Source organism: Arthrobacter sp. GMC3 (genome assembly GCF_002929305.1).
Taxonomy (GTDB): Bacteria; Actinomycetota; Actinomycetes; order Actinomycetales; family Micrococcaceae; genus Specibacter.
Map to the genome: position 1 here is coordinate 57,189 of NZ_PJIO01000011.1, position 55,809 is coordinate 112,997.

Below are 55,809 nucleotides of genomic sequence, written 5' to 3' on the forward strand. Positions count from 1 at the left end.
TGGCAGGTAGGGGCGCGGCCGGGTCACCCTTGGGTGTTTTTTGCAGGAGCGCGGTAAGCGCATCCGCATCCTTCAACCCCGTTCGCACGGCGACGATGTGGGCGGGGATGCTGACCGTGGACCCCAAAGCTGTTTCCCAGTCTGAGAACGGGGTGGTGTATTTCAGTGTCAGCGAGGATCCGCCGTCGCCAATAACCGGCATTTCGGTTTGGGACAGGCCGGTGGTGTCGCCGGCAAAGTGGAAGTAGCTATTGCCCTTGGTGACGTTGAAATTCGCATCCAAGGTGGCGTCGTTGAAGTACCCCGAGCCCGCGGCCCACTGCAGCATCAAGTCCGCGGCGGTGACGGGGGCGCCGTCGGACCATTGGACACCGCTGTTGATGGTGTACTTGATGGTCAGCGGGTTGTCCGACAGCATCTGGTACTTGCCAAATTTGGGATTCGTCTCGAGTTTGAGGTTGTTGTCCACATAGTTGAACCCTGAGTGCGTGGCGGCGTCGATCCTGGCGTTGATGTCCGTTTGTCCCGTGACGCTGCTGGCATTGAAGGAACTGAAGGGGTTCGTCTCCAGCACGTTCACATTGCCGCCCACGGCAGGCTTCGCCGACGACGTCGTTTGGTCTGGGCTCGGCGGTGGTGCCGTGCAGGCGCCCAGCGCCACTACTGCTGCTAGGGCTACGGCAAGTGCTTTGGAAATGCGTCCGGCGCGCATTCCACCTCCATTTTCATACGCTGAGTTGTGGGGCGCTCCGGGCTCGTCGGCATCGTGCCGGCTGGTGGCTCCCCGCTCAGTTAGACTACCGCAGCATGCCCGGCGGGGGTGTGTGGCGGAGCAGTTTCCAGACTCATGAACCTAGTACCCGGTGGCACCGTCGATGCATTCGCGCAGAAGATCTGCGTGCCCCAGGTGTCTGGCGTACTCCTCGATCATGTGAGTGTAGATCCAACGCAAGTTGATTTCCTGACCTCGACGGCGGCCCGGCAGCGGCGCGTCTAGGTCAGGAATTTGGGCGGCTAGGGCCCGCATACGCACAATTTCTGTCCCGTAGTGCCTGACATCGGCCAGCGCCTGCTGATGCGAGTAGCCGTTGAAATCGGCGTCGGGATCTTCGGCCCGGTAGTGGGCTGCCTCCTGCGTCCCGGTGGCCACATTGGAAAACCAGTACCTTTCAACATCGCTGAGGTGGCGGACCAGCCCCACAAGTGTCATGGTGGACGGCGGTACGGACTGACGGCAAAGCTGTTCAGCGCTCAAGCCGCCAACTTTGATGGGGAGTGTTTGGCGGTAGAACTCCAGCCAGCCCTCCAACGAATCCCGGTCGCCAGCCATGAACGGCAGCTCAATCCGGTCGTCCGGTACTACGGGAGTGCGTTCTTCGAATGATTCCATGGGACAACTCTTGCACATTGGGGGTTCCCAGAGGGGTGGATTTGCGGTTGGATCGGGGCATGAGCATTCGTATTCAATCCATGTCAGTAGACACCACGAACCCGGCCGACTTGGCACGTTTCTGGCAGGCCGCACTTGGGTGGCGCATCACCGAGGAGGACCCCGACGAGGTGGTGTTGGAGCCGCCCGCAGGCAGCCGCGAGGACGACGTGGTACCGGACATCTTGTTCCTAAAGGTGCCCGAGGAAAAAGCCGGCAAGAACCGGCTGCACCTTGACTTGCGTCCGGAAGACCAGGCTGCTGAGGTTGCCCGGCTGGAGGCCTTGGGAGCACGGCGGGTGAATGTAGGTCAGGGAAGCGACGTCACCTGGGTGGTCCTGGCCGATCCGCACGGCAACGAGTTTTGCGTGCTGCGGGCGCTGACCGAGCAGGAGCTGGCCGCCCGGTAAAGCTGTGGATAACTTTCAGCGAAGAAAGGTGATCGCTGCAAAAATTGATTTGCATGGGAATCAGATACTTCGCACTTCCTGTGCCAGCGCAATTAGTAGCCATTGCACGAATCAATCCACGCGCGTTCCTGTCCGATGCGCACTTTTGGGAATCCTGGTCAGACCCGCCTGACCGGCCTGAAGCACTGTTCCTGGATAAGTGCTGGTGGGACTTGCAGCAATTATTTGGCGGGATGGACCCGGAATCCACCAGGGACGCGTACGAGCTGGTCCGTGGCAACGTGACCGAGTATGGCTACGGCTGGATTCCCTTTGATCGGGTTCTATCCGCCGAAGAGGTTTTCAAGGTCTCCATCGATCTTGCCTCGGTGGACTTGCCGGAGCTTTATCAGAACTTCACGCCCCATATGTCCCCGGACTGGGCGGCAATAATGGACGGACGGCGCAGCGCCGTGGAGTCCTATTTGGAGGCCGCCAGGAAATTCACGGTCCAGCTTTCCGAACTGGGCTTGGGTTTGATCTACTCGATCGGCTGAGGCCAAGGTGTGACTAAGGGATTCAGCGGCCAAACAATTCCCGGGGCTTCACCAAATCTTTCCGGGCAGTACCCTCGGTTCACGTGAAGGCAAGATACCGTGGGCACATGGCCAAAATTCAAGGACTCGACGAACTCCTGACCGCCCTGAACGCCGGGGAGACGATCCCCGGCGGCTCGCCGCATCACGCAGCAATGCACGCCGCGAGCCAGGAGTCCCTGCGTATTGCTGCCGAGCTCAATGGGCGCTACCACTCCCCCGCCGAGGTGCGAGCCCTGATGAGTGAGCTGACCGGCCACCCAGTCCCCGAGTCATTCCAGCTTTTCCCGCCCTTCAGTGCCGACTTCGGCAAGAACATCCGTTTCGGTGATGATGTGTTCATCAATAGCGGCTGCCGGTTCCAGGACCAGGGCGGGATCGAAATCGGGGCGGGTTGCCTTATAGGACACAACGCCGTCATCACGACGTTGAACCACGACATGCTGCCGAGCCGGCGGGCCGACATGCACCCGGCCCGGGTAGTGATTGGCCTGGGCGTTTGGTTCGGGGCCAATGTGACGGTACTACCGGGCGTGAGGATCGGTGACGGAGCCGTGGTGGGCGCAGGCTCGGTTGTCACAAAAGACGTGCCAGCAGGTGCGGTGGTTGTTGGGGTTCCGGCGAAACAGGTGGGCACAGTTCCGGAGGGTTAGTTCCCTGAGCTGGGCCGGGATAATGCGGTTTGCAGTTACAAACAAAGACGGAGACACCCTGGGGCAAGAGCGCCCAGAGTGTCTTCGCCTTTGCGTCGTGCTGTTCGCACGAACGGTGACGTGGGGTGCGGCGTGTGGACGCAGCAGGAGTCTGCTCCGTCCACCCAGCCTCATCAGCCGGCGCGCCGCCGGTTGATCATGACCGTTGTGACTCCGGCGGCAGCAGCCAACAGTCCCAGCAGCAGGATCCACCCTGCGATGTTTGGCAAACCGGTGCTTGCCAACTGTGAAGAATCGCCTTTGGAGGTGTCAGCTGGCGGAGCAGATGTCATCGAGGGTGACGGAGCAGGGCTCTCCGTTGATGTGGGCACGGGCGCAGTGAGCGCTATTTCTGCCACCTCAGAGGCGGAGACTGCCAGGAATGACGGATCCTCGGGTACGAACGTGGCCGCAATCTTCATTACTGATACCGGCGTGCCATTTGGCACGGTTATTGGGATAGTCACGGACGCGCCAGCGCTTCCCGGCGCCGCCTTGGCAAGAGGCAAGACGCCTCCCAGAGGTGCCGTCGCGAGAAGTGCGTTGCCGTTGCGGATCTCCACCGTTCCCTTCGGAAGTGTCTGATCGGCAGAGGTAACAGTGATATCGGCGTTGACGGGTGTTGCCGAGCCAATCTCCAGGCTCTTGCCTGAGAGGTCCATCGTGGTCGTCGTCGCGGCGGCTCCCGTCGGATGAACGTCTGAAGCCCATTCAGTCGGCGTCGAGCTCAGTTTGAACGACACGTTGCCGCCCTGACGGAGCGTGTCCGCTTTCATCCAGCTTCGACCGTATGCGTGTCCATCGATCTCCATGGATGCGATGAACGGTGCGGCTGTTGGGTCGCCGTCGGCGGCAATCCTTGTCGGTTTTCCATCGACCCACACAGTGGCCGCGGGGAACAGCGGCGAGGAAATGGCCAGGCCGGGGTCCGACGGCGACACAGGGAACAGTCCCAGCGAGGCGAAGACAAACCAGCTGGACTGTGCCCCCATGTCGTCGTTGCCGGGCATTCCGTCCCGGGCCGTGCTGAATGCAGTGTCGCGCAGCTGGCTGACCACATACTGGCTGGCTGCCGGGCGGCCTGCCCAGTTGTAGGCCCAAGGTGCCTGGTAGCCCGGTTCGTTGCCCATGTAGTACGTTTGGGCGTCCTGGCCGCCGTTGAGCTGCTTGAGTGTTGGCTTGGCAGTCAGCTCATCGTTCATGGAGAACAGCGCGTTGAGACGCTCAATCGCGGCCTCATTCCCGCCTGTGGCCTCAATGAGATCGTCCCAGGACTGACCGAAGGACCAGAAGTAGTTGGGTTCAGTCGATTCGTGGAAAGACCCCGGGGTGACAATTTCCCCCAGCGTGCCGGGTGTTGTTGGCGCCTTGCGGGCAATGAGCTTCCCCGTTGCCGGGTCCACCATGTTCTTCCAAAGTTCGGTCCGCTGCGCCAGCTTTTCCAGGTCGCTGCCGGTTACTGAGACCTGCGGGTTGCTGCGAACGTCCTCACCGACTGCGGTCAGGAACGAGTATGCGCCGTGGTCGCTGTTGAAGCGTTCAATGTTGGCGCTGGCATGGTCAGCATCGGTAAAGTACCCGTAGTCGAGGTAGCTGGCCGAGTTGGGGAAGCTTTTGTTGCCGTTGCAGGCACTGTTCGGGTCGAACGCGGACTGCTTGACCAGCTTCGCTGCGGTCACAACGTCAAAGTCACGGGCACCAAAGGCGTAGCTTCCGGCCAGGACGGGCAGGGCGTTGTCGCCTGACATCGGGGTGGAATCGTCGCTGGCATCCACCCAGTGCGGCAGGGCGCCGCACTGCATCCCGTCAACCACGATCGACTGCGCAACGTCACTGGCAACGTCGGGCGCGAGGATCGCCAGCAGCTGCGCCTGCGAGCGGTATGTGTCCCACAGGGAAAGGCCCGAGTAGTGGGTTGAATAGGACCCCTTGCCGCCGTCGGGCTTGGTGTAGGAGTAGTCCGCCACGTTTACCGGTGCCCGTTCTTCAACGGCGCCTGTTGGGTCGACGCCGGCGGCCAGCGGCTTCTGCGCGGCAAGGCTTCTGAAATCTCCGTTGACGTCGGAGTAGATGGTCGGCGAACCCAACACGCGATACAGGGAAGTGTAGAACTTCTCCAAATTTGTGCGTTGTTCCGGGCTGAGGGCGCTTGGGTTTGCAGCCTGGTCAACCTGCACCGAATTCAGTCGGGTGTTCCACTTGCTGACAGCAGCGGTCTTGACCTGTTCAAGACTCGAAGTTTCGTTCTCGGTCCGTAGGTTCAGCTCGGCATTTTCAACGCTGACAGGTGAGATTCCCACACGCATGTTGAGCGTGGGATCGTTGGCCGGCAGGTCGTACTGCAGAACGGTTGAGCCATTCACTTCTTTGTTGACAGTGCTAGATGAATCACCCTGGGCCTTCATCGGCTTGTCGAACTCGGCATAGAAGTAGACGTTTGAGTTGTACGCGGTGCCCCACGGGATACAGAAAGCCGGTGCAACCGTCTTTCCGGACAGGACCTTGCCGTCGTCGGAGATCTTCAGTGAGACGTTCTCGGGCGTGACCTTGCCCCTCGTGCTGGTCGAATTAGACGTACCGTTCAAGCGGGTGTCGAGGCTGAAGTAGCCCTCATCAGCTGAAGGGTAGGTGAACCTCGCAATACCGGTCCGCTCCGTCGCCCCGAGCTCCACACGGACCCCGCTGTCGAGCGTAACCGAGTACTCACCCGGAGAAGCCGACTCGGTGGAGGTCTGGAACTTCGCCGGCTGCTGTGGCACGCCTGAGGCATTGCTTACCGATGTCGGCGTGGTGCGCGGCAACATGCCAACGACGCCCTGGCCAGGGCACCCCACACCATTGAGGTGGGTGAGGCTGAAGAAGTTGACGGAGGCTTCGGTCGCGGAAGCTGGGACCAGATATCCACCAGATCCGTTGTAGTCCTTGCGTGACATGTCGGGACCGAACGTGACCATCCCGAAAGGCATTTTGGCCCCGGGGCTGATATTTCCTGCGTAGCCGCTTGTTGAGGACACGGCCGTGCCGATGAGGGGATTCACAAACTGGGTAAGCTCGATCTGTTTGCCCACCTCCGGCGCGGCTACAGCTGGAGACGAAAATGCAGTCGGGGCGAGTGATAAGGCCAGGGCGGCCGCCAAACCGGCAGCTGCTCCGGCTTTTAGCCGCCGCAACCGCGGGGACACCTTGCTAATGGACAATTGTTCTCCTTCGAACAGAATCGGCAGGCCTGGAACGCCGTCGGATGAATCGTTTCCAGTTATCGAAGTTAGCGAGTCGTTCATGAGATGTCAATGGATTACTTTTTGGGATAACGTTGGAGATCCACGAGCACCACGGTGATGGACGTCACTGAATGACGGTCTCACAAATTCGGCAACCCGGGAGAAATGATTGACTCGGAACGACCGGCCCGAGACTCTTCGGCGGGCCACAATCAAGGACGTCGCCAGACTCGCCGGAGTTGGTGTGGGGACAGTCTCACGTGTCGTCAATGGCATGCCAGAGGTTAGCGCCGCAAGCGTCGAAGCCGTCCACAACGCCATCGAGTTTCTGGGATACAGGCGAAATGACAGCGCGCGCATCCTTCGAACGGGAGCGACCGAGAGTATCGGGTTGCTGGTAGAGGACGTTGCCGACCCCTTCTTTTCCCTGCTGAATCGCGCTGTAGAAGACGAAGTGGTGCGTCAGGGATCAGTTCTACTGACCGCCTCTTCGAGCAAGAGCCCAGATCGGGCACGGAAGCTCATTCTCACATTCTGTTCGCGCCGTGTCGACGGGCTAATCATCACCCTGCCGGAGGGAAGCGACGAAGATTATTTGATACGTGAGCACGCAGCGGGTATCCCCATGGTGTTTGTCGACCGACCTCCGCAAAAGGTTGCCGCAGACGTTGTCCTCACCGACAACCGTGGCGGCGCAATGCAGGGAGTTAAGCATTTGATCGCCCACGGCCATCGGCGGATCGCGTGCATCACAGACCGTGCGGAGCTCTTTACGGCCCGAGAGCGGGTCAATGGATATAGGGATGCCCTCATCGACTCCGGCAATCCCTTCGATCCCTCGTTCGTGTTCTCAGCAGCGCTGGAGCAGGAACAGGTCGACACGATGCTTGGACGGATGTTGGCGGATTCAGATCCTCCGACGGCAGTGTTTGCGGGAAACAATAGGGCGGCGGTCATGGTTATCGGTGCGATGCGGAGGCACGGCACGCTACTGGCCATGGTTGCCTTCGATGATTTTGAACTCGCAGACATTGTGGAACCCGGAATCACGGTTGTTGCCCAGGATCCGCAAGGCATGGGCGTCATGGCGATGGATCTCCTTTGCGCACGGCTCCAAGGAAGTCAGGCACCGCCAAAGACAGTGACCCTGGGGACACGTCTCATTCCCCGAGGCTCCGGTGAACTGCCAGTCTCCGGGATTCATTTACCAACCGTCCTCCGCTGAAGGCTGGCGGGCGCTTCGGAAGCCGTCCAGCGATCCAAGGCATCAAAGCGGAACTCCACCATGTTCCAGTTCATAGCAACTGCTTGACGCCGTCGTCATGCTTTCACATGCGGGCATTCCTGTTCCACAGCTGATGCGTCAGTCCACTGGATGTGCTGACGGATTCGACGCTGAACCGCTCTTCCAAGCCAGCAAGGTGATCCCAGATTCGAACACCGGAGCCGAGAACGATCGGAACGATCACCACATGCAGAAAGTCGATGAGATCAGCCTGCAGGAATTCGCTCACCATCGATGGCCCGCCGCCAATTCGAACGTCCAACCCGCCAGCCGCATCCTGAGCTAGACGAAGCGCTTTCTCCGGCGTCGCATCTACGAAGTGGAAGCTGGTGCCGTTTGCGAACTCGAGTGACTTGCGAGGGTAGTGAGTCAGGATGAATACCGGTGTCAGGAAGGGCGGTTCGTCTCCCCACCATCCTTCCCAGCCGTCGTCGGGCCATTCGCCCGACTGCGGACCGAATTTCCTGCGGCCCATAATCTCCGCCCCAATACCCTGGCCCCACATACTGAACATGGCCCGATCCACTGTCACGGGATCGTCGATGCCATGGACGCCATGAATGACGCGTCCGTCGAACTTGCCGAAAAGCGCCTCAGCTCCACCGATCGGCTTTTCGAGCGTCACGTGATCACCAGCAGCAAATCCATCCGAAGAAATGAGCAGGTTGTGTACTCGCGTGTGAACCATGAGAACTCCCGTTGCAGTGGAAATCTGGAAACACTTGAACCCTAGCCCAGGGTGATTTCCCACGGCAATCATTTTGGGGCCTTGTTTGCTGTACCCGGTCATGAGGTTGGTGACACTCGGCTTTGGGCTAGGTTCGCCGACGACGGGTGGTTAGGCTGGGTTGATGGCGACAGTTATTCTCGTGCGGCACGGCCGCTCCACAGCCAATGCCACTGGACTGCTGGCCGGCCGGGCTGCCGGCGTTAGCCTGGACCAGATCGGGCGGGACCAGGCGGCGCGGACCGGAGACCGGCTGGCACCCGTGCCCTTAGTCGGGGTGGTGTCAAGCCCTCTTGAGCGTTGTCAGCAGACCGCCCAGTTCATCCTCGATCGCCAGACTGGCGCGCCCTACGCTCCCGTTGATCTCGATCTCACCGAGTGCGATTACGGCCAGTGGCAGGGGCGCACGCTCAGTGACCTCACGACCGAGGCTTTGTGGCCTATAGTTCAGTCGCAACCGTCCGCCGTCGTCTTTCCTGGCGGTGAATCCATGGCTGCGATGCAGGCCCGGTCAGTGGCAGCGATCCGACGCCACGATGCAGCATTCGAAGCCGAGTACGGGCCAGGGGCTGTGTGGGCGGCGGTGAGTCACGGTGACATCATCAAGTCCGTTCTCGCCGACGCGCTTGGCATGCACCTTGACCTGTTCCAGCGAATCACCGTGGGCCCCGCCTCCATATCGATCGTGCACTACGGCGCCAGTCGGCCGAGCGTCTACGCCAGCAACACGGATGGCGGTGATCTGCGGTGGTTGTCCAACGGCATCCACTCCGGTGATGCGCCGGTGGGCGGCGGTGCTGGGCAAGAGACGCCCTGAACCCCATGGGCCTAGAATAATGACATGCCTAGTCGTGTTCATGAGTTTGCCTGGCCTGATCGGGTTGTCGTTGGAACCATCGGCCTTCCGGGGGCGCGCACGTTTTACCTGCAGGTGCGCACAGGAGCCCAGGTGGTGAGTATTGCCCTGGAAAAGCAGCAGTCGGCTCTGCTCGCGGAGAATATCGACGAAATTTTGGACCATCTCATCACAGTCGAGGGCAATCGCTTCAGCGTTCCCACGGGTACTCCCATTGAACTTGTCGATAATGACCCGCTCGACGCCGTCCAGGAGCAGTTTCGCACCGGGGCCATGAGTTTAGGGTGGGACCCAACCACGGCCCAAATCGTCATTGAGGCCCACCCCATCACCGATGACGATCCCGATGCTGATGACAACGACGAGTCGCTTCATGAGAACGGGACTGACGAGCCCGAAATGTTGCGCGTGCTCATGCCGGTCGGCACCGCCCGCGCATTCGCCAAGCGAACCCGCGAGATCGTGGGTGCTGGACGCCCCGCGTGCCCGCTCTGCGGTTATCCCATGGACGCTGACGGACACATCTGCACCCTTCCCGAGGTCTGATGCCGACGCCGGATCTAGTGGCCGCCGAGCTGACTCTCACCGGCCGAATCACGACGGCTTCAAACGCCACATTTCTTGGCAGCATCGGCGACGTGATGGTCGTCTACAAGCCGATAGCCGGCGAAAGTCCGCTGTGGGATTTTCCCGAGGGCACGCTGGCCCATCGGGAGGTGGCCGCCTACCGTGTCTCGCAGGCCCTCGGCTGGGGCGTCGTACCCCAGACCTGGCTGCGCGATGGTCCGTTCGGTGAAGGAATGGTGCAGCTCTGGCAGGAGCAGGATCCTGGCCAAGACGCCGTGGACCTGATAGCGGCGGACGACGTGCCGGAGACGGGTTGGAAACACGTTTTGGAGGGACAGGATGCGAGCGGACGGATGGTCACCCTCATTCACGAAGATTCGACGGCGCTGCGACGCATGGCGGTGTTCGACGTCATCGTGAACAACGCCGACCGCAAAGGTGACCATATCCTTGCCATGCCTGACGGACAACGGCACGGCGTGGACCACGGGCTCACCTTTCACCGTGACCACAAGCTGCGCACGGTGCTGTGGGGATGGCAGGGAGATACTCTGACCGCCGAGGAAGAAGACGGTATAGATCGCGTCATCGAAGGACTGCATGGTGTGCTGGGCCAAGACCTGGCGGCCTTGCTCAGCACCGAAGAGATCGCATCGCTCGCGGCCCGCTGCGCCGGATTGCGCTTGGCGGGGCGGTTTCCGGCTCCGAGCGGTGAGATGCCGGCGGTGCCGTGGCCGCTGTTCTAAGGGATTTGCGGCTGCTGGCTTCGCAGTCTGTGTCACCTTGAGTCGCCCTCTGCGCGCACAAAAACGAATGGCCACCAAGAATATGTGTTCTTGGCGGCCATCGCAACAAGGTTTGAAACAGTCCAGCGGTTCTAGACGTTGAAGCGGAACTCCACCACGTCGCCGTCGTGCATGACGTATTCCTTGCCTTCGATCCGGACCTTGCCCTTGGCCTTGGCTTCGTGCATGGAGCCGGCCTCGATGAGGTCTTCGAAGTGGACGACCTCGGCCTTGATGAAGCCGCGCTGGAAGTCGGAGTGGATGACACCGGCGGCCTGCGGCGCGGTGTCGCCCTGGCGGATGGTCCAGGCGCGAGTCTCCTTGGGGCCGGCCGTCAGGTAGGTCTGCAGACCAAGCGTGTGGAAACCAACGCGAGCCAGCTGATCCAGGCCGGATTCTTCCTGCCCGTTCATCTCCAACATTTCGCGGGCTTCTTCTTCGTCAAGTTCAACGAGGTCGGCCTCAAGCTTGGCGTCCAGGAAGATGGCGTCGGCCGGGGCCACCAGCGCGCGCAGCTCCTCTTGGCGTTCCGGGTTGCCCAGCACTGCGTCATCAACGTTGAACACGTAGATGAACGGCTTGGCCGTGAGCAGGCTCAGTTCCTTAAGGTGTTCCATCTCCAGCTTGTCGCTCTTGATCGAGGAGAAGATGGTGTCTCCTCGCTCCAGCACCTTCTGGGCGGCAAGGATGGCGTTGAGCTCGGCAGCTTCTTTCTGCTTGAGCTTGACGGCCTTTTCGATGCGCGGAATAGCCTTTTCAACGGTCTGCATGTCGGCCAAGATCAACTCGGTGTTGATGGTGTCCATGTCGGAGCGCGGGTCAACCTTGCCGTCAACGTGGATCACATCGGGGTCATCAAAGACGCGGATAACCTGGGCAATGGCCTCAGCCTCGCGGATGGTGGCTAGGAACTTGTTTCCCAGACCTTCACCTTCCGAGGCGCCCTTGACGATGCCGGCGATGTCCACGAAGGTCACGGTTGCCGGCAGCAGGCGGGCCGAACCGAAGACTTCGGCTAGCTTCGCCAGACGCGGATCGGGCAGGCTGACCATGCCAACATTGGGCTCGATCGTGGCGAACGGGTAGTTCGCTGCGAGCACGTTGTTGCGTGTCAGTGCGTTGAAAAGGGTTGATTTGCCGACGTTGGGCAGTCCGACGATGCCAATAGTAAGAGCCACGAGACAAGCTTACCGGCAGGGCCCCGGTTTCGCCGCCTGCGGCGATAGAAGGGCTGCCGGGAAACGATGCCTGCCTGTTCTTGGCTGTTGGACTGGTGTTAGCGTCCAGATCGGTGCTTCCGCTGGTATTTTCGACGCTGACACCAGTACACATGGTTTGCGATCGTAAATGTCAGAGGCTGGTGGCATGGTGGTGCCATGACTGGAATTGGATGGCTTGTAGCGTTTTTGATGTTGTTCGCAGGACTGTTGGTGGGCGCCGCGGTGGTGGCGTGGTTTATGCGTGGACGCCTGATGGGAGCCGAGGCTGAGGCCTCCCACGCCCAGCAACGGGCGGCCGAGTTGAATGCCAATTTTGCGGCCGCCGACGCCGAACGCCGACTTCTGTTCAACCAGAACCGAGCACTGTCGGCCCAGCAGGGCTCGGATTCGAGTGTCTTGCAGGCGTTGGGGCCGGTGTCTGAAAAGCTCAGTGCTGTCCAGCGTCAGGTGGCACTGCTGGAGCGGGATCGTGTGGAGCAGTATGGCCAGCTGGCGGAGCAATTGCGCGTCGCCAAGGATGCCGATGCAAAGCTGCTGGCCACAACTACGTCCCTCGCCTCGGCCCTGCGCTCTAACAATGTCAGGGGCAAATGGGGTGAGGTGCAGCTGCGCCGAGTGGTGGAGGCAGCGGGCATGCTGGCCCATGTGGACTTCGATGAGCAGGTGCACATCGCCACGATCGACGGCGCCCACCGCCCCGACATGGTGGTCCGGCTTCCCGGAGGCAAGGAGTTGGTGCTGGATGCGAAAGTACCGTTGTCGTCGTACCTGCAAGCGCACGACGCCGATAATTCCTCTGGTGCGGAGGCGAGCGAGCACTTGGCCCGCCACGCCAAGGCCGTCCGGGCGCATGTCGATGCGCTGGCCGCCAAGAAGTATTGGACCTCTGCTCACAATTCACCCGAACTGGTGATCTGCTTCGTCCCCGTGGAGTCGATCCTTTCCGCGGCGTTGCTGGCCGACCCCGGATTGTTGGACTACTCCATGACAAAGAATGTGGTGCTGGCGTCCCCCATTTCGCTGCTGGCCATCTTGAAATCTGTGGCGTTCAGCTGGCGGCAGGATGTGCTGACGGAGAGCGCCAAGGAATTGTTTGACCTCTCGGCGCAGCTTTACACACGCCTTGGCGTCATGGGCGAGGCAGTTTCCAATGTTGGTGCGTCGCTGAAATCGTCCGTAGACCGGTACAACAAACTGGTGGGAACGCTGGAGGCCCGCGTCCTTCCCACGGCACGCAAGCTCAACGCCTTTGACCCGAAAACGCTGGACTCCCCCACCCAGGTGGAATCCACGCCCCGGATGCTCACAGCCCCGGAATTCAACAGCCCTTCCGGCGAACTCGACGCCGCAAGCTGACGGCGCGGGCCCTACATCAGGTTGGAGCTCTTGACGCCCTTGTAGTCGGGGTCGCCGGCAGCCTTCATGGTGGCGCGGAGTTCCTTCGGCAGGGAGAACAGGATGTCTTCCTTGGCCGTGACTACTTCTTCGACACTGTTATAGCCGTAGTCGGCGAGCAGGCGCAGCACGTCCTTAACCAAGATCTCCGGCACCGAGGCGCCGCTGGTCACCCCGACACTGGCAACGCCCTCAAACCATGTTTCGTCAATCTCATTGGCAAAGTCCACGCGGTAGGAGGCCTTTGCGCCGTACTCCAGGGCCACCTCGACCAGGCGCACGGAGTTGGATGAGTTAGAAGAGCCCACCACAATGACAAGTTCCGCCTGCGGTGCGATCTCCTTGATGGCCGTCTGGCGGTTGGTGGTGGCATAGCAGATGTCGTCGCTGGGCGGATCCTGCAGTTTGGGGAAACGCCCGCGCAGGATTTCGACGATCTCCATGGTCTCATCGACCGACAAAGTGGTCTGGGAAAGCCAGATTAGGCGGTCCGGATCGGAAACATGGATGGTGCGTGCCTCATCCGGGTTGTTGACGATCGTGATGCTGTCGGGCGCTTCGCCGTAGGTGCCTTCAACTTCCTCGTGGCCTTCGTGGCCGATGAGCAGGATGTCGAAGTCGTCATTAGCGAACCGTACGGCTTCCTTGTGAACCTTGGTAACCAGCGGGCAGGTGGCGTCAATGGTGCGCAGGCCGCGATCCTCCGCCGACTGCACCACGGCAGGTGAAACGCCGTGCGCCGAGAAAACCACCAGGGCACCCGACGGGACTTCCTCATTTTCCTCAACGAAGATGGCGCCCTTGGCTTCAAGTGAGGAGACGACGTGGACGTTGTGCACAATCTGCTTGCGCACGTAGACGGGGGCACCATAGTGCTCCAACGCCTTTTCCACGGCAATAACTGCCCTGTCCACACCGGCGCAATACCCGCGTGGGGCGGCCAGCAGGACCCTCTTCGGACCAGAGACTGGGGCGGCTGCAGCCACCTCTTCCGGTGACCGGCGTCGTCGGGGAATGGAGGGCATGGGAACGGAAACGGCAGTGGTGCTCATGCCACCATCTTACGTGGTGGGGGTTGGCCGAGCCATGCGAGCTAGGACACCCACAACCACCAGGCACCCAGCAATGATGAAGGCGGCGGTGATTCCCCAACGCCAGCTCTCCCTTGCCAGTGCACCCAGTTGAGTGCCAAATTCTGCTGCAATATCATTGCCGGTTCCGAAGGCCCCGAGCTGACTGACCACCCAGTTGGAACCGAGAAGCCAGACCATGGCCACCAACGCCAGACCAAGACCAGCCAGCACCACAGTCCGGGATCTGTACTTGGCCACGACAACGGCTAAGACGAAAAGGACGACGGCGAATATCGCGAACCAGACTCCCGAACCAGCCAGCGTGGTCACCAGCGGCATGGCCTTGGCCACGGCGGGCTGGTCCATGCTGATTAGGACTTCACCGGGAACCGGTAATTTGACCCCGATGTCCGCGGATACCTTCTCCGCCACGAGTCCAACCATCGGGGCAATATCCAGGTTCAAGTCGCCCGTGGCCTTTTGATTTGTGCCTGGCGCAAATGTCAGGGCATGGCTGCGGCGCAGTGTTTCCGCCCATGCCTCCGCGTAGCCGGGTTGGCTAAACAACGACTGGGCGGTGGAAACGATCAATCCGGCAGCCAGGTTCTGCAATTGCGGTGGCAGTGTCAGCTGGGCGGCGGATTGGGTCGCCACAACATTTGCCAGCCCGTTTTGAAACTCCGTGTTCGCGCCCAAGGGTCCTACAAGCTGCACGAATCCGGCCTCGTCAACGACGTTTCGCTGCGCCCAAATGGACGGCCCAGCCACCGCTGCTAGCAACAACGCAACTATTACGAGTACTGCCGAGCCGGCTGAGCGCACGTGCCATTCCTTTTCCTGATGCCAAATTGATGGAGTGCAATGTGGCGTTGGTGGTGAACTTCCACTTTATGTCATGGAAATCACCGGACGGCCAGTGGGTCCTGTGGATGGCGGGGCAAGATTGTCGGTGCGCAAAGTTAGAGTAGTTCCAAGTAATAGTTGCGCAGACTAAGGACGGTGAGCAGTGCCCTCGCAAGACGCTCCGGAACAAAAGATCATTCCGGTCACGGCAGCCGAGACAAGTCCGGAGAACCCGTGGCCGTTGTCCCTGCTGAGCCAAAAGCTCAAGGCGCACATTGAAAAAGCCCCTCCTGCGTGGGTTGAGGGTCAGATCATCGAACTCAACACCCGGGCCAATGTTAGCTACCTGACCATCCGTGACATTGATGCCGAAGTGTCCCTCAGCGTGACCGTGTGGGGTTCGGTTCTAAGCCAGCTCGCTACACCGTTGGAGCGGGGCGCACGCGTCGTGGCGCAGCTCAAACCCGATTTTTGGATGAAAACTGGCCGGCTCTCGATGCAGGGCAAGGACATTCGGCCTGTGGGGCTGGGCGATTTGCTGGCCAGGATTGAACAGCTTCGTCAGGCATTAGCGGCTGAGGGCTTGTTCGATCCTCGCAGGAAGAAGCCGCTGCCCCTGCTCCCCCACAGGATCGGTCTCATCACCGGGCGCAACTCCGACGCCATGAAGGATGTTCTGCGCAATGCTGCCCTGCGTTGGCCAGCCGTGGAATTTGAGGTTCGCGAGGTGGCAGTCCAGGGCGTCAACGCGGTGTCGGCCGTTATTGGCGCCCTGCAGGAACTCGACGCGGATCCCCGCATTGACGTTATTGTCATTGCCCGTGGCGGCGGTTCGATGGAAGACCTGCTCCCCTTCAGTCATGAATCCCTGGTTCGGGCTGTCTCAGAAGCCGTCACCCCCGTGGTCAGCGCCATTGGCCACGAGGCAGACCGGCCGTTGCTTGATGATGTAGCAGATCTCCGCGCCTCCACCCCCACCGATGCCGCCAAGCGAATTGTGCCCGATGTGAGCGAGGAACTGCGCCGCGTAGACCAGGCACGGATCCAGCTCAACCGGCGCATCAACCAGTTACTGGAACGCGAGGGCGACCGCCTTGCTCAGCTGCGTTCCCGCCCAGTCCTGGCGAATCCGGAGGCCAGCCTGACGGCCAGGTACGACGACGTGGTGCGGCTCCGCGGGCGGGCCCAGACAGCTGTTCGTACCCAAGTCAGCCGCCACACTGACCAGCTTGGCCACCTTCGTGCTCAGGTGAGGGCTTTGTCGCCGCAGAAAACGCTCGACCGAGGTTACGCCGTCGTGCAGCTTGAAGACCGCAGTATTGTGCGCCAACCGGCCCAGGCAGCCGATGGCACACCCTTGAATATCCGGGTTGCCGGCGGCGATTTCACCGCTGTGGCAACCGCCTCCCACTCCCCCTCCAAGTAAGGATTCCCATGAGCACCGCCACACCCAATGAAGATGTTGCAACGCTAAGTTACGAGCAGGCCCGCGAACAGCTAGTGGCTGTGGTCAACCAGCTTGAGGCCGGTTCCTCCAGCCTCGAGGACTCCCTGGCACTGTGGGAGCGCGGCGAAGCGCTGGCGAAAAAGTGCGAGGAATGGCTCGAGGGCGCCAAAGCACGTCTGGCAGCCGCCCGCGCCACCACGGAGGACTAAACCCGCGAACGAAGGGCGGCTCAGCGTGGGGCTCAGCTTCGCTTGGCGCGTTTCCGTATCAGCACCAGCACTGCACCGCCCAGTAGGAGCGCCAGGGCAGCGAACAGGCCGCCAGTGAGTCCGGCTGCACCGGTCGTGGCAAGACCGGTGCCCGGAGTCGCTGGTGGTTTGGCCGCTGGGTTGTCAGCAGCCGGTGAGGTAGTCGGTGGAATAACAGCGTTGTCCACGGGCGGAGCAACAACGTTCTTCGTCCATCCTGCGTTGAGAGCCGTGTCGGCAGTAATCGTGGAGTTGAAATCGAATACCGCGGTCAACTCGACATCCTGGAACCAGCCAGTAAAGGTGTAACCGGCCCGCGTCGGAGCGGCGGGTGCCTGGATGACGGTGCCGAAGTCGGCAGTCACTGGCGTGACGGCGTTCCCACCGTGAGTATCAAAAGTGACCTTGTGAGTATCCAAGTTCCACTGCGCCACAAGCGTCGTGTCCTCGGTCACCGCCGTAGTGAAGTCCCACGCCTTGCCACCGTTGAACCAACCAACAAACGTGTGCCCGGTCTTCGTTGGGGCGTCCGGAGCCGCAACAGCGGTCCCATAATCCCTAGTGACCTCGGCGATGGCGTTGCCACCATGAGTATCAAAAATCACCTTATGAGTATCCAAAGTCCAATGCGCGTCAAGGGTAATGTCAACGGTCACCGGCGTAGCAAAGTCCCACGGAGTACCACCGTTGAACCACGCAACGAACGTGTGCCCAGCAAATGTCGGGACTGCAGGCGCCGGAACAACAGTGCCGTAATCAGTGGGCACCGACGCGATCGTGTTGCCGCCATGAGTATCGAAGGTTACCTTGAGAGTATCCAAGGTCCACTGCGCCACAAGCGTCATGTCCCCGGTCACCGCCATAGTGAAGTCCCACGCCTTGCCACCGTTGAACCAACCAACAAACGTGTGCCCAGCAAACGTCGGGACAGCAGGTGCAGCAACAGCAGTCCCAAAATCCGTTGTCACCTCGGCGATCGCATTGCCGCCGTTAGCGTCAAAGGTGACCAGGTGAGTATCCAGGGTCCACAGCGCGTCAAGGGTCATGTCACCGGTCACCGGCGTAGCAAAGTCCCACGCACTGCCACCGTTGAACCAACCGGCGAAAGTGTGTCCGGCAAATGTCGGGACCGGAGGTGCCTCAACGACCGTGCCGTAATCAGCAGTCACCGGTGCGACGGTGTTGCCGCCATGAGTATCGAAAGTGACCTTGTGAGTGTCCAAAGTCCACTGCGCATCAAGGGTCATGTCTCCCATCACCGGAGCGGCGAAATTCCACGCACTGCCACCATTGAACCAACCAACAAACGTATGCCCAGCAAGGGTTGGGACCCCGGGTGCCGAAATTGCGGTCCCATAATTCGCGGTCATGGGAGCGACGGCGCTGCCACCACCGGTATCAAAGCTGACCGTATGGGAATCCAGTGTCCATCGCGCTTCAAAGGTCAGGTCGCCAGTTACAGGCGCCGCGAAGTTCCACGCACTGCCACCATTGAACCAGCCAACGAACGTATGCCCGGCAAACGCCGGAACGGCGGTCGCGGCGATAGCTGTTCCGTATTTTGTGCTCACGGGGTCGACGGCGCTTCCGCCAGCGCTGTCAAAAGTGACCGTATGGGTGTCCAGGGTCCACTGCGCGACAAGTTGCATATCGCCGGCAACAGGCGTCGCGAAATTCCATGCACTGCCACCATTGAACCAACCGACAAACGTGTGCCCGGCAAACGTCGAGACGGCAGGCGCGGCAATAGCCGTTCCGAAGTTAGTGCTCACGGGTGCGACGGCGCTGCCACCAGCGCTATCAAAGCTGACCGTGTGCGTATCTAGGATCCACTGCGAGTGCAAAGTCAGGTCGCTGTTGATTGCACTGGCGATGCCCCACTTGGCCCCTCCGGAAGCTGCGGTGAACCAGCCAGCCGAATAATGACTGGGCGGGACCAGGGTGGGCAGCGAGGCTTCCGCTGCCTCGAGGCTGCCAGCAAAGATGCGCTTTTGGCTATTGGTCGGGGGTGTGGACTTGGTGTCGTCAAAGGAGACTAGGTAGTTGTTCCCAGCCACCTTTTCCACGGGAGTGATTGTTCCCGGGCTGACAATCCTTCCCAAGTTGGTGATTGCACCTCCAACATTGATTGTGCCGTGGTTTCGGATAGTCCCGCTGTTGGCAACCGTCGTGCCAGCAGGGATGCGGAGGGTACTGCCTGCGGCAATGGTCAGGGTTCCGGAGTTTGCGAGACTGCCGAATTCGGTGCCGTAGGCGCCTGCACCGATGACGACGGTCGGCGAGTTTGCTGATCCAGCGACAGCGACTTTTCCGCCTGTGATCTTTATTTCCCCGCCGTTTCCGCCGTACATGCCACCGTCAAATCCTGCGCCACCGCCAATTCCTGCACCGCCATCACGACCACCGGTTGCGGTGACGACGCCATTGCTGACATTGAGAACGCCGCCGTGCCGGCCAACACCGCCGCCGATTCCGGCACCATATTTGCCACCGGTAGTGGTAACAGTGCCACCCGTAATCTCGATATTTCCACCGTCGCCAGTATCACCACCGCCAATGCCCGCAGCGTTTTCGCCGCCGGTTGAAGTCACGGAGCCACCAGTAATTTTGATGGTTCCGCCATCCCCAACATTGCCGCCGCCAATTCCTGCAGCGCCGATTCCTGCGGTTGCCGTGACCGTGCCGCCAGAGATTTTGATGCTTCCGCTATCCGAATGCGAGCCTCCACCGATCCCCGCACCGAAGCCGCTACCGGTGGCGGTGACGGTGCCGCCTGCAATCTCGATCGTTCCGCCTGCCCCGTCCGCACTACCGCCGATTCCTGCGGCGAAATTGCCAGCAATGGCGGTGAGGATCCCGCCACCATCGGCTGTCAGCGTGAAGCTTGCACCCTTTGGCACCTCGATTCCGGCGCGATTCCCTGCGCCGGTGGTGGTCAACTTATAACCGTTGAGATTCAGTGTGACAGGATTCCCCACACGAACGGCGATAGGTGCGTCGCTGGACGAGACCGAGAAGTTGCCTCCAAGGGTGACAAGTCCCCCATTTGCGAAGGCCATTGCCAACGCGGCGGGATTTGCAACGCCTACGGCTGCAGAAGCTGGCGCGACTGGTACAAGTGCAAAGCTGGCTGTGAGCAGGGCCGCGGTGGCCACGGCGCCGGCGAGCACCCGGCAAAAAGTAGCGTGCCGTGCGCGAGAAGGCACAGCAGATGAAGCAGTGGGCATGAAGTGTGGTTCTCCTGGGTTGTGGCGGCGACGCCCGGCAAGGCGCGCCGCGCGTATCAGGCCAAGGCGGACAGCCGCCAAAGTGCAAACCACACGACAATACACTTTTTTTAATACGTTTATATCGGAACAAACTCACGCCCACGGAGGCCCAATGACCCCTCGCCAGCGCTGGCGCCGTTTCTGCCGCCGCTGCCTGCACCAGCCACCAAAAGGAGTGAGCAACGACACTGGCGGGCCCGCCTAGTTTTAGGCGGTCTTGAGCCTTGCCCGCTCATGTTCCAGGTCGTAGTCCCCGGCCGGCCACTGCAGGTTCAGCCCGTTCAGTGCCTCGATCAGGATCTCTTGAACGGCCATCCGGGCGTACCATTTCTTGTCCGCGGGCACCACGTACCACGGCGCATTCGGCGTGCTTGTCCGCTCAAACACCTTTTGGTAGGCGTCCATGTAGTCGGGCCAAAACGCCCGCTCATCCAGGTCGGTCGGGCTGTACTTCCAGTACTTGGTGGGATCGTGCAGGCGTGCGGACAGCCGTTGAAGCTGTTCATCACGTCCCAAATTGAGCATTACTTTCACCACAGTGGTTCCGGCGGCAGCCAGCTCAGCCTCGAAATCGTTAATGGCTGCATAGCGGCGTTCCAACTCGTCCGCATCTGCCCAAGCATGAACGCGGTGGATCAGCACGTCCTCGTAGTGGGAGCGGTCAAAGACCCCCAACATGCCCGGCCCCGGCACGGCGGGACGCACCCGCCACAGGAAATCGTGAGCCTTTTCCTCATCGGTGGGCGCCTTGAAAGTTGTCAGCTTTACGCCTTGCGGGTCCACCGCTCCCACCACGCGCCCCACGATGCCGCCCTTACCTGCGGTGTCCATGGCCTGCAGCACCAGCAGGACCGATTTCGTCCCACCAAAACGGCTTTCCGCGAATAGCTGCTCCTGCAGTTGCGCCAAAACCGGCGCCCGCGCTGCCAAGGAGGCTGCGCCGTCGTCCTTCTTGCCGTCAAAACCGGGTGAAGCATTAGTGGGCACGCTGGCAAGGCTGAACCCTGGACCGGCCTTGAGTAGGTGGGAGGGATTTTCGCTAAAACCGAGGGGCAGTGACACAGTGTGGGCCTTTCCTTAGGGTTTGTACGTGCTCAAAAACTCCGCAATCCTGCCAACAGCCTCTTCCAGATCCTTGACGTTGGGCAAGGTGACGAGCCGGAAATGGTCGGGGCGAATCCAGTTGAAGGCTGTTCCGTGGGAGACGAGAATCTTTTGCTGTTCCAGCAGGTCCAGGGCAAACTTTTCATCGCTCTTGATCGGGTAAATCTCCGGGTCAAGCTTCGGGAACAGGTAAAGCGCACCCTGGGCCTGGTTGACTGAAACACCCGGGATTTCATTGAGCAGACGGTAAGCGATGTCCCGCTGTTCCTTGAGTCTGCCGCCGGGCAGGATCAGGTCCTCGATGCTTTGGTGCCCGCCAAGGGCTGTCTGGATGGCGTGCTGTCCGGGGACGTTGGCGCACATGCGCATGTTGGCGAGAAGGTTGATGCCTTCAAGGTAGTCCGCGGCCCGGCTCTTGGGCCCGGAAATGGCAAGCCAACCGGAACGGTAGCCACAGATCCGGTAGGCCTTGGACAGTCCGCTGAACGTCATGCACAGGACGTCATCGCCTGTGATGATGGCGGTGTTGATGTGTTCGGCGCCGTCGTAGAGGATCTTCTCGTAGATCTCGTCCGAGAACACCACCAAGCTGTGCTTGCGGGCCAAATCCACCATGGCCTGAACGATATGCCGCGGGTAGACGGCACCCGTCGGGTTGTTGGGGTTGATGATGACGATGCCTTTGGTACGGGGCGTGATCTTGGATTCCAGATCTTCCAGATCGGGCCACCACTCGTTGTCCTCATCGCACAAGTAGTGCACAGGGCGCCCGCCGGCCAGGCTCACCGAAGCTGTCCACAGTGGGTAGTCCGGGGTTGGGACCAGCACTTCATCGCCAGTGTCCAGCAGCGCCATGAGGGACAGCGTGATGAGTTCGCTGACACCGTTGCCGAGGTAAACGTCGTCGACGTGGATATTGTGGATGCCACGCGTTTGGTAATACTGGACGACGGCGGTGCGGGCCGAGAAGATGCCGCGAGAATCGCTGTATCCCTGGGCGTGGGGCAGGTGACGGATCATGTCTACCAAGATCGCATCCGGCGCTTCAAACCCGAAGGGCGCCGGGTTGCCAATGTTCAGCTTCAGGATCCGGTGGCCCTCGGCCTCCAACTTTTGGGCCCGCTCCAGCACGGGCCCCCGGATGTCATAGAGAACATTGTGAAGCTTGGTGGATTGCTTGAATTCTGCCATTTACCAAATATCGCACAACAGGGCCCGTGCTTGCGTGAAAGACGCCGGGGCGTGGCGGGCCAATGGCTAAGAAGTGGCCTTGATCAGCCCAACTTCCACCAGCCAAGCAGTGGCCACCTCGGACAAGGATCCGAATTGGCTTTCTGACGACAGGCGGTTCAAATTGATCAGCTCATCACTATTCAACACGGCACTGACCTTGTTCAGGACGTTAGTGACATCCTCCGAGACATGCTTGCTCGAAACCAGCGGAACGACAGTCTGCGGCCTGAAAATTTGCCTGTTGTCGGTCAGGACTACCAGGTCGTTGTCACTGATCGCAGGAGACGAGCTATGAATGTCCGCCACCTGAACGTCGGCGCGCAGCAGGGCAAGTAGCAACTCCGAGTAGGTGTTGGGCAACTCAACATATCTTTGCGGGATGCAGTTGTAGTCAGTTGCCAGGGTTGGGAGGCCCCGGACCTTTGTACGGAACTCCGCTGACCCGCCAAACACAAGCTTGTCGCACACCTTCGCGAGGTCTGCGATGGTTTTCAACTGGTACTTTTCGGCCGTGACGGTGGTGACAACAAGGTTGTCGTCGTCCTCGGCACTGGTGGCATTTGCCATTGAAACGCTGGGCGGCAGGGCGCTCTCAAGGGCATTCAGAACCTGGGAGCTGCTGACGGCGTTGTTCACTGCCGACGACGCCGCCGACGTCGAGGGAGATGCGGACGGTTGCGGATTGGCCGACGCTAGTGCATCCAACACCGTGCTGGAGTAGCTGGGAACAATGTCCACCGCGCCGTTCTCCAACTGGCCTAGCAGTGTGGGGTCTTTAGGGTCCTCCGGCGACACGACTGCCATGACACCGGCAGCATTCAGGGCCGCCGCGTAAACGTTGGCCAGCAAAGCCCCTTCCAAAGGCACTGCGCCGTCAGGAACAGCCGGAGTTCCCACCTTTATGGGCGTTCCTCCGGCAATCTGCGAGACGCTGGGAATGGCCACGATGGGCGTTGGGGTGCAGGCCGTGACCCCGGAAGCTAGCACGAGCGCGACACCGAGACCGGCGGCGATTCGCTGCAGGCGCATGCTCTCCTCCGAAAGGCTGGTTACTTAAAGTTGGCTGGCAGGGCGCGCTAGAACAGCGCCAGCCCTACCAAGCCAGCTTAGCCGTGAGTGTCTCCCGTGGCGACTTGTTGGGCCCACGCTCCCGAGGGACCCGCCGCGAGCGCAGCGAGTGGTGGGAGGGCGTGTTGATCTGACCTCCGCGACTTGTGGGGCCCACGCGCCCGAGGGACCCGCCGCGAGCGCAGCGAGTGGTGGGAGGGCGTGTTGATCTGACCTCCGCGACTTGTGGGGCCCACGCGCCCGAGGGACCCGCCGCGAGCGCAGCGAGTGGAGGGAGGGCGTGGGGCTTAGCCCAGGTCCTCCACGTGGGTCGCCCCAATATCGCCCAGGGCTGGCGCTTCCAGCAGTTGTGCGTGTGAGCCACCGTGGTCGAGTTCCAGGACCGTGACCGTGTTGGAACCTGCCACCAGGAGCGGGGCGGGAACGTACAAGGATATTTGCGGTCCCACCTCCCAGTACCTACCCAGCAGGAACCCGTTGAGCCAGACGATACCTTTGCCGAATCCGGGAAATGCCAGATAGGTGTCGGCGGGCTCGCCAATGACGAGATCGCCGTAGAAGAACCCGGGGCCGCCAGTAATTGAGGCAGATTCCGTAGCGAGACCCACCGTGAGCAACTGCTCCAGCGGCAGTTCCAAGTTCACGGCGCGCTGCTCCCAATGGAAAACGTACCGCTGGTTTATCAGGACGCCGTCGAGGATTCCCTTGCCCTGACCAAAAAGCGGTCCGTAGTTGATGCGGCCCTGGTTTTCCACCAGGATTTCCAGGGTTGCCATGTCCCCCGTGCCAGCAACCTTGAGCCCGTCGTGGCCATTGCCGTCGTGGAGAACACCGGAGTAGTCGCCGTCGATCCACACATGGGCCCGGTCGTGCAGGCCGCGGATCTTGACGTCGGTTTCTCCCAGGGGCAGCTTGACCGTTGCCGTGTAGTGGACCAGTCCACGGTCGAGGCCGAGACGTTCAAAGGACAGCGGCTTGACGCTGTGTACCGGCTCGATCCCCCTAACAAAGTCCAGCAGTGCCGTGCCAGGATGCAGCGCAAAGTTGTGGGCCGGGACAACAGCGGGCGCGCGTTCCAGGTGCTCAGGAACGGGCGTCAATTCACGGCCTGCGGCGGCGAAGAACAGCTCCCGCATGGCGTGGAACTTCTCTGTCAGTTTGCCGTCTTCGGCGATGGGCGCGTCGGAGTCGTAGCTGGTCACCGTGGGTTGGATGACGCCGTCGTGGTTGGCGCCGGAGCTCAGGCCGAAGTTGGTGCCGCCATGGGCCATGTAGAGGCAGACCGAACCGTCAAGCTCCAGGATCTTCTTGACCTCCCCGGCAGCCTCCGTTGCGCTACGGATGTGATGATCTTCGCCCCAGTGGTCAAACCAGCCGTTCCAAAATTCAACGTTGAAGAACGGTTCCCCGGGCCGACGGCGTTCCCAGACGGCGTCGGCTTCCTCACCACGGGAGCCCAGTGTCGCCGTCGCCCAGGTATCTGGCAGGGAGCCGCCGTCAAGAAAGTAGTCCGTGCCGCCGTCGGCGGTGAACAGCAGCTCGGTAATCCCGCGGTCCTGGAGGGCTGTACGGTTCCAGCGCAGGTACTGCTGATCATCGCCATAGCTGCCGTACTCGTTTTCAATCTGCACAGCGACAATGGGGCCACCCTGGGCGGACTGCAACGGCGCAAGCACCGGCAGCAGCTCATCAAACCAAGCACCAACGGCGTCGGTGAAGAGTGGATCGGAGGAACGGAGCACCATCTCCGGGTCCGAGATAGCCCAGGACGGGAACCCGCCGTTGTCCCATTCGGCACAGATGTAGGGGCCCGGCCGGACGATCACATCCAATCCCGCGTCGCCTGCCAGGGTGATAAACCGGGCCACGTCACGCCAGCCGGTGAAATCGGCCGGCTCACCCTTGTTTGGCTGGTGGAAGTTCCAGGCGATGTAGGTGTCCAGCGTATTGACACCCATCGCCACGAGGCGGTCGATCCTGTCCTGCCACTGCGCGGGATGGACCCGGAAATAGTGCATGGCACCTGCAATGATGCGATGTGGACGGCCATTTTTGAAGAGCTTGCGGTCCGCGTAACTCAACGCGGGCAAGGGGGCGTTCGTAGGCAACTACACTCCTGAATACTGGCTCCGCCGCGGTGGGGCAAGAAGAAACTGTTATCGATAACACTAACGTGTCCACTTTACTCCCCAGCAGTCGGGCGTAGCCAATCCGGAGGCTGGCCGGGCCGATGTTACAAGGAACAATTACACTTGCCATAACAACTTGTGGGGAGCCCGAACCAGAGCCCTCATGTCCGCAAGTTCCTGCGACAAAGGATGCACCCATGGAACGTAAGTTCACCCGAGGTCCGGCAATGCGGGATGTGGCACAAGCCGCCGGGGTCTCGGCCCAGACTGTCTCCAGGGTCCTCAGCGACCATCCCAACGTTCAAGAAAGCACCCGACGGCGTGTGCTCGCCGTCGTGGAAGAGCTCGGTTACCGCCGCAACAACACAGCCAGGGCGCTGGTTACGGGGCAGTCGAAGACTATTGGTGTCCTGACACTAGCCACCAATAACTATTCCCGGTCGTCGTTGGCGCTGGGCGTGGAACTCGGGGCGCGTGAGGCTGGCTACACGGTCAATTCCGTCACCTCCACTCTGAGCGCCAAGGCTCTCACGGAAGCGGTGAGCCGGCTGGTCCACCAAGGGGTAGACGGGATTGTGATCGCGGCACCCTTGCTGGAGGCCGAAGACCAAATTCGCCAACTCACCGCCCGCATCCCCACAGTGAGCACCGACGGCTCCTCAGGAATTTTTCAAAACCTGGTGGGCGTCGACCAAGACCTGGCGGCAGCCCTGGCCACCGCACATCTGCTCGAACTGGGACACAAGACGGTGTGGCACGTGGCTGGCCCCAGCGACTGGTCCGACGCCATTGTCAGGCTGGACAGCTGGCGACGCACCCTGCGCGAAGCCGGCAAAGAAGTACCGCCAGAACTCCACGGCGACTGGAGCCCGGAATCCGGCTACCGCAGCGGAATGATCCTGGGCCGCATGCCGGAAGTGACGGCCATCTTGGTGGCCAGCGACGAAATGGCCTTCGGTGTGATCCGAGCCCTCACCGAGCTTGGCCGACGTATCCCCGAAGACGTTTCGGTGGTAGGCATCGACGACATCGACCTAGCCGCCTATGCCAACCCGCCCCTGACAACCATCCGCCAATCCTTTGAGGACACCGGGCGCCGGGCCGTACTGCGTCTGGTGGCCCAGATCGCCAATCCAGACGCGGAAAACCCGCCCGAGTTGGTGGCACCAACATTGGTGGTGCGCGGCAGCACCGCTCCCCCGCCAGCCGCCTAAAACAAAAGCACCTAGAGCTCCCGGGCACTCACCAGCAACGGCACCCCGGCAATAGGGTCCTGTGCCAGGATGCGTACGTCGGTAATTCCCTTGGCCGCCAGATGCCTGGTGAAAGCTTCTTGGAGCGCCGGGACGTTGCTGCCCAGCCCGCTACCCAGCACAATGGGGCCTTGAATTCCGAGCTGGTTCGCCACCTGATGGGCCATTCCTGCCAAATCCGCGCCGGCCTGATCAACCAGATCAAGGGCGTGGGCGTGGCCGTTGGCTGCGGCGGCAAAAATCACAGGGGACGCCGCCGCCCAGTAGCGGCGAGTGGTGCCCTGATGGAAGTGGCCAATGAGCTCACCCGGTTCGTTGAGCTTGCAGTACTTCAAGAGTTCACGCGTCAGTTCATCGGCGGGGGCTCCCAAGTCCATTTGGTGCAGGCTGTACCGCACTGCCTCACGACCCAGCCAGTAGCCGCTGCCCTCGTCGCCCAACAGGTAGCCCCATCCTCCTGCCCGGGCTTGGTCGCCGTCGTCATTGGCTCCCCATGCGGCAGAGCCTGTCCCGGCGATGACAGCCACGCCCGTGGTCGCCCCACCGGCGGCCAGCAGCAGCCGGGTATCGTGGACCACCGTGATCTGGGCACCCGGAACAAACGGTGCGATCAACGCGCGCAAGGCGTCGGCGTCGTCGTCCGTGTCCACCCCGCCGGCGCCGGCGAACACCACCTGAACATCGCCCACATCCAGTTGGGCGAAAAGCTCGGCCATGTGTTGGCGGGCCGTCTCAATGCTGACGTTTTGCACGTTGGCGCTGCCCACACTGGCATCGGCCGCCACGGCACCGTTGACCCAGAGAATGCCACGGGTTTTTGAGCCGCCAATATCAAGGCCCACGAAGGCGTCCGGCGCGGTCACGGAGGGGAAGGTGTCATTACTCACCCACCTAGACTAGTGGCATGTTCGCATCTCCCGTCATCGCTGCACCCATGGCCGGCGGCACCACCACCGCCACCTTCGCCTTGGCCACCCAGCGGGCCGGAGCCCTTGCCTTCGCCGCCGGCGGCTACAAGAGCGCCGCAGCACTGGCCGAACATCTGGCCCCGCTGCGCTCCGCCGGCACCGATTTCGGCGTCAACCTGTTCCTTCCCCCGCGAGAGCCTCTGGATCCCGGGACGGCCGATGCACTGGAGCGCTACCGCAGTGAACTGCTGCCCGAGGCGGCCCGGCTTGGCGCGTCTGTTCCTGATCTTCCCTTTTCCTCCGACGATCCACGGGTGCAAGATTATTGGGCGGAAAAGCTTGACCTGCTCCTCAAGGACCCCGTGCCCCTGGTCAGTTTCACCTTTGGCCTGGCCCCGGCCGCCATTGTTGCTGACCTGCAACGGGTTGGCAGCCGGGTGCTTGCCTCGGTGACCAGCGTGGCCGAGGCCTTGGCAGCCGAAGAGACGGGTGTCGATGCCCTAGTGGTCCAGCATTCCAACGCTGGCGGCCACTGCGCATCGTTCTTGCCTCAGCCGCGGGGTGCTGGCGAGCCAAGCATCGTGGAGCTGATCGCGGCCGTGCGCGCCGCCGTCGGGCTTCCACTGGTTGCGGCCGGCGGAATTGGGGACGCTGCCACGGCCAAGGCTGCCCTCACGGCTGGTGCCGTTGCCGTACAGCTCGGAACTGCCTTGCTGCGCACCGACGAAAGCGGGGCCAGGGCACTCCACAAGGCGGCCCTGGCCGATCCGAAATACACGACGACGGCGCTCACGCGTGCGTTTACCGGGAGGCCGGCACGGGCGCTGGTCAACGATTTTGTCCGTTCCCATGCCAACGCCCCCGACGCCTACCCCGAAGTTCATCTGCTCACCGGTCCGCTGCGCGCAGCGGCGGCCGACGCCGGGGATCCCGAGGCGCTGAACCTCTGGGCCGGCACCGCATGGCAAAAGTCGCAGGACGGGCCCGTCGGCACCGTGATCGCGGGTTTCCTGGACGAGTTGTAAATTCTTGACGGTCAGTCATGCGTTCGCTACGGCCCCGGCCCGCCATAACCTACTGTGGTGAGGGTGAGACTCGAGGCACCCTTCCCCGGATATGGCCGTGGCAGCAACGGCTACCGGCGAATCCTGGCCGCGCTCGCCTGCGCCGGGGTAGCCACGTTTGCCCAGCTGTATTCGCTCCAGGGCTTGTTGCCATTGCTCTCCCGCGACCTGGACGTCAGCGCTTCCCAGGCGTCACTGACTATTTCCGTTGCCACGTTGGGACTCGCCGCGGCAGTTCTGCCATGGTCATTTGTTGCCGACAGGTGGGGCAGGGTTCGCACCATGGGACTGGCCATTGCCTTGGCCACAACGTTTGGCCTGTTAGTGGCTGCGGCCCCCAACTTTGAAACACTGCTGGTCCTGCGAACCCTTGAGGGGGCGGCGCTGGGCGGCATACCGGCGCTGGCCATGGCCTACCTCAATGAAGAAATCAGCCCCCTGCATGCCGGGGCAGCTGCTGGCGCTTATGTTGCAGGAACAAGCCTGGGCGGATTGTCCGGGCGCCTGCTGGCCGGGCCCGTGGCGGACCTTTCAGACTGGCGAATGGCCACGCTGACCGTCTCACTCACAGGTGCCTGCGCCGCCGCCGGATTCCTCTGGCTGGCGCCCCGCCCTCAAGGGTTCAGCCCGGTGACCGATACCGGATTCACGGACATGCTTGCCCGGCTGCTCCCGCCGCTGCGCAGCAGGCCGTTGCTGGCGCTCTACGCACAGGCGTTTTTGCTGATGGGATCCTTTGTCAGCGTCTACAACTACCTTGGTTTCAGGTTGGAGGCGCCTCCCTACCTGTTGCCGGCAACGGCCGTGGCGCTGATCTTTCTGGCGTACCTTGCCGGGACGGTGTCCTCCCGAGCAGTGGCCTCTGTGGCGGCACGGTTTGGCCGGCGCACAGTGTTGCTTGCCTCTATTGCGGTCATGGTGTGTGGGCTGGCCATCACCCTGGCAGCAGCGTTGCCGGCGATCCTTCTGGGATTGGTCTTGTTCACCGCCGGGTTTTTTGGCGCCCACAGCATCGCCTCGGGCTGGACGGGTTCCATGGCAGCGGCTGGCAGGGCGCAAGCTGCCTCCCTGTACAACCTCAGTTACTACGCCGGCTCCAGCGTGGTGGGATGGAGCGCCGGGCTCGTCTTCCAAACACTCGGCTGGCCGGCACTGGTTGCGACGCTGGCCGTTCTGGCTGCGATCGCGGCCGCCCTGGCCGCCGCGATGCTTCCGGCCGGGCGCCTGGCACCACCGCCGCCTGCGCACCATTAGTGCCCGGTAGTGCGCCACTTTCAAAGTGGCACACTACCGGGCACTAATGGCGCGCACTAGCAGACGGCTTCGACGGCCTGGATCAGATCCGCCAGGATGTCTTCAGGATTCTCCAATCCGATGGAAACGCGCAGCATGGTGGCATGGGGCTTCGCCTCGGCCGCGACCGGCCGGTGGGTCAGACCTGCCGGATGTTGGATCAACGTGTCGATTCCGCCCAGCGACACGGCATGGGTGATCAGTGAAACATGGCTTGGAATGGCCTCCGCGTGCTCCGCCGAATGAACTTCAAAGGAGAGTAGGGATCCGGGACCGGACATCTGGGTTCCCACCAAGCCGCGCGGATCACACTCGGGTAGTCCAGGGTACAGAACACGGGTGATGGACTCATGGCCTGCGAGCGCCAGCGCCACCTTGTGGGCGGCGCTTTGCTGAGCCCGGACCCGTATGGGCAAGGTGGCCAGCCCCCTGTGGAGCAGATACGCGGGCCACGGCGTCAGCAATCCCCCGGTGATGGCCCGTACCTGACGCAGCCGAGTCGCCCACGCGCTGTCCGTGGCGACCACTCCGCCCATGGCGTCGCCGTGGCCGCCGAGAAACTTGGTGGCGCTGTGCATAACCAGCGACGCTCCGGATTCCAGCGGGCGTTGCAGCACTGGCGTGGCAAAGGTGTTGTCGATCATGACGGGAACACCATCGGCGTCGGTCACCAGTTTCTTGATGTCCAGCAGACTCAGGTCGGGGTTTGCCGGCGTCTCGGCAATGACAAGGCCGGTGTCAGGGCGCAGCGCCGCGTGCACCTCGTCCGGATGTACAAAGGTCACTGTGGTGCCGAGCAGGCCCGTGGCCAAGACATGATCGGAGCCACCATAGAGGGGCCGCACCGCCACCACATGGGGTTTCCCTCCTGCCACGGCGGCCAGCAGTACCGCTGTCAGTGCGGCCATGCCGGTGGCAAAGGCCACCGACTCGCCAGCCCCCTCCAAAGTAGAAACGCCGGACTCAAAGCGGGCCACGGTGGGATTCCACAAGCGTTGATAAACGGTGGACTGTCCGGGGCCCGGGACTCCGCCCGTGGCCATGAGCTCGTACGCTTCACCACCGGCCTCCACACTGGGCAACGGCGCAGTCGTGGACATGTCCAGGGGCATAGCGTGTACCCCTAATGCCACCAGGTCCTCACGTCCGGCATGAACGGCCCTTGAATCCCAACCCATCATGGCAAACCCACCTTCCGCGGCACCTTTGCCGCCTACCTCGTAGAGAATGTAGCCAAGTATCGTCCATATGGTCGGATATTTGGTAGCATGGCGAACTATTAGCTATATCAATCGAAATACTCGCATTTTAAGACCAATCCGGAGGACCTTGTGGCGTCATTAGCGAAGAACGTTCGGCGCGATTCCCCGCACGCTAGTCAGGCCACAGAGCCTCTGGACGCCGTCGACCGCCAGATTATTGACGCCCTTGTGGCCGACGCTCGCGTCACCAATCGCGACCTGGCCGACGCCGTGGGCATTGCCCCCTCCACAGCGCTAATGCGTACCCGGGCACTCATGGAACGCGGCGCCATCGAAGGTTTCGAAGCCAAGCTGAACCTTGCCGTCATTGGCCGGGCGGTGCAGGCGTTGATCGCTGTCCGGCTGCGCGCCCACGACCGCGACCAGATCGACGCCTTCACCTCCCGAGTTCCGCAACTGCCCGAGGTGCTCTCCACTTTCCACACCTCGGGGTCGGTGGACTACCTGCTGCACATTGCCGTGCGTGACACCGACGCCTTGCGCGATTGGGTGCTGGACAATCTCACGACCGACCCCGTGGTGGGCCACACCGAGACCACCCTGGTGTTCAAGCACATGCCCGGGCACACCGGTCCGTTGGACTAGGCGCCCCTAGGAGCTGACGACGGCGGCGCGACGGATACGCCGACAGGCCACGGCCGCCAGCACGGCGCACGCAACCGCAATGGGGATGGCGAAACCAGTCACGGACGCCTGCAGCCCCCACACCTTGACGGCCATGCCCAGACCCAGCACGGGCAGCGCGCTGCCCAGGTACGTCACGATGTACACGGCGGAGATGACCTGCGCGTGCCGGGCAGGCTCCACTGCCGCGGCAACGTCATTGAAAACCACCCGGAAGGCAGCACCCTGGCCCAACCCGGCGCTGATACTGGCCAGCACCAGCAACACCGGCGATTCCAGGGCTCCTGCCGCGGCAATCAGCAGCACCGAAACACCAAGCAATGCCAGGCCAGCCGGGACCAGCCAACGTCCCCGCAGTGACAGCAGCTGGGACAGCGCCGAACACGCCAGGGTCACCGCGGCGAGCAGCCCGATCAGCGGCCGGGAATCGGCGTGCATGATGTTCGCGAAGTAACCAGGGGCCAGGGACAGGCAAAATCCAAAGACGGCAAAACTGACAAAACCAGTGGCGGCCGCGAGCCAAAAGGTGCCCCGTGCCGCACGGGCCAAGGCAGGGACCCGGGGCCGCAGGTAATTGCGCCCCTGCCCGGCCGGGGCCGGGTTGATGGCTGGCCGAGCGTCGAGCAGCAGCAACGGAATCAGCAACAACCCCAGAATCACCGAGTGGACGACAAACGGGGCCTGGGTGTGCCGTGGCAGCAGGGACAGAAGCCCGCCAACCACCGGCCCCGCAGCCACTCCGCCGGAGGACGACAGCAGCGTGAACCGGGACGCCCACTCAGGCTTACTGGGCATCAGATCCCGCAAGGCCGCGGCACTGGCGCCGGTGCCAATCGCAACTGCCAGCCCCTGTAAGCCTCGCCCCGCCACCAACTGGGGCAGGGAATCCGCCGTCCCGAAAACCAGTCCACCGGCCAGCCCGACCACGACAGCCAGAACCAGCGCGGCCCTCCGACCGATGTGATCAGACCAGTGGCCAAAGAGCACCAAGCCGCCCACCAGCGCAAGAACATAGGCAGAGAAGGCGATGGTGACGCCCACCGCGTCAAAGCCAATCCGCGCCTGGAGCAGCGGGTAGAGCGGGGTGGCCAGGTTGGCGCCCACCAGCAAAGTGAAGATCACCGTACCGGCCAGCGCCAGGCGGACCGGCACGGACGGGTTCCAGCGGCCCCTCACAACAGGGGATGGACGCATTGCCAGTTCGTGCAGAACGGCCACCAGGCACTTCCTTTCAGGGGCTTGACTGTGAGAGGGTCTCGCGCACCATTTGACGCAAATCCGTCTATTAGGATGATCTAGACAACGTGCTTTGATTGGATTTTTGCCGTACTTTGCATCAAATTGATCAATACTTCCCGCCAATGTGATTCAGGAGTGACCCAGATGAGCATTTTGGACCCCCTCGACGTGCGCCTAGTGCTGGCGCTCATCGCCGATCCCCGCGCCCAGATTGGCGAGCTCGCGGACTCCCTGGGCGTGGCCCGCAACACGGTCCAGGCCCATATGCGCCATCTGTCCCGGACGGGCGCCCTGCGCCAGGGCGGGCGTGAGGTTGATCTGGCGGCGATCGGCTACGACGTGGTCGCCTTCATCACTCTTGAGGTCATCCACCGCGATCTTGACGGCGTGATAGTGGCCATGCGGGCCGTCCCCCAAGTCCTGGAGGTGTATGAGATCTCCGGCCGCGGCGACGTGTGGTGCCGGCTGGCCGCCCGGGATGTGCACCATCTGCAAAGCTCACTGCGGCAACTGCTGCGCATCAAGGGTGTGATCCGTACGGAAACCTCCTTGGCGCTCCACGAGCACATCCCTTTCCGACTCAAGCCCCTCTTGGAGGGCATGAGTCACGGCTGAGCGTCCAAGCCGGGACCCGGCGTCGACCATAATGGGCAAGTGACCATCATTGATAACGGGGTATACGTCGACGGAATCCGCGTCGCTTCCCCCACCAGCCTTGACCAGACCTATGAAGCCATCGCCGAATACGGGGGCATGGCCTGGATTGGGTTGTTCCGCCCCGACGCCGCCGAGATGGCCTCGCTGGCCGAGGAGTTCTCGCTGCATGAGCTGGCGGTGGAGGATGCCATCAAGGCACACCAGCGGCCCAAGCTGGAGAGATACAACGATGTGCTTTTCACTGTCCTTCGGCCCGCCCGCTACCTCGACGCCGAGGAGGCCGTGCAGTTTGGCGAGCTGCACGTCTTCACGGGCAAGAACTTTGTGATCACCATCCGGCACGCCGAAACGCCTGGGCTGGCTTCGACGAGGAGCCGGCTTGAGGCCGATCCCGAGCTACTCGCCCAGGGCCCGGAAGCGGTCCTTTACGCCATCATGGACCAGGTGGTAGATGACTACCTGCCCGTGGCCAGCGGACTGCAGTTGGACATTGATGAGATCGAAGACCAGCTTTTTGCCGGGGATCCGAACGTCTCGCGCCGCATTTACCAACTCTCCCGCGAGGTCATCCACTTCCAGCGTGCCATCCACCCGCTGCGCGAAACCCTGGGGAAACTCAAGAGCGGCTTCGAGAAATACGGCGTCAATGTGGAGCTGCAACGCTTCTTACGCGATGTGGAAGACCACGTGGAATCACTGACGGCCAAGGCCGACTCCTTCCGCCAACTGCTACAAAACGCGCTCACCGTGGACGGGACGCTGACGGCGAACCGGCAGAATGAGGCCAGCGCCGCCCAAAACGAGCAAGTCAAAAAGATCTCCTCGTGGGCTGCCATCTTGTTCGCGCCGTCTTTTGTTGCCGGCGTTTACGGCATGAACTTTCACGATATGCCCGAGCTTGCCTGGCCATGGGGCTACCCGTTCGCCATAGGCCTAATGCTGCTGGTCGGGGTTGTGATGTACACGATTTTCAAGAAGAAAACCTGGCTCTAAGACTCCATGCCAGCCTGCGGGGAACACTTGTGCGAGGATTCGCTGGCAGAATAGTGCAAAATTTCTCTATTCCAAGGAGCCTGCAATGGGCAGACATGCAAAAACCAATACGGTGACGTTGAACAACGGCGTGACCATGCCGCAGCTGGGCTTTGGCGTGTGGCAAGTCCCCAACGAGGAATCCGCTGCCGCCGTCACGGCCGCCCTGAACGCCGGGTACCGCAGCATCGACACCGCCGCCGTCTACGGCAACGAAGAGGGCGTGGGCCAGGCAGTGGCACAGTTCTTGGCGTCCTTCGGGACGCCTCGCGAGGACCTGTTCATCACCACCAAACTGTGGAACACCGAACAGGGCTATGAGAAGACCCTGGCCGCCTTCCAGGAGAGTCTGGACAAGCTGGCTCTGGACTACGTTGACCTGTACCTGGTTCATTGGTCCACGCCTGAAAAGGACACCTACCTGGATACCTGGCGCGCGTTTGAGGAGATTTATGCCTCTGGCAGGGCCAAGGCAATCGGCGTTTCCAACTTCGAGCCAGAGCACCTGTCACGGATCATCGATTTGGGCGGCACGGTCCCAGCTGTCAATCAGGTGGAGCTGCACCCGCGGCTGCAACAGTCGGTGCTGCGTGAATTCAACACCGGCCACGGCATCTACACGGAGGCGTGGAGCCCCCTGGCCCAGGGCCAGCTGCTCACGGACCCCGCGGTGACAGGGATTGCCACTGCTCACGGAAAATCGGCCGCCCAGGTCATCATCCGCTGGCACCTGCAACTGGGAAACATTGTCATCCCCAAGTCGGTGACCCCCGAGCGCATCGCCGCCAACTTTGACGTCTTTGACTTTGAGCTCACGGATGCCCAGATGGAGGCCATCGGCGCCTTGGACAACGGTGGCCGCGTGGGTCCCCACCCGAACGAGTTCAACTAGCCAGGCACCTCCGGGAGGTCGAAACGGTTTTTCGAACCTGCTAAATCCACCTCGAAAAACCGTTTCGACCTCCTCAGCGTGGGAACTACCGCGTCCGGACCGCGTCGCCTGCGTTGCGGGTCATCAGCGCCGCTTCCACCACCGGAACCAACATGAGCACGCCTAGTACGGCGAAGGTCCACTGGTAGGCGGATTGAGGCGGGGCACCGTCCAACAGGGAATCGGCCGCGCGCAGAATTAGCGCGCCCACGGCCACGCCCAGGCCTGTGGCGATCTGGGCAATCGTGGAAGACAGCGTGTTGGCGTCGGCCATGCGAGCCTGCGGTACATCGGCAAACTGCAGCGTGTTGTAAGCGCTGAAGCCGATGGAGCGCAGCACCCCGCTGGCGAATAGCACAGCGGCAATGAGCGGCAGCGGGGTGTCCGGCCCCAGCAGTGCACACGCGCCCAGGATCAAGGCACCGCCGGCGTTGCTCAGCAGCAGTACATTCCGGAATCCGAAGCGGCGAATGAGGGGCGTGGTGGCGGGTTTAATGAGCACGTTGCCGGCGAATACGGCCATGGTCATCAGTCCCGCCGCGAACGCGCTCCAACCAAACCCGAGCATGAACATCAGCGGCAGTAGGAACGGCACCGCATTGATCACCAGGCGGTAGAGCGCGCCCCCGCCATTACCCACACGGAAAGTGTGGATGCGCAGCGCGCGCAGGTCCAGCAGCGGATGCCGTGAACGCTTGAACCACCACAAAGCACCCGCCCCGGATGCCAGCGCCAGCAGCAGCCAAAGTACGACGCCGACCCAGGGCGTGGGTGCCGAACCCACCTGTTCCAGCCCAATCACCAAGGCGGCCAAGGCGATGCCGCAGAGGATAAATCCAGTCCAGTCGGGCGGCGGCATCTTGTGCGCCTTGATGCTCGGCACCACGCGCAGGGCCACCATGAAGGCAACGATGCCCAACGGTACGTTGATCAAAAAGATCCAATGCCAACTGGCGTAGGTAGTGAGCAGGCCGCCCAGCGCCGGGGCAATCACAGGCGCAATCAGTGCCGGCCAGGTCAGGTAGGCAATAGCCTCCAGGAATTCTTTCCTGTCCGCGTCCCGGAGCACCACCAGCCGGCCCACCGGGACCATGAGTGCCCCGCCCATGCCCTGAAGCATGCGGGCAGCACACAAGAAGGCCAGATTGGGGCTCAGTGCACACAAAAGTGACGCCACGGTAAAAATGGCGATGGCGGCGGTAAACACCCGCCGGGCCCCATACCTTTCGGCAAGCCAGCCACTGATGGGTATGCCCACTGCCAGGGTGATCAGGTAGCTGGTCATGGCCAGATTGATGTCCACCGGCCGCACACCTAGGTCGTCGGCAATGCCCGTGGCCGCGGTGGCGATGATGGTCCCGTCCAAGATTTCCATGAAGTATGTGCCGGCCACCAACAGCGCCAAGGCACGGCTAAAGGAGGGGGTTAGGGACGGCGTCGTACGGGTTCTACTCACCGGCCAAGCGTAACGGCCGCGGGGCCCCGCGCGAGCGAAGCGAGTGGGGGGAGGCCGGTGCGCGGTAACGGCCGCGGGGCCCCGCGCGAGCGAAGCGAGTGGGGGGAGGCCGGTGCGCGGTAACGGCCGCGGGGCCCCGGCCGGGGAGAAGCGAGTGCGCGGAGGCCGGTGCGCGGCAGCCAGTTACATGGCCCGTGATGCAGCTCACACCACCATATGGAAACAAATGCTGCCACTTTCACGCTGACTAACAACGAACACATACTTCGAAACAGAAAGCTGGGCCCGTGAGCGTCGACATCGCATCGGAAATCAACCTGCAGGACGAACTGATTCTTGGCACGGACGCCGCTGACGCCCTGTTCCTGGAAGCCCGCACCGCCAATAGCTGGGCTGAGGATGAGATCAGCGATGAGACTCTTCAGGCCGTCTACGCGCTGACCAAGATGGCCCCGACGGCCATGAACATTCAGCCGCTGCGCGTCTCCTGGATCCGTTCGGCAGAAGCCCGCGAGCGCCTGGTGGCCCACATGGCCGACGGCAACAAGGCCAAGACCTTGACCGCCCCCATGGTGGCAGTACTTAGCTACGACACCGACTGGCATGAACTGATGCCCACTACGGCACCTCACGCCGCCGGCATGGTTCCCACCTTTGCCGCCAACGACGCTCTGCGTCAGGGCATGGCAGCGAACAACGCGCACATCCAGGCTGGCTTCTTCATCATGGCTGCCCGCGCAGCCGGTCTTGCTGCCGGTCCCATGGGCGGCTTTGACGCCGCCGGGATCGACGCCGAGTTCAACGAAGGCACCACCCGCCACGCATTCATGGTGGTCAACCTGGGCAAGCCCAACGGCATTGTTGACCGCGAGCGCCTCCACCGTCTCGACTTCGACCTCGCAACGGAAACGATCTAAGTAGCCGCTCCGCTAAAAAGCTGACCCGCGCACCGTGACCCGATCCCCGAACTTGGGGATTGGAAAAGGGTGGGCGGGTCAGCTTTTTTATCTCTTAGGTCGCCAGCCGTGTTTGTACTCATGGCTCAGCCGACAGGCCCGGTCTCCCTTGGTCGGCGACACCGCATCTTACAGTGGCTGCGACGCACCCTTGTGATCGGAGACTTCTTGCCCAGCGGCTGAGGCTTGCAGGACGCGGCGCTCTTCATTGGCGCGTTCGCGTGCGCGACCTCGGGACGCACCCATCATGAACATGATGATCGCCAGCAGTGCCACGAGCCAAAACACCACAATTCCGGTGATGATCAGCCAAAACGGCATTCGAATGTCTCCTTGAACAGCAATAATTGTATGAGCCCCAATCTGCCTAAGCATACCGGTGCCGTTTGGGAGTCCGCTCCGTGCGCACTGGGAACACGCCGGGAAATTCGCGTAGCCGGTGGCTGCCTTAGACTGGCCACATGAACGCTCAAGCGCCCGCCCCCGTCACTGTCACGGTCACCGGGGCCGCCGGTCAAATTGGTTATGCTCTCTTGTTCCGTATCGCCTCCGGGGCCATGCTGGGTCCGGATGTTCGTATCAAGTTGAACTTGTTGGAGATCCCGCAGGCCGCTCAGGCCGCCGAGGGGACACTGTTGGAATTGCAGGACTGCGCTTTCCCTCTGGTCGCGGGGATGGAGGTCTTTGACGATCCCGCAAAGGCGTTCGACGGCGCCAATATTGGCCTGCTGGTTGGTGCCAGGCCGCGCGGGCCGGGGATGGAACGTGCCGATCTTCTCACTGCCAATGGCGGGATCTTCTCCGTCCAGGGCCAGGCGATCAACGCTGGAGCAGCCTCGAACTTCAAAGCAGTGGTGGTTGGTAACCCGGCCAACACCAACGCACTCATTGCCGCTGCCCACGCCCAGGACATTCCGGCGTCGAGATTTACGGCGCTGACCCGTCTGGACCATGACCGGGCGGTGGCCCAGCTGGCCGCCAAGACCGGATCAGCCGTGTCCCAGATCAGGAACCTTGCTATTTGGGGCAACCATTCTGCCACCCAATACCCCGATATCAGCCATGCCACCGTATCCGGGCGGCCCGCCATGGAACTGGTGGAGAAGGCATGGATCGCCGATGAATTCATTCCACGGGTGGCCAAACGTGGCGCTGAAATCATCTCGGTGCGGGGCGGCTCATCGGCAGCTTCGGCCGCAAATGCGGCCGTTGAACACATGCGCTTGTGGGTGCAAGGCACCCCGGCCGGCGACTGGACTTCCATGGCCGTCCCCTCCGATGGCTCCTACGGCGTACCCGAGGGCATTGTGAGCTCCTTCCCCGTCACCACCGCCGGCGGCGAGTACACGATCGTTCAGGGCCTGGAAATCAACGAGTTCTCGCGGTCACGGATTGACGCTTCCGTTGCGGAGCTGATCTCCGAGCGCGACGCCGTGCAGGGACTGGGGCTGATCTGAGCCATGCCCCGAAAAGAGGAGCCCTGATGACCGCACACTCCCCCACCCATCCCAAAACCATTGACCTCAACGCTGACGTCGGGGAATCCTTTGGCCACTGGCGCCTCGGCGACGATACGGCGATTATGGCCTCGGCGTCGAGCGTGAACATCGCCTGCGGTTTTCACGCCGGAGACCCCACCACTATCCGCCGGACCTGCGCGGAGGCCGCCGCGGCCGGCGTCGTGATTGGGGCGCACCCCGCCTACCGTGACTTGGCAGGTTTTGGCCGGCGCTTCATCGACATGGACCCGGCCGAGCTGAGCGACGAGTTGATTTACCAGATTGGGGCGCTGACGGCCCTAGCCCGGGCCGAAGGCACCCACGTGGCATATGTGAAGCCGCACGGGGCTCTCTACAACGCGATCGTGCACCATACTGCCCAGGCCCAGGCTGTTCTCGACGCCGTCCTGGCCGTGGATCCGACCTTGCCTCTCCTGGTGCCCGGGGATTCTGAGATTGCCCGTCTGGCCGCTGCCGCGGGAGTGAGCACGGTGACGGAGGCGTTCGCGGACCGGGCCTACAACCCGGACGGCTCACTGGTGGCCCGTTCGCACCCCGGCGCTGTCCTCACGCAGGACGCCGCCGTGGCCCAGAGCGTTGGCATTGCGCTGCGCGGGGAGGTGGTTGCCATTGACGGGCGCCCGATTCGTGTTGCGGCGCGGAGCATCTGCGTCCATGGTGACACTCCCGGCGCCGTTGCCCTGGCCGCTGCCGTGCGGCAGGCATTGCAGGACGCCGGTGTGACCATTAGAAGTTTCGTGTAGTGGGCCAGCATCTGCGCATCCTCCCGGTCGGGGATCAGGCCCTGCTGGTGGAACTGGCCGACTTGACCGCGGTCATGGCGCTGCAGGCCTTTCTGGCGTCCAATACCCCTGCGGGAACCGTGGATGTGGTCCCCGCCGCGCGAACTGTCCTGGTCACGGCGTCCTCACCCCGGGCCTTGGCCGGGATTGAGCGTGCCATCCGCGGCGCCGACCTCAGCGCAAGCCGCCAGGCCCATGGCACGCTGGTTACTTTGGAAACCGTGTACGACGGCGCCGAGCTAGCTACCGTGGCGCAGCTGGCGGGCATGGGTGTTCAGGGTCTGGTGGAGTGGCACTCAGGCCAAGAATGGACGGCCGCGTTTGCTGGCTTCGCGCCGGGCTTCATGTACCTGACACCTGAGGTTGCCGGGGTTTCGGTGCCCCGCCGGGCCTCACCGCGCACCGCTGTGCCGGCCGGATCCGTGGCCCTCGGTGGAGAGTTTTCGGCCGTGTATCCTGGCCCGTCGCCGGGAGGCTGGGCCCTGATCGGGCGGACCAACCAGTCCCTGTGGGATCTTTCCCGCCCCGTTCCCGCCCTGATCCAGCCCGGCGACAGGGTGCGGTTCGCGCCTGTGCGGGAAATGGTGACGGTGACCGCCAGTGCCGCCAGCCCCACAATCGCGGTACATGCCCCGGGAGATCATGGCCTGCGGGTGCTGGCCCCGGGCATGCAAACCACTGTGCAGGATCTTGGCAGGGCCGGGTTTGCCGGACTTGGGGTGACCGGCTCCGGGGCCCTGGACAGGGCCGCCCTGCGCCGGGCAAACCGGATGGTAGGCAACGCCGGTTCGGCCGTCACGCAGGGGGCGTCCGGAGCCGCCGGATTGGAGACGGTGGTGGGTGGCATGTCGCTGCAGGCGGTGGGATCGCACGTTGTCGCCGTCACCGGCGGCGCCGTGACCCTGTCAGTATCCAGGGTCTCTGGGCAGCTGCGCGGCGTTCCTACGGACGTTCCGTTCCTGCTGTGCGACGGCGAATCTCTCATGGTCCATGCCGCCCCCGGGGTACCGGGGTTCCGCAGCTACCTGGCCGTTCGTGGTGGCTTGGATGTGCCAGCCGTGTTGGGCAGCCGGGCCACGGACCTCCTCTCGGGAACCGGGCCGGCCCAGATTGCGGCCGGTGACTTCCTGCCGGTGGCACCGGCCCCGCCCGGAAGCGTTGTGGGGTTTCCGGAACCGGGGCCCCCGGTTCCGGATGCCGTCACCGTGCTTCACTTCGTTCCCGGTCCGCGGGCGGACTGGTTTACCACCACGTCCCAGGCGGCGTTTACCGAACAGCGGTGGAGCGTGGGCGCCCAGTCAAACCGCATCGGTCTGCGACTGGAGGGCACTCCGCTTCAGCGTGAGCTCCCCGGAGAGGCATCCGCTGCCGACTCGGAGCTGCCCAGCGAAGGAATGGGCGACGGCGCCATCCAGGTGCCGCCGTCGGGCCTGCCGGTTCTTTTCCTGGCCGACCACCCCGTGACGGGCGGGTACCCGGTGATTGGCGTCGTCGTCCGCGCCGACCTGGACAAGGCTGCCCAACTGGCGCCGGGTCAGGCGGTAACTTTCCGGGCCCTCCCCTAGGAATCCAGGAGTGCGTGCATCTTCTCCAGGGAGGATCCCCAACCCAGGATGGAGTCGCTGAAGTCGAAGCTTTCGACGTCAAAATGCTGTTCCACGGTCATGCGGGTGCCGCCGTCCACGTCCTCGAAGGTGGCCGAGACCGTGACGGCGAAGGGGAAGACATCACCGGGCTCCTCACGCATTTCAAAGCCGTTGGGCGGGTCGATCCGGGTGAACTTCGCGGTGGTGGGGAACTCCATGCTGCCATCAGGCATGACCATGGTGGCCGTCCAGGTGCCACCCACACGGGCGTCGACGGCAACCTTTTCACGCGGGGTATTCAGCTCCTTGGGCCCCCACCACTGTGCCAGCTGATCCGGGTCTGTCCAGGCGGCGAAAACCAGTTCGCGGGGCGCCTTGAAGATGCGCACAATCTTCAGGGTGTTGGTGCTTGCCTCCATGCCTTCGCCAGCGCGTGTGGAGTCTGTGGTGGTGGGTTCGTTGCTCATGATCTAGTCCTCTTTCTGAAGTTGTTCCAAATGGCGTTCCAGCCGGTTGAAGCTGTCATCCCAGAACCGGCGATACCTCTCCATGTAGGCGGTGACCTCCGCAAGCGGGGCCGCCTCGAGCCGGCTGGAGCGCCATTGAGCGGTGCGGCTGCGGGAGATGAGACCGGCGGTTTCCAGCACCTTCAGGTGCCGTGAAATAGCCGGGAGTGAAATGCTGAACGGCTCCGCCAGCTCATTGACCGTGGCCTCGCCCTCGCTCAAGCGGGCAAGAATCGCCCGCCGCGTGGGGTCAGCCAGTGCGCCAAAGATCAAGCTGAGCCTGTCCGTTGCCATTGCGTATTTAACCAATCCGTTATTTAGCTGATGTGTTAAATATAACCTCAGAGTAACCCGCTGTCCAGTGCGTCACTGCATTGATCTAAGACGTCCCGCGTTCGGACTGCAATTTCCGCCAGCCGCCGGCGCGGTTGTTGGCGATGATGGCCCGGAACATGGCCAACAGGGCCGGTTCATTGACGGGATCACCCTCCCTGAATGCCACGGTGCGAGCCGTTTTGTTTCCCTGGCCTGCCGTGATGATGCCGTCGGGGTCCGGGACCATGGCGCCGTCGTACAGGAAAACGTTGAGGTGATCCTTGGCCGCCAGGAAAGCGCAAATGTTTCCATCGAGCACAAAGTATGGCTGGACGGTGCGCTTGATGGTCTCGGCCACCTCGGGGTCGGCCCGATGAACCAGCTCCCGCACATGGGCGCAATACTCCTGTTGCCACGGCGGTAGAGCCGCAATGTAGTCATCCACGCGCGGATCTCTGACGTGGGCCACGGTTGCTACTTCTTCCTGCCCCAGGCAAAGTAGGCGATGGGTCCGGCAAAATTGATGAACGACGCCGCCACCCAAGCGGGCTTGGGGCCGTTGACTTCCAGCGGCGTGCGCTTGGAGAGGTCCCTCAGCGCAGCAAACTGGAGCGCGATCTGCACGCATCCCGCCACAACGATCCTGGTCCTGGCTCGCTTGCTCAACTCGTTCCAACGTTTCTTGGCTGCCATGACGGCTCCTGTCAGGTTGCGGTACGGACGGCCTCAGTCTAGTGCTCCACGGTGGATTCAAACACCCAGGGCAGCTTCGTCATCGTGATTCGGTGGCGGGCACCCGGAGTGGATGGCTGGGGGTGGCTTTCATCCCCACCCCACACGATGCCGTCCGGCGGAGCTGATGCGGGGCCGCCGCCGGTGTCCCGCGGCAAGAAGTGGCTTTCGTAGGAGAACGGCGTGAGTGCCGCGGCCTGGGTCAACGCCTCCTTGACCGTGCTGAACTTGCTCAGGTGGTACAGGGTGACCCAGGTGGGCGGCGCCAGAACCATGGTCCCTGCACCATGCCGAGCCAGGGCTTCGGCGGGAGCCAGCCAGGAGTAGTCGTCGTGTTCACCGGGGTTCAGAACCACCGCCCCGGAAGGAGCTTCAGCGATCAAAAACCAGGTGCGGAAGCGGCGGGGAAGCCGCTGCATGGGCGTCCACAGGGAGAGCTGAACCAGGTCTAAGAGATCCAGTCGCAGGCCGGTTTCCTCGGCCACCTCCCTCAGTCCGGCAGCCTGCGCCGCCGCAACTTCATCCAGCGCAGCACCGTCAGGTTCCACTCGGTCCGCTTCGTCAACCTTGCCACCTGGAAAAACCCAGGCGCCAGCAAATGCGCTGCTCGCACCCGGCCGCTCAAGCATCAACACTTCTAGCCCGGCCGCACCATCGCGCAGCAGAACCACCGTACAGGCATCTTCCAAAGGGGCCAGTGGCCCGTCATTTCCCATGGGCTTACCTTAGTCTCGGAGGCGTTGAATAATGACCATTGCCCCAGACTATACATGCGAGTAGTCTCCTATACATGAGTGCAGTACAAGAAGATCTGACAGCTCGGGCACGGTTGCGGGATGCCGCAATTGAAGGCTTCGCCGCCGGAGGGTTTGATGAATCCCTGCGGGCCATTGCGGCACGGGCGGGCGTTAGCGCTGGCCTGGTCCGCCACCATTTCGGGTCCAAAGAATTGCTCCGCGCCGAATGTGATGCCACGGTTCTTGACCGGTACCGAACGCTTAAGACGGACAGCCTAAAAACCGAACCGGCAGCCCTCTTCGCCCAGTTCCCGTCGTCCCGGGAGTCCGGAATCCTTCTCGTCTACATTCTGCGCAGCGTCCGTGATGGCGGTTCCGCCGGGCGATTGTTCCTCGAGCGCATGGTGGAGGAAGCGCTCGTCTTTACCAAGGGCGCGGTGACCAGCGGGCTGGTGGTGCCCAGTCGTGATGAGGATGCCCGCGTTCGCCTCTTGATCCACCAGGCTATTGGCGGTCTTATTGTGTACTTTGCCATGCGGCCAGATACACCCCTTGACGATTTCGTCTCCGTTATGGAGCAGTTCTACGCGGAGACCATGCTGCCCACCTTGGAGATCTACACGGAGGGCATCTTTACCGACCGCACCTATCTCGAGACCTACCTCGCCTATATTGCCGAAACAAGCAGCACTCCCGCGGATCTTGCGCGCAAAGCACCGTAACGGTTAGGAAGAAATCATGTCCACAAATGTTGCCGCCATTGAAGTCCTCGGGCTGCGCAAGCAGTTCGGACAGACCACCGCCCTCGACGGCCTTGACCTGGTGGTTGAGCAAGGAATCGTTGCAGGATTCCTGGGCCCGAACGGGTCCGGCAAATCAACCACCATCCGCATACTTCTGGGCCTGCTGCGGTCCGGTGGGGGAACCGCACGCTTGCTGGGAGGGGATCCGTGGCGCGACGCCGTGGACCTGCACCGGCGCATCGCCTACGTGCCAGGGGACGTGAGCCTGTGGCCCAACCTGACCGGAGGGCAGGCCATAGACATCCTTTCCCGGTTGCGTGGCGGCGTGGACACGGCCAAGCGCGACGCCCTGCTGGCCAGATTCGATCTGGACCCCACGAAGAAGGCTCGCAGCTATTCCAAGGGAAACCGGCAAAAAGTGGCACTTGTCGCGGGCCTTGCCTCCGACGCCGAACTCCTGATCCTCGACGAGCCGACGTCGGGCCTGGACCCTCTCATGGAGGAGGTCTTCACCGAGTGCATTCGCGAGGTGAAGGCCCAAGGTCGCAGCGTGCTGCTCTCCAGTCACATCTTTGCCGAGGTGGAAAAGCTATGCGACACGGTGACGATCATCCGCGATGGCAAGACCGTTGAGGCCGGGCGGCTGGAGGAGTTGCGCCACCTGCACCGCACCATGGTCTCCGTGGTGCTGGATCGCGACGCGTCCGTGCTGGCCGCAGTCACCGGCGTGAACGACCTCGTCACGGACGGCAACAAGGCCACCTTCACTGTTGGCGAGGCCGAACTTGGCGGTGTGCTGGCTGCCATCGCCGCTTACTCCCCCCATTCCTTGATTTCCAGCCCGCCGTCACTGGAGGACCTGTTCCTTCGCCACTACGGCGGCGTTGGCAAGTTCGCCGAAACCACAGTGGGGCAGAAGGCGGGTGCGCGATGAGCATCGCAACAGCCCACACCCATGCCGTGGCACTCCCTGCGAGCCGTTCCGGGACCCTGACCGGTTTCTGGGCCAGCGTACGGTTCATTGTGCGACGCAACTGGATCCGGCTGATTGTGTGGGCGGTGGTGCTGGCGGCCATGATCCCGGTGGTTTACAACTCCCAGCAAGAAGCCTTCCCAACCCAGGCGGCCCGAGACGCCTACGCCCAGGTGGCTAACACCCCGGCGGTCGCGGCCATGACCGGATTGCCGTACGCAGCCGGTTCACTGGGCGGCATCCTGGTTATCAAAATTTGGATGACACTGGCAATCGCCTTGGCTTTCGCCTCCATCTTTCTGGTTACCCGCAATGGCCGGGCCGATGAGGAGGCTGGACGGACAGAGATGCTGCGCTCCTCGGCGTTGGGTCGGCATGCGTTCAGCCTGGCCAACTATGCCGTGGTGGGCGGCTTGAGCGTTGTCGCTGGCGCTCTCATCTCGTTGCTGTGCCTGGCGGAGAAGCTGCCCACGGCCGGCTCGCTGGTCATGGGCGCCTCGATCGCCGGGGCCGGGTTGGCGTTCGTGGGTGTGTCCGCGATCTGCGGACAGCTCAGCGCGACAAGCCGCGGCGCCAATACGCTCGGCGTCGCCATATTGGCCGTGTTCTATTTCATCCGGGCCGCCGCAGACCTTCAGGCCAAGGGGGCACAGGTTAGCGCCATCAGCTGGTTCTCCCCGATCGGCTGGGCCCAGAACATGCGGCCCTTCGGGCAGGACACCTGGTGGCCGTTGCTGGCGCTCTTGGCACTGGCGATTGCCGGTTGCGCCGTGGCGCTGCGCATTGAAACACACCGGGATATGGGCATGGGCATCTTGCCCGAACGGAGGGGTTCCGCGCGGGCAAGCGAGTTTCTGACGCACCCCGTAGGGCTGGTTCTGCGACTCCAGCGAGCTCCGCTGATCAGTTGGATGCTTGGCGCCGTCGTGGCAGGGTTGTTCTTTGGCGGCGTGGCACAGGCCATGACGACGGCCCTGGAACCGTCGAGCGCCTTCGCCAAGGCTTTTGCCGGAGACTCCTCCAACATGCTCGACGGTATCCTTGGAATCTTCGTGCTGTTTACAGCCCTGCTGGCCGGGGCCTTCGCGGTGCAATGCGTTACCGGGGCCCGCACCGAGGAGGCAGAAGGCAGGCTTGAGTCGCAACTAGCCGGGGCATTGTCACGGTCCAGGTGGCTGTGGGCACACGTTCTGGTGGCTGCCGTGGGATCCGCATTGATGCTGCTGCTGGGCGGCTACCTTACGGGGGTGGCTTCCAACGGTGCGGCCACGGGTTCGCAACTGGCCGGGGCGGCGTTCGCGTATTGGCCGGCCGTGTTGCTCATGCTGGGTGTGCCGCTCTTCCTGCAGGGTTTCCTGCCACGCCTGAGTACCAGCCTGGCGTGGGCCATTTACGGGATCTCCGTGGTGATCGCCATGTTTGGCGGGCTGTTTTCACTCTCCGAATCCGTCATCAGTGCCACGCCGTTTGGCGCCGTCCCCCGGCTGATGACGGAAAACTTCACGGTTCTGCCCCTTCTGGTGCTGTCCGTCATCGCGGTGGCCCTGGCAGTGCTGGGATTTTGGCGTTTCAGCAACCGCGATATCACCCCGGCGTAACCAGGTCCTCCACGCCCTCATGGCCTGCGCCTAGAGCCGGAACCCCGCAGTCAGCTTTTCGCCATCAGGTGCTGTGATGCTCAGCGTGAGCAGGCCCTCCGTCTCGACTAATTCGGGGCAAAGTTGCGCGCCGACTACGGCCTGCGCCACGGCGGGGTCTCCCGAAAGGACCACCAGGGACGCCGTCACGCTACGATTCCCGCTGTGGACGCCCCTAAGCCAGGGCGTCAGGGTATCCTCGGCCATGGGGTTGGTGCCTGAGGAAGGCTCCGCACCACTCTCCTCGTAGCCAAGAACGGGAAGCAGCCAGCTGGACACTGGCTTTTCACAGGCATCCGTCCCGACGGCGTAGCCGCCTTCTCTAAGAATGGCTGTCGTCCCCGTCTGCGACTCCACCACATGAACGCGGAGTTCCCACGGTCCCCTGACGGCGGTTGCCGAGGTGATGGTCCACGACGAATCTGATTCGCTATCGTCATCGCCCCACACGGGCCGGTGGGCACTGACTAGAGTGTCCGGCGTCGTACTGGTCCGCCGGTGAATGACGGTGCGGCGGGACGGTTCGCCGTGGGCATCGATCACGGCGATGTGATTATCCAAGGGTGCCCGGAAATCGGGAGCCGTGTGGCTGGAAAAGGCGAAGCGTGAGTAGTGCGGGTCATCCCCGGTCGAAATGCCCGGCTGATTGTCGCTCCCGTGGTTGGCGAGCCGGACAACGCCGTCGGCTTTAGTTGTGGAAAGCACAAAGCCCGGAGCGGCCAGGACGCCGGTAAAGTCGGAGATTTCCACCGGCGCGGGCGATTCCTGCGCTGTCCAGACCGGATGATCTGCAGGCAGCAACAGGCCAAGAAACCCCTTGGACGTCCAGTAGGGAGACGCGGGGCCGGAGTAGCTTTGAACCATGGGCCCGAACGCGCCAAACCAACCGCCGTGCAGCAGGCCATTCTCGTCAAAGGCGCCGCCGTCGTTAAAGTAGCGCAACGCCCCACTGGCCAAACGCCTGCTCACACCAGGCTCCACAGGTGTTACGCCGAGCATCTCCCCTAGCCAAAGGGGCGCCGTGGCGCCGAAGCGATACATCAGCGAGCGTCCTTGGAACACGGGCGCACCATTGGTGCCGAAGAAGCGCACGTAGCGTTCAAGGTAGCTACGCAGACGGTCCCGGTAAAGTTCCAGTTTCAAGGCGGCCAGCTCGGGCACGCGGTCCTTGGCCATCATGGTCCAGAGCACCGGATACAGCTGCATGGCCCAGCCGGAGTAGTAGTCAAAGCGTTGGCCATCACCGTCGGTGTACCAACCATCGCCCACGTACCAATCCTCCAGTCGGGCCAAGCCATTGGTGATGTCTTCTTCTTCGAACGACCGCCCCGTGGAGGCAATAAATTCCTGCACCATTACCTTGAACATGACCCAGTTGTTATCTGGAATAACCACACCCACGGAGGCGCTCAACCACGCGATGACGTTATCCTGCTCTTGCAGTGTCAGCGTGTCCCAGAGCCAGACGCGGCTCAGATGCAAACCAAGAACCAACGACGCCGCCTCCACCAATGCCTGCCGCGTCACATCAATGCGTGGCCAGGGTTGGGCGGAGCCGGGATCAGTTCCGGCAATGAGGCCGCTGCGGTAGAACGTCAGATGCCCGTGCGGATCGTGGCCCTTCTCGCCAGCAACCCGGAACGCGGCAAGAATGAAGGTCCGGGCAAAGCCCTCCAACCCGTCCGAAATGGGCCCCGACCAACTGGCGGTACCGGGCAGATTGATAAACGCATGATCCGGTGAGGCAAACGGCCGCACGGCCCGCAACTGGGCATCGGCGGCATGCAGCCAATGGTCTCGGGTGTAGCCAGTAATGGGGCTAAGCTCCCTGTTGTCATCGGGCATGGCGACCATGGCTGCTCCTTCGCGTCTGAAATTCCTCTCCCCGCACTCTACCGGGAAAGCCCTTTCCCGGTAGAGTGCGGGGAGATACTCAAGCTTTTGTTACCCAGTACCTTCGCATCTGATGGTCACGTGTCGGCGTGTTCTGGCAAGTCCCTATTGCCAAAGAAAAAGTTCAGCACTTTCTGCACCAAACGCCAGCCCGCGGTGCCAAGATTGAGCCATGGGAAACAGTATCGACTTCACCGCTGCGGGACAGTCTTTTCGGGCGTACAGGGCAGAACCAGTGGGGCCCGCACGCGGGGCCGTTGTGGTGATCCACGAAATTTGGGGGCTCACCGATCACATCAAGGACGTGACGGACAGGTTCGCGGCGGCCGGCTACCTTGCGGTGGCCCCGGATCTGATGGACCTAGCCGGACTGGATGCCGCCCTACTTGCCGAACTCGGGGCAGACCGCTCCGATCCTGCGAAACTCGCCGCTGCCCAGCCGAAAATCAGGGAGGCCACAGCCCCCCTGCGCTCCCCGGAGAAAGCTGTGGCGATCCAAGCCGGTGCCGCCGCGGTGTTCGACTATCTTCACGCAACCGCCGAAGGGGCCGGAAGAACCGCCGTCGTTGGGTATTGCTTCGGTGGAACCTATTCGTTTGCCCTGGCGGTCTCGGAGCCGCGACTGGCAGGGGCCGTGCCTTTTTATGGCCATGCGAACTACACGGCTGCGGAGCTGGCTGACATCACGTGCCCGGTTCTTGCCTTCTACGGCGAGGATGACCATCCCCTGACGGACGGTCTGCCGGAGTTGATCGCGCGCATGAAGGAAGCCAAAGTGGACTTCAAATACACTGTTTTTTCTGGTGCCGGCCACGCTTTCTTCAACGACACCAACCCGCAGACGTACCGGGTCGAATCGGCCGCGATTGCATGGCAGGAGACACTGGAGTTCCTAGCCAAGCACCTGAATTACCCCGGCCGTCTGGCCAGCTGACGCCCTTTAGGGACGCTGGCCGGTCTCGTAACTGTTCAAAGTCGCTGCCAGCAGATCAAGAAAATCATCCACCTGGTCTTGGACGTATCCCTCACGGAACTTCGTCGAGGAGATGCGGGCATCGACCACGGCCTTCGCGGTCAGTTCGCCCGCCCTGCCCGCTTCCCAGTTCTGCAAAGTCGTTCGGGCCTTCTCCATAAGCGCGTCCACGTCCGCCATGGCGTAGCCCTCACGGAACTTCGTGGCTTCAAAGCGAGTCTTTGCAATTTCTGAACTGTGCATGTTTCTGCCTTAGCTTCCGGAGACGAGCTGGCGCTGTCCGCGATTGACCATCCTAGGGTCAACACTAGTCCGGGGCGGCGCACATGCAGGTTTTTCACCCACGCCCCACCCTTCCAAAATGGAACCGCCAGAAACTTTGAGATACCGTCGATGATGGGTGCCCTGGTGCCGGACACTCCTCAAGGGAAAGGGCAAGCTGTGCGATTGGGTGCAACCGTGCTGCGTGGTTTGTCCCGTTCATTGATCCTTGGTGCCAGCGTATTTGGCCTGTTGGCGGTCTTGCTCATCACTTCGACGGCGAGTCCGGCTATCTTCTCTGGCCACCACATGAACGCAGGGATGGAACCATCCTCCGCGGTTTCCAGCGATATCCCTGACGCTTTCGAGGCGCCCGCGGCGGCTCTTCAACCCGATGTTTGCGTTTGCAACCCCCTTTGCACGGCCACCCATGATGTGGACGCCCTGCAAAACCTTTCTGTTCCGGCCCCCGGTTCCCCCGGCCAGATCAAATCCAGCCAGCACGACGCCGGTACCCCGCGGCCTGGACCGGCACGGGCCGGGCCCGCCTCTGGCGATCGCACCTTCTACCCAAGGTGCTCCTCCCTAACCCAGCTCTCCATCAGCCGCATTTAGACGGATGGGTGTTTCACGCACCCACTTTCTATCCCGGACCGGTCCACCGACCGGCCTCACTGCTGACCTTTTTGGAGTTGTCATGACCTTTCGCACGCCCTTTTCCACCGCCACTTTCACCGCACGCCGAGCCTGCGCAGCCGCACTGGCTGCTACCGCACTAGCGTTGTCAGGATGCGCGTCACCTGCGCCGGAATCGGCCTCAACGTCCTCAGGGGCAACAGCGGAATCCCCCTACTCACATGTGCACGGAATATCGGTTGACCCGGGCACCAAAACCATTCTGATCGCCACCCATGACGGCCTGTACGACGTCACCGCTCAGACGCCCGTCAAGCTCAGTGAAACCATCGACCTGATGGGTTTCTCTACCAAAGGCTCGGTCCTGTACGGTTCCGGCCACCCCGGAAAGGGCTCAACGTTGCCCGAACCCGTGGGGCTGATCAAGTCCGTCGACAACGGAAAAAGTTGGGAGCAGTTGTCCCGTCAAGGAGAGTCCGACTTCCACGCGTTGACCACCACGGCGTCCGGCTTGGTGGGCTTTGAAGGAAAATTGCTCACCACTTCCGACGGCGTCACCTGGCAAGAGGTGGGCACCCAGTTCCAGCCAGCCGTGCTCGCGGGCACTCCCACCAGCGACGTCGTACTGGCAACCACCCAGCAGGGCCTACTGCGCTCCACAGACTCGGGTAAGAGCTGGAGCCCTGTCCCCCAGGCGCCGTTGATGCAGTTCATCAGCTTTGCCGGGGCGGGTGAGAACATGGCCACCACCATGGCAGGCATCGCCCCCGACGGCGCCGTCTACGTTTCCGCCGACGCCGGCCTCAGCTGGGCCAAGACGGGCGCCATCAGCGGCGAGGTGGAAACCATCACGGCTCTGGAAACCTCACCGGGCAAGCCGACCATCTGGGTTGCAACAACGGCCGGCGTGGTGGTTTCCACGGATTCTGGTGCCACCTTCACCCCAGCCTCCCGCTAGATACTCCCCCACCCGTCGCGGCGGGCCGCTCGGAACCTAGCTACCGGCGGCAGCGGCGAGCATCGCCTTGGCCAGCGGCCCGCCGGTGACGGCACCGAGGTCCCCGTCCTCAACAAACACTGCCACGGCAATGTCTCCCTGGGCGGCGATCACCCAGGAGTGGGTGCGAGGCGGCGTGTCGGTGCCGTATTCGGCGGTTCCTGTCTTGCCGATCGCGGGGGCGCCTGGCAGGTCGGCCAGAATTCCCAGGTAGCCGTCGGTCACCACTGCCCGCATCAGGGTGCGCAGGTCGCCGGCCTCCTTCTCGGTCAAGGGGGCACCGCCGGCCGCGGTGGACTTTCCATCATGGCCGTCAACGAGCTGCGGAATCACCGGGGTCCCCTTGACCACGGTGGCCATCAGGGTTGCCATGGCCAGCGGGGAAACTTGCACCTTGCCCTGTCCGATCATGGATGCTGCATGTTCTGTTCCGGTGGAGTCCCGCGGCACGGCTCCGGTGAACGCGTCAAGGCCAAGATCGTTGGTCATGCCAATGCCGAGCGCTCCGGCTGCGTCCGCCAATTTGTCCTGCGCCAACTTATCGAACTGCGAAACAAACGCCGTATTGCACGAGTGCGCCACGGCGGTGGTCAGCGGAATCTCCCCGGTGGCGGATGCGGCATAGCCGGGGGCGTTGAAGAACTTCTTTCCGTCAGCGGTAAATTCGGGGGTGCAGCTGACAGTGGAGGTGGGGGTCATCCCCAGGCGGAAGAGTCCCAGCGAGGTGGCAATCTTGAAGGTGGATCCGGGCGCATATTGTCCCAGGAATGCGGTGTTGTAGCCGTTGCTGTCGGGTCCGTTTGCCGAGGCGAGGATCGCACCGGTGGATGGGCGCAGCACCACAATGGAACTCGGTGTTTTCACGGAGGCCAAGGCGTCCTCGGCGGCCGTCTGCAGGGTCGGCACCAGCGTGGTCTTGACGTCCTTGCCGTTCACCGGCGCCGCTTGAAACAGCACGCGTGCTGGCACGGTTCCAGCCGCAGGTGAGGGGCTAGCAGTCGGGGAAGCGCCGGATGCGGCGGGGGCCGGTGCCGTGGCAAGGACGCTAATCCCGGGAGTGCCGGCAAGTTGTGCATCAAAGGAGGCCTGCAAGCCGCTGGACCCAACGGTCTGCCCCGCAACCACCTGGCCCTTGGATTTTTCAATGTCCTCAGCCGTGGCATCGTGGACCGTGCCCAGAAGGGCTTGGGCAAATGTGCGCGACGGCGCCAGCGGCATGGTTCCGGGAGTGGCCAGGAAGCCCTTGATCGCCTTTAGCTGTCCTTGATCTAGTGCTGCAAAGGCTTCCTCGCGCAAGGTGATGGCGTCCACAAACGCCACCGGACCGTAGGCCTTGACCTTGGCCAGGTAGGTGGCCGGGTCAATGCCGACGACGGCGGCCAACGCGTTCGCTGAGGCTTCCGCCTCAGCGTCACTGAGGCCGTCCTTGTTGATGCCAACAATTCTGACGGGGCGGTCGGTAACGATCGGCGTCCCGTCCCCGGCCAGGATGCCCGCCCGCTGTCCGTACTGGGTGTCGATTTTCAGCCGTTCCCCGGCCTTCAAGCTTGGCTCGAGCATTTCGGGGGTCCAGGTGATGGTCCAGGCGTTGCCGTTGCGCTTCATGTCGGCGCCAGTCTTGTACGTCCAGGGCTTGGCCAGTTTGGGAATGTTCCAGGAGTAGTTCAAGGAAACCCGTGCAGTGTCGCCGTCACCTGCCACGACGTTGTCCACGCTCACCTGGGGCCACACCGGATCGATGCCCTTGGCGAGTTCGGTCAGCTCCTTTTGGACGTCGGCGCCCGGCTTGTCGAAACTGACATCACCCACCGTGTGTGCGGTGAGGGCTGCTGCGAGCGCCTTGGCGGTTCCGCTGCCGTCATCCTTGGCCGGTGTGCACGCTGCACCGGTGAGAACGAGGGCTAGGACTGCTAGCAAAGCTGAGACGCGACGAATCATGAACTCCCTGACGTTGATTTGTGCTCCAGCCTACCCATAGCAGTACACAATGCCGTTCAGGCGCACGAACCGGTGGCAGGCTGGAGAGCTGCTAGAGGCTAAAATTGTTGGTCAGCAACCGCCACCAGCAAGGAGATCCACCCGCATGGCCAAGAAGAAACCCTGGAACTGGGTGGGGACACTGGGCTGCACCGTTTTGATTGCTCTTTTTGTCGCGGGCGGCATCATGGGCGTGTCCAAGAGCATGACTGACGCGGACAGGACTGCCGCCCTTGAGAGCGCTGACACCACGCTGCACGAGGTTTCTGGCACGGTGGCTAAAGTGGGGACCGGCGGAAAATCCAGCAGCAGGATCATCCACGTGGCGTTCACAACTCGTGACGGCGTCCCCGTCTCAACACGTGTCTACACAGCCGGAAGTAACAGGAACTACGCCAAAAATCAGCGGGTTGGGGTGGTGTACGCGGCTCAAATGCCCGAGGCCGCCCGGCTGGCAGTCGACCCAGGAAGGCCATACACCCTGTCGGGGAGAATAGTTTCGGCAGTGATCGGTTGGGCCATCGCGCTAGTTCTGGTGTGGCTGGCCATCCGGGACATCTGGCCCCGCGCCAAGAAGCACCGTTCCCGGAAACCTCGGGCGCCCCGCCGGGGGCGGAAGGTCCACTCCAGACGGTAAGTCCCGTACAGAATCCTTAGCCGCCGCTGACCGCGATTACTCCAGGGTTCTCGGCGTCGAACATGAGCCTGCGGTTGGCGATCTTGTCGGTGAAGAAGCGGTCGTGGCTGACCACCAGGACGGCGCCGGGGAAATGCAGGAGGGCGCGCTCCATGACCTGCGTGCTGGACATGTCCAGGTGGTTGGTGGGCTCATCGAGCACCAATACGGAGGCGCCGGATAAAAGGCACTGGGCCATGGCAACACGGGCCCGCTGGCCACCGGAGAGGTTGCCGATCTTTTGCTTGAGGTCGGCCTCTGAGAATTGGAACATGGCGAGGAACCTGTTCACTGACTTTTTGGTGGCTGTCAGGGCCAGGCTGTCGGGCATGGCGTTCACGGCGTGAGTGACGGTGTCATCCGGGTCCAGCTCATCCAGGAGCTGGTTGTAGGAGACCAGCCCGCCTCCCTTGGCCCAGGTCACGTAGCCGGAATCGGCGGCCTCTTCCCCTGTCAGGGCGCGCAGCAGCGTGGACTTTCCCGAGCCGTTGGAGCCTAGGACCACAATCCTGTTGCCGCGGCGGATCTCAAAGCTGAGGTCGCTGAACAGCGTCCGGTCCCCGTATGCCTTGGTCAGCGATTCGACCCGGCACAGCACGTCCTTGACGTGCAGG

At 62.4% G+C, this 55,809-nt stretch carries 54 protein-coding genes (2 of these 54 running past the window's edge); 28 read left to right on the forward strand and 26 right to left on the reverse strand.

Features of this window, described 5'->3' with window-relative positions; translation table 11 throughout:
- Positions 1–712: the start of an ABC transporter substrate-binding protein gene (locus tag CXQ94_RS16610; protein WP_104091692.1), read on the reverse strand. Its footprint begins 1,073 nt before the window's first position; the window shows 712 of its 1,785 coding nt (coding positions 1–712); it begins with the start codon at positions 710–712; its stop codon lies beyond the left edge, outside the window.
- Between the two features lie 141 nt (positions 713–853).
- Positions 854–1,390, reverse strand: a complete 537-nt coding sequence (locus tag CXQ94_RS16615) for a DinB family protein (RefSeq protein WP_219817074.1) — start codon at positions 1,388–1,390, stop codon at positions 854–856.
- 59 nt (positions 1,391–1,449) lie between these two features.
- Here CXQ94_RS16615 and CXQ94_RS16620 point away from each other — a divergent pair, with 59 nt between their 5' ends.
- From CXQ94_RS16620 to CXQ94_RS16630, 3 genes are all read left to right on the forward strand, one after another.
- Positions 1,450–1,839, forward strand: a complete 390-nt coding sequence (locus tag CXQ94_RS16620) for a VOC family protein (RefSeq protein ID WP_104091693.1) — start codon at positions 1,450–1,452, stop codon at positions 1,837–1,839.
- 53 nt (positions 1,840–1,892) lie between these two features.
- Positions 1,893–2,375: a hypothetical protein gene (locus tag CXQ94_RS16625; protein ID WP_104091694.1), complete on the forward strand. Its 483-nt coding sequence runs from the start codon at positions 1,893–1,895 to the stop codon at positions 2,373–2,375.
- 107 nt (positions 2,376–2,482) lie between these two features.
- Entirely contained in the window at positions 2,483–3,067 is a 585-nt protein-coding gene (locus CXQ94_RS16630; protein WP_104091695.1) for a DapH/DapD/GlmU-related protein, read from the forward strand.
- A gap of 173 nt (positions 3,068–3,240) precedes the next feature.
- Here the strand turns inward: CXQ94_RS16630 and CXQ94_RS16635 are convergent, their stop codons facing one another.
- The gene (locus tag CXQ94_RS16635) at positions 3,241–6,303 is read right to left on the reverse strand and encodes a glycoside hydrolase domain-containing protein (RefSeq protein ID WP_181034263.1); all 3,063 of its coding nucleotides are present in this window, start codon (positions 6,301–6,303) and stop codon (positions 3,241–3,243) included.
- Between the two features lie 193 nt (positions 6,304–6,496).
- Here CXQ94_RS16635 and CXQ94_RS16640 point away from each other — a divergent pair, with 193 nt between their 5' ends.
- Positions 6,497–7,552 carry a LacI family DNA-binding transcriptional regulator gene (locus tag CXQ94_RS16640; protein WP_219817075.1) on the forward strand — a complete coding sequence of 352 codons (1,056 nt, stop codon included), beginning with the start codon at positions 6,497–6,499 and terminating at the stop codon, positions 7,550–7,552.
- 103 nt (positions 7,553–7,655) lie between these two features.
- On the opposite strand, the gene CXQ94_RS16645 is transcribed toward CXQ94_RS16640, so the two are convergent.
- Complete coding sequence (locus CXQ94_RS16645; protein WP_104091754.1) at positions 7,656–8,300, reverse strand: dihydrofolate reductase family protein; 645 nt, start codon at positions 8,298–8,300, stop codon at positions 7,656–7,658.
- A gap of 163 nt (positions 8,301–8,463) precedes the next feature.
- Between CXQ94_RS16645 and CXQ94_RS16650 the strand changes: the two genes are divergently transcribed.
- Genes CXQ94_RS16650 through CXQ94_RS16660 form a run of 3 tightly spaced genes read left to right on the forward strand, consistent with a single transcriptional unit; the run spans position 8,464 to position 10,508 of the window.
- Positions 8,464–9,156, forward strand: coding sequence for a histidine phosphatase family protein (locus CXQ94_RS16650; protein ID WP_104091697.1), 693 nt, complete (start codon positions 8,464–8,466; stop codon positions 9,154–9,156).
- 24 nt (positions 9,157–9,180) lie between these two features.
- Entirely contained in the window at positions 9,181–9,741 is a 561-nt protein-coding gene (locus CXQ94_RS16655; protein WP_104091698.1) for a DUF3090 domain-containing protein, read from the forward strand.
- Positions 9,741–10,508, forward strand: coding sequence for an SCO1664 family protein (locus CXQ94_RS16660; protein WP_104091699.1), 768 nt, complete (start codon positions 9,741–9,743; stop codon positions 10,506–10,508). The genes CXQ94_RS16655 and CXQ94_RS16660 overlap by 1 nt, the downstream gene beginning before the upstream one ends.
- Before the next feature lie 131 nt (positions 10,509–10,639).
- On the opposite strand, the gene ychF is transcribed toward CXQ94_RS16660, so the two are convergent.
- Complete coding sequence (gene ychF / locus CXQ94_RS16665) at positions 10,640–11,725, reverse strand: redox-regulated ATPase YchF (RefSeq protein WP_104091700.1); 1,086 nt, start codon at positions 11,723–11,725, stop codon at positions 10,640–10,642.
- Positions 11,726–11,923: 198 nt separating this feature from the next.
- On the opposite strand from ychF, the gene rmuC reads away from it, so the two are divergent.
- Positions 11,924–13,123 (forward strand): DNA recombination protein RmuC, encoded by a 1,200-nt coding sequence (gene rmuC, locus CXQ94_RS16670; RefSeq protein WP_104091701.1) that lies wholly within the window; start codon positions 11,924–11,926, stop codon positions 13,121–13,123.
- 11 nt (positions 13,124–13,134) lie between these two features.
- On the opposite strand, the gene CXQ94_RS16675 is transcribed toward rmuC, so the two are convergent.
- Together CXQ94_RS16675 and CXQ94_RS16680 are read right to left on the reverse strand one after the other, a co-directional pair.
- Positions 13,135–14,214 carry a 4-hydroxy-3-methylbut-2-enyl diphosphate reductase gene (locus tag CXQ94_RS16675; protein ID WP_104091702.1) on the reverse strand — a complete coding sequence of 360 codons (1,080 nt, stop codon included), beginning with the start codon at positions 14,212–14,214 and terminating at the stop codon, positions 13,135–13,137.
- A 9-nt stretch (positions 14,215–14,223) separates the two neighbouring features.
- Positions 14,224–15,057 carry a hypothetical protein gene (locus CXQ94_RS16680; protein WP_104091703.1) on the reverse strand — a complete coding sequence of 278 codons (834 nt, stop codon included), beginning with the start codon at positions 15,055–15,057 and terminating at the stop codon, positions 14,224–14,226.
- A gap of 184 nt (positions 15,058–15,241) precedes the next feature.
- Between CXQ94_RS16680 and xseA the strand changes: the two genes are divergently transcribed.
- Positions 15,242–16,504: an exodeoxyribonuclease VII large subunit gene (xseA, locus tag CXQ94_RS16685; RefSeq protein ID WP_181034264.1), complete on the forward strand. Its 1,263-nt coding sequence runs from the start codon at positions 15,242–15,244 to the stop codon at positions 16,502–16,504.
- 8 nt (positions 16,505–16,512) lie between these two features.
- Positions 16,513–16,734 (forward strand): exodeoxyribonuclease VII small subunit, encoded by a 222-nt coding sequence (locus CXQ94_RS16690; protein ID WP_104091704.1) that lies wholly within the window; start codon positions 16,513–16,515, stop codon positions 16,732–16,734.
- Between the two features lie 32 nt (positions 16,735–16,766).
- Here the strand turns inward: CXQ94_RS16690 and CXQ94_RS16695 are convergent, their stop codons facing one another.
- The 5 genes from CXQ94_RS16695 to CXQ94_RS16715 all read right to left on the reverse strand — a co-directional run bounded on the left by CXQ94_RS16695 (position 16,767) and on the right by CXQ94_RS16715 (position 25,555).
- Positions 16,767–20,000, reverse strand: a complete 3,234-nt coding sequence (locus CXQ94_RS16695) for an InlB B-repeat-containing protein (protein ID WP_146070335.1) — start codon at positions 19,998–20,000, stop codon at positions 16,767–16,769.
- Between the two features lie 249 nt (positions 20,001–20,249).
- Positions 20,250–21,104 carry a polyphosphate kinase 2 family protein gene (locus tag CXQ94_RS16700; RefSeq protein WP_104091706.1) on the reverse strand — a complete coding sequence of 285 codons (855 nt, stop codon included), beginning with the start codon at positions 21,102–21,104 and terminating at the stop codon, positions 20,250–20,252.
- 15 nt (positions 21,105–21,119) lie between these two features.
- Positions 21,120–22,337, reverse strand: a complete 1,218-nt coding sequence (locus tag CXQ94_RS16705; RefSeq protein WP_104091707.1) for a pyridoxal phosphate-dependent aminotransferase — start codon at positions 22,335–22,337, stop codon at positions 21,120–21,122.
- 66 nt (positions 22,338–22,403) lie between these two features.
- Complete coding sequence (locus tag CXQ94_RS16710) at positions 22,404–23,408, reverse strand: glycine betaine ABC transporter substrate-binding protein (protein WP_104091708.1); 1,005 nt, start codon at positions 23,406–23,408, stop codon at positions 22,404–22,406.
- Between the two features lie 326 nt (positions 23,409–23,734).
- Positions 23,735–25,555 (reverse strand): glycoside hydrolase family 35 protein, encoded by a 1,821-nt coding sequence (locus CXQ94_RS16715; protein WP_258067140.1) that lies wholly within the window; start codon positions 25,553–25,555, stop codon positions 23,735–23,737.
- A gap of 218 nt (positions 25,556–25,773) precedes the next feature.
- Between CXQ94_RS16715 and CXQ94_RS16720 the strand changes: the two genes are divergently transcribed.
- Complete coding sequence (locus tag CXQ94_RS16720) at positions 25,774–26,790, forward strand: LacI family DNA-binding transcriptional regulator (RefSeq protein WP_258067142.1); 1,017 nt, start codon at positions 25,774–25,776, stop codon at positions 26,788–26,790.
- Positions 26,791–26,801: 11 nt separating this feature from the next.
- Here the strand turns inward: CXQ94_RS16720 and CXQ94_RS16725 are convergent, their stop codons facing one another.
- A complete protein-coding gene (locus tag CXQ94_RS16725; RefSeq protein WP_104091709.1) occupies positions 26,802–27,716 on the reverse strand; it encodes an N-acetylglucosamine kinase in 915 nt (304 codons plus the stop codon).
- Between the two features lie 17 nt (positions 27,717–27,733).
- On the opposite strand from CXQ94_RS16725, the gene CXQ94_RS16730 reads away from it, so the two are divergent.
- Positions 27,734–28,762, forward strand: coding sequence for a nitronate monooxygenase (locus tag CXQ94_RS16730; RefSeq protein ID WP_104091710.1), 1,029 nt, complete (start codon positions 27,734–27,736; stop codon positions 28,760–28,762).
- Positions 28,763–28,825: 63 nt separating this feature from the next.
- A complete protein-coding gene (locus CXQ94_RS16735) occupies positions 28,826–30,055 on the forward strand; it encodes an MFS transporter (protein ID WP_258067144.1) in 1,230 nt (409 codons plus the stop codon).
- A gap of 56 nt (positions 30,056–30,111) precedes the next feature.
- Here CXQ94_RS16735 and CXQ94_RS16740 read toward each other — a convergent pair whose 3' ends face one another.
- Positions 30,112–31,275: a PLP-dependent aspartate aminotransferase family protein gene (locus CXQ94_RS16740; protein ID WP_104091712.1), complete on the reverse strand. Its 1,164-nt coding sequence runs from the start codon at positions 31,273–31,275 to the stop codon at positions 30,112–30,114.
- A gap of 150 nt (positions 31,276–31,425) precedes the next feature.
- On the opposite strand from CXQ94_RS16740, the gene CXQ94_RS16745 reads away from it, so the two are divergent.
- A complete protein-coding gene (locus CXQ94_RS16745; RefSeq protein WP_104091713.1) occupies positions 31,426–31,941 on the forward strand; it encodes an Lrp/AsnC family transcriptional regulator in 516 nt (171 codons plus the stop codon).
- 6 nt (positions 31,942–31,947) lie between these two features.
- Here the strand turns inward: CXQ94_RS16745 and CXQ94_RS16750 are convergent, their stop codons facing one another.
- Positions 31,948–33,174 carry an MFS transporter gene (locus tag CXQ94_RS16750; RefSeq protein WP_104091758.1) on the reverse strand — a complete coding sequence of 409 codons (1,227 nt, stop codon included), beginning with the start codon at positions 33,172–33,174 and terminating at the stop codon, positions 31,948–31,950.
- A 189-nt stretch (positions 33,175–33,363) separates the two neighbouring features.
- Here CXQ94_RS16750 and CXQ94_RS16755 point away from each other — a divergent pair, with 189 nt between their 5' ends.
- The 3 genes from CXQ94_RS16755 (at position 33,364) to CXQ94_RS16765 (ending at position 35,800) form a co-directional block, all read left to right on the forward strand.
- A complete protein-coding gene (locus CXQ94_RS16755) occupies positions 33,364–33,834 on the forward strand; it encodes an Lrp/AsnC family transcriptional regulator (protein ID WP_181034265.1) in 471 nt (156 codons plus the stop codon).
- A 39-nt stretch (positions 33,835–33,873) separates the two neighbouring features.
- Positions 33,874–34,869 carry a magnesium/cobalt transporter CorA gene (gene corA / locus CXQ94_RS16760; RefSeq protein WP_104091715.1) on the forward strand — a complete coding sequence of 332 codons (996 nt, stop codon included), beginning with the start codon at positions 33,874–33,876 and terminating at the stop codon, positions 34,867–34,869.
- A gap of 85 nt (positions 34,870–34,954) precedes the next feature.
- Positions 34,955–35,800: an aldo/keto reductase gene (locus tag CXQ94_RS16765; RefSeq protein WP_104091716.1), complete on the forward strand. Its 846-nt coding sequence runs from the start codon at positions 34,955–34,957 to the stop codon at positions 35,798–35,800.
- Positions 35,801–35,885: 85 nt separating this feature from the next.
- On the opposite strand, the gene CXQ94_RS16770 is transcribed toward CXQ94_RS16765, so the two are convergent.
- The gene (locus tag CXQ94_RS16770) at positions 35,886–37,295 is read right to left on the reverse strand and encodes an MFS transporter (protein ID WP_258067146.1); all 1,410 of its coding nucleotides are present in this window, start codon (positions 37,293–37,295) and stop codon (positions 35,886–35,888) included.
- Positions 37,296–37,582: 287 nt separating this feature from the next.
- Between CXQ94_RS16770 and CXQ94_RS16775 the strand changes: the two genes are divergently transcribed.
- Positions 37,583–38,212, forward strand: a complete 630-nt coding sequence (locus tag CXQ94_RS16775) for a malonic semialdehyde reductase (RefSeq protein ID WP_258067148.1) — start codon at positions 37,583–37,585, stop codon at positions 38,210–38,212.
- A gap of 168 nt (positions 38,213–38,380) precedes the next feature.
- On the opposite strand, the gene CXQ94_RS16780 is transcribed toward CXQ94_RS16775, so the two are convergent.
- A complete protein-coding gene (locus CXQ94_RS16780; protein ID WP_104091717.1) occupies positions 38,381–38,572 on the reverse strand; it encodes a hypothetical protein in 192 nt (63 codons plus the stop codon).
- 140 nt (positions 38,573–38,712) lie between these two features.
- Here CXQ94_RS16780 and CXQ94_RS16785 point away from each other — a divergent pair, with 140 nt between their 5' ends.
- Genes CXQ94_RS16785 through CXQ94_RS16795 form a run of 3 tightly spaced genes read left to right on the forward strand, consistent with a single transcriptional unit; the run spans position 38,713 to position 42,118 of the window.
- The gene (locus CXQ94_RS16785; protein ID WP_104091718.1) at positions 38,713–39,708 is read left to right on the forward strand and encodes a malate dehydrogenase; all 996 of its coding nucleotides are present in this window, start codon (positions 38,713–38,715) and stop codon (positions 39,706–39,708) included.
- A gap of 26 nt (positions 39,709–39,734) precedes the next feature.
- On the forward strand, positions 39,735–40,514 hold the full coding sequence (locus CXQ94_RS16790) for a LamB/YcsF family protein (protein ID WP_104091719.1): 780 nt from the start codon (positions 39,735–39,737) through the stop codon (positions 40,512–40,514).
- Positions 40,514–42,118 carry an urea amidolyase family protein gene (locus tag CXQ94_RS16795; RefSeq protein WP_258067149.1) on the forward strand — a complete coding sequence of 535 codons (1,605 nt, stop codon included), beginning with the start codon at positions 40,514–40,516 and terminating at the stop codon, positions 42,116–42,118. Before CXQ94_RS16790 ends, CXQ94_RS16795 begins: the two co-directional genes overlap by 1 nt.
- Here the strand turns inward: CXQ94_RS16795 and CXQ94_RS16800 are convergent.
- The 5 genes from CXQ94_RS16800 to CXQ94_RS16820 all read right to left on the reverse strand — a co-directional run bounded on the left by CXQ94_RS16800 (position 42,115) and on the right by CXQ94_RS16820 (position 44,408).
- The gene (locus CXQ94_RS16800) at positions 42,115–42,606 is read right to left on the reverse strand and encodes an SRPBCC domain-containing protein (protein WP_146070336.1); all 492 of its coding nucleotides are present in this window, start codon (positions 42,604–42,606) and stop codon (positions 42,115–42,117) included. The two genes, CXQ94_RS16795 and CXQ94_RS16800, sit on opposite strands and share 4 nt — an antisense overlap.
- Before the next feature lie 3 nt (positions 42,607–42,609).
- Positions 42,610–42,939 (reverse strand): helix-turn-helix transcriptional regulator, encoded by a 330-nt coding sequence (locus tag CXQ94_RS16805; protein WP_104091720.1) that lies wholly within the window; start codon positions 42,937–42,939, stop codon positions 42,610–42,612.
- 85 nt (positions 42,940–43,024) lie between these two features.
- The gene (locus CXQ94_RS16810) at positions 43,025–43,429 is read right to left on the reverse strand and encodes a DUF1801 domain-containing protein (RefSeq protein WP_104091721.1); all 405 of its coding nucleotides are present in this window, start codon (positions 43,427–43,429) and stop codon (positions 43,025–43,027) included.
- Between the two features lie 5 nt (positions 43,430–43,434).
- Positions 43,435–43,653 (reverse strand): PLDc N-terminal domain-containing protein, encoded by a 219-nt coding sequence (locus CXQ94_RS16815; protein ID WP_104091722.1) that lies wholly within the window; start codon positions 43,651–43,653, stop codon positions 43,435–43,437.
- Positions 43,654–43,691: 38 nt separating this feature from the next.
- The gene (locus CXQ94_RS16820) at positions 43,692–44,408 is read right to left on the reverse strand and encodes an NUDIX hydrolase (RefSeq protein WP_104091723.1); all 717 of its coding nucleotides are present in this window, start codon (positions 44,406–44,408) and stop codon (positions 43,692–43,694) included.
- A 74-nt stretch (positions 44,409–44,482) separates the two neighbouring features.
- Here CXQ94_RS16820 and CXQ94_RS16825 point away from each other — a divergent pair, with 74 nt between their 5' ends.
- Genes CXQ94_RS16825 through CXQ94_RS16835 form a run of 3 tightly spaced genes read left to right on the forward strand, consistent with a single transcriptional unit; the run spans position 44,483 to position 47,743 of the window.
- Positions 44,483–45,151, forward strand: coding sequence for a TetR/AcrR family transcriptional regulator (locus CXQ94_RS16825; RefSeq protein WP_104091724.1), 669 nt, complete (start codon positions 44,483–44,485; stop codon positions 45,149–45,151).
- Positions 45,152–45,167: 16 nt separating this feature from the next.
- Positions 45,168–46,106: an ABC transporter ATP-binding protein gene (locus CXQ94_RS16830; RefSeq protein WP_104091725.1), complete on the forward strand. Its 939-nt coding sequence runs from the start codon at positions 45,168–45,170 to the stop codon at positions 46,104–46,106.
- On the forward strand, positions 46,103–47,743 hold the full coding sequence (locus CXQ94_RS16835; RefSeq protein WP_104091726.1) for an ABC transporter permease: 1,641 nt from the start codon (positions 46,103–46,105) through the stop codon (positions 47,741–47,743). The genes CXQ94_RS16830 and CXQ94_RS16835 overlap by 4 nt, the downstream gene beginning before the upstream one ends.
- Positions 47,744–47,773: 30 nt before the next feature.
- Here the strand turns inward: CXQ94_RS16835 and CXQ94_RS16840 are convergent, their stop codons facing one another.
- On the reverse strand, positions 47,774–49,636 hold the full coding sequence (locus CXQ94_RS16840; protein ID WP_104091727.1) for a DUF2264 domain-containing protein: 1,863 nt from the start codon (positions 49,634–49,636) through the stop codon (positions 47,774–47,776).
- Positions 49,637–49,847: 211 nt separating this feature from the next.
- On the opposite strand from CXQ94_RS16840, the gene CXQ94_RS16845 reads away from it, so the two are divergent.
- Positions 49,848–50,609: a dienelactone hydrolase family protein gene (locus CXQ94_RS16845; protein ID WP_104091728.1), complete on the forward strand. Its 762-nt coding sequence runs from the start codon at positions 49,848–49,850 to the stop codon at positions 50,607–50,609.
- 6 nt (positions 50,610–50,615) lie between these two features.
- Here the strand turns inward: CXQ94_RS16845 and CXQ94_RS16850 are convergent, their stop codons facing one another.
- Positions 50,616–50,807, reverse strand: a complete 192-nt coding sequence (locus tag CXQ94_RS16850; protein ID WP_219817078.1) for a DivIVA domain-containing protein — start codon at positions 50,805–50,807, stop codon at positions 50,616–50,618.
- A 282-nt stretch (positions 50,808–51,089) separates the two neighbouring features.
- Here CXQ94_RS16850 and CXQ94_RS16855 point away from each other — a divergent pair, with 282 nt between their 5' ends.
- Together CXQ94_RS16855 and CXQ94_RS16860 are read left to right on the forward strand one after the other, a co-directional pair.
- A complete protein-coding gene (locus CXQ94_RS16855; protein WP_146070337.1) occupies positions 51,090–51,524 on the forward strand; it encodes a hypothetical protein in 435 nt (144 codons plus the stop codon).
- Positions 51,525–51,606: 82 nt separating this feature from the next.
- On the forward strand, positions 51,607–52,503 hold the full coding sequence (locus CXQ94_RS16860) for a F510_1955 family glycosylhydrolase (RefSeq protein WP_104091731.1): 897 nt from the start codon (positions 51,607–51,609) through the stop codon (positions 52,501–52,503).
- Positions 52,504–52,539: 36 nt separating this feature from the next.
- Here CXQ94_RS16860 and CXQ94_RS16865 read toward each other — a convergent pair whose 3' ends face one another.
- On the reverse strand, positions 52,540–54,480 hold the full coding sequence (locus tag CXQ94_RS16865; protein WP_104091732.1) for a penicillin-binding transpeptidase domain-containing protein: 1,941 nt from the start codon (positions 54,478–54,480) through the stop codon (positions 52,540–52,542).
- 145 nt (positions 54,481–54,625) lie between these two features.
- Between CXQ94_RS16865 and CXQ94_RS16870 the strand changes: the two genes are divergently transcribed.
- The gene (locus CXQ94_RS16870; RefSeq protein WP_104091733.1) at positions 54,626–55,156 is read left to right on the forward strand and encodes a hypothetical protein; all 531 of its coding nucleotides are present in this window, start codon (positions 54,626–54,628) and stop codon (positions 55,154–55,156) included.
- Positions 55,157–55,172: 16 nt separating this feature from the next.
- Here the strand turns inward: CXQ94_RS16870 and CXQ94_RS16875 are convergent, their stop codons facing one another.
- Positions 55,173–55,809: the 3' portion of an ABC-F family ATP-binding cassette domain-containing protein gene (locus CXQ94_RS16875; RefSeq protein WP_104091734.1), read on the reverse strand. 950 nt of this gene lie beyond the right edge of the window; 637 of the gene's 1,587 nt are visible here — the last part of the coding sequence; its start codon lies beyond the right edge, outside the window; the stop codon is at positions 55,173–55,175.

What these genes read in the sequence shown, in the direction of transcription:
- CXQ94_RS16620 (WP_104091693.1), top strand. Translation starts at nt 1,450, where the DNA reads ATGAGCATTCGTATTCAATCCATGTCAGTAGACACCACGAACCCGGCC.
- CXQ94_RS16655 (WP_104091698.1), top strand. Translation starts at nt 9,181, where the DNA reads ATGCCTAGTCGTGTTCATGAGTTTGCCTGGCCTGATCGGGTTGTCGTT.
- CXQ94_RS16650 (WP_104091697.1), top strand. Translation starts at nt 8,464, where the DNA reads ATGGCGACAGTTATTCTCGTGCGGCACGGCCGCTCCACAGCCAATGCC.
- CXQ94_RS16615 (WP_219817074.1), bottom strand. Translation starts at nt 1,390, where the DNA reads ATGGAATCATTCGAAGAACGCACTCCCGTAGTACCGGACGACCGGATT.
- CXQ94_RS16710 (WP_104091708.1), bottom strand. Translation starts at nt 23,408, where the DNA reads ATGCGCCTGCAGCGAATCGCCGCCGGTCTCGGTGTCGCGCTCGTGCTA.
- CXQ94_RS16645 (WP_104091754.1), bottom strand. Translation starts at nt 8,300, where the DNA reads ATGGTTCACACGCGAGTACACAACCTGCTCATTTCTTCGGATGGATTT.
- CXQ94_RS16820 (WP_104091723.1), bottom strand. Translation starts at nt 44,408, where the DNA reads ATGGGAAATGACGGGCCACTGGCCCCTTTGGAAGATGCCTGTACGGTG.
- CXQ94_RS16720 (WP_258067142.1), top strand. Translation starts at nt 25,774, where the DNA reads ATGGAACGTAAGTTCACCCGAGGTCCGGCAATGCGGGATGTGGCACAA.
- CXQ94_RS16825 (WP_104091724.1), top strand. Translation starts at nt 44,483, where the DNA reads ATGAGTGCAGTACAAGAAGATCTGACAGCTCGGGCACGGTTGCGGGAT.
- CXQ94_RS16815 (WP_104091722.1), bottom strand. Translation starts at nt 43,653, where the DNA reads ATGGCAGCCAAGAAACGTTGGAACGAGTTGAGCAAGCGAGCCAGGACC.
- CXQ94_RS16660 (WP_104091699.1), top strand. Translation starts at nt 9,741, where the DNA reads ATGCCGACGCCGGATCTAGTGGCCGCCGAGCTGACTCTCACCGGCCGA.
- CXQ94_RS16865 (WP_104091732.1), bottom strand. Translation starts at nt 54,480, where the DNA reads ATGATTCGTCGCGTCTCAGCTTTGCTAGCAGTCCTAGCCCTCGTTCTC.
- CXQ94_RS16800 (WP_146070336.1), bottom strand. Translation starts at nt 42,606, where the DNA reads ATGAGCAACGAACCCACCACCACAGACTCCACACGCGCTGGCGAAGGC.
- CXQ94_RS16690 (WP_104091704.1), top strand. Translation starts at nt 16,513, where the DNA reads ATGAGCACCGCCACACCCAATGAAGATGTTGCAACGCTAAGTTACGAG.
- CXQ94_RS16785 (WP_104091718.1), top strand. Translation starts at nt 38,713, where the DNA reads ATGAACGCTCAAGCGCCCGCCCCCGTCACTGTCACGGTCACCGGGGCC.
- CXQ94_RS16780 (WP_104091717.1), bottom strand. Translation starts at nt 38,572, where the DNA reads ATGCCGTTTTGGCTGATCATCACCGGAATTGTGGTGTTTTGGCTCGTG.
- CXQ94_RS16805 (WP_104091720.1), bottom strand. Translation starts at nt 42,939, where the DNA reads ATGGCAACGGACAGGCTCAGCTTGATCTTTGGCGCACTGGCTGACCCC.
- CXQ94_RS16730 (WP_104091710.1), top strand. Translation starts at nt 27,734, where the DNA reads ATGTTCGCATCTCCCGTCATCGCTGCACCCATGGCCGGCGGCACCACC.
- CXQ94_RS16755 (WP_181034265.1), top strand. Translation starts at nt 33,364, where the DNA reads ATGAGCATTTTGGACCCCCTCGACGTGCGCCTAGTGCTGGCGCTCATC.
- rmuC (WP_104091701.1), top strand. Translation starts at nt 11,924, where the DNA reads ATGACTGGAATTGGATGGCTTGTAGCGTTTTTGATGTTGTTCGCAGGA.
- CXQ94_RS16625 (WP_104091694.1), top strand. Translation starts at nt 1,893, where the DNA reads ATGGGAATCAGATACTTCGCACTTCCTGTGCCAGCGCAATTAGTAGCC.
- CXQ94_RS16740 (WP_104091712.1), bottom strand. Translation starts at nt 31,275, where the DNA reads ATGATGGGTTGGGATTCAAGGGCCGTTCATGCCGGACGTGAGGACCTG.
- CXQ94_RS16840 (WP_104091727.1), bottom strand. Translation starts at nt 49,636, where the DNA reads ATGGTCGCCATGCCCGATGACAACAGGGAGCTTAGCCCCATTACTGGC.
- CXQ94_RS16845 (WP_104091728.1), top strand. Translation starts at nt 49,848, where the DNA reads ATGGGAAACAGTATCGACTTCACCGCTGCGGGACAGTCTTTTCGGGCG.
- CXQ94_RS16870 (WP_104091733.1), top strand. Translation starts at nt 54,626, where the DNA reads ATGGCCAAGAAGAAACCCTGGAACTGGGTGGGGACACTGGGCTGCACC.
- CXQ94_RS16850 (WP_219817078.1), bottom strand. Translation starts at nt 50,807, where the DNA reads ATGGAGAAGGCCCGAACGACTTTGCAGAACTGGGAAGCGGGCAGGGCG.
- CXQ94_RS16705 (WP_104091707.1), bottom strand. Translation starts at nt 22,337, where the DNA reads ATGGCAGAATTCAAGCAATCCACCAAGCTTCACAATGTTCTCTATGAC.
- CXQ94_RS16835 (WP_104091726.1), top strand. Translation starts at nt 46,103, where the DNA reads ATGAGCATCGCAACAGCCCACACCCATGCCGTGGCACTCCCTGCGAGC.
- CXQ94_RS16695 (WP_146070335.1), bottom strand. Translation starts at nt 20,000, where the DNA reads ATGCCCACTGCTTCATCTGCTGTGCCTTCTCGCGCACGGCACGCTACT.
- CXQ94_RS16830 (WP_104091725.1), top strand. Translation starts at nt 45,168, where the DNA reads ATGTCCACAAATGTTGCCGCCATTGAAGTCCTCGGGCTGCGCAAGCAG.
- CXQ94_RS16765 (WP_104091716.1), top strand. Translation starts at nt 34,955, where the DNA reads ATGGGCAGACATGCAAAAACCAATACGGTGACGTTGAACAACGGCGTG.
- CXQ94_RS16630 (WP_104091695.1), top strand. Translation starts at nt 2,483, where the DNA reads ATGGCCAAAATTCAAGGACTCGACGAACTCCTGACCGCCCTGAACGCC.
- CXQ94_RS16675 (WP_104091702.1), bottom strand. Translation starts at nt 14,214, where the DNA reads ATGAGCACCACTGCCGTTTCCGTTCCCATGCCCTCCATTCCCCGACGA.
- CXQ94_RS16750 (WP_104091758.1), bottom strand. Translation starts at nt 33,174, where the DNA reads ATGCGTCCATCCCCTGTTGTGAGGGGCCGCTGGAACCCGTCCGTGCCG.
- CXQ94_RS16860 (WP_104091731.1), top strand. Translation starts at nt 51,607, where the DNA reads ATGACCTTTCGCACGCCCTTTTCCACCGCCACTTTCACCGCACGCCGA.
- CXQ94_RS16790 (WP_104091719.1), top strand. Translation starts at nt 39,735, where the DNA reads ATGACCGCACACTCCCCCACCCATCCCAAAACCATTGACCTCAACGCT.